Raw genomic sequence first — 57,671 nt, forward strand, 5'->3', positions numbered from 1 at the left:
CGGTATCACGGTGTCTGACTTTCCGTTAGCTGCTTTGACACCGAGCGAGTTGAAACACCTTCCCGGATTAGCGCGAGAAATCGACGACATTTATCCGGCGACACCGTTGCAACAAGGGCTGTTATTCCACGCATTGTTAGCCCCGGAAGAATTGGCTTACGTGAATCAGTTATCCATGACCCTGACGGATCCAGATGCTGACCGACTGGCCGCGGCGTGGCAGTCGGCGGTAGATAACCACGCTATTTTACGAACGGGATTCTGGCATGATGGTATTGAGAAGCCGCAACAGGTAGTGCACCGCACCGCGCGTTTGGTGATGGATCGCTATGACTGGCGAACAGATAACGCGGATCAAAAGGCGGCGCTGGCCGGTTTAAGCGAGCGCGAGCGTCAGCAACCGTTCGATCTGGCGCGTCCTCCGCTGATGCGACTGGCTTTGGTGCGGTTGACCGACAGCCAGTATCGGTTAATCTGGACCCGCCACCATTTATTACTGGATGGTTGGAGTACAGCGCAATTATGGGCAGAAGTGGTGCGTCACTACGCTGGTTCGCCAGTACAAGGCGCAGGGCGATCCAACTATCGGGATTATATCGCTTACTTAGCGGGACAAGATATCGCCGCCACCCGCGAGTTTTGGCAAAGCCGTTTTGTTACGCTCGATGAGCCGACGCGTTTGGCTGGCGCTTTTTCTGCTAAAGCTTCTGGCCTCGGTTACGGCACGTTATCACTTGATTGGAGCGCTACCGATACCACACGTTTACAACAGTTTGCACGTGAAACCCGGATTACATTTAATACGCTCATTCAAGGCGCGTGGAGTTTGTTGCTGCAACGTTACACCGGTAAGTCTACGGTCGCTTTTGGCGTAACTGTCGCCGGTCGTCCGGCTGAATTGGTTGATGTAGATCGGGTCCTTGGTTTGTTCATTAATACGCTGCCGTTGGTTGTTACGCCGTCCGCAGCCGTATCGGTGGAGGATTGGTTAGCTGCTTTACAGGCCGATAATCTGGTGATGCGTGAACATCAGCACACGCCTTTGTTTGACATTCAGCGATGGGCGGGATGGGCGGGACAAGCATTGTTCGATAGTCTGATCGTGTTCGAGAACTATCCCGTAGCGCGAGAGTGGACCGAGCAGGATGTTAATTCACGTTTTCCTTCGTTACGCTTTAGTGATTTGGTGAATGTCGAATCAACCAGCTATCCGCTCACCTTAGTGGTCAATAATGCGCAAACGCTGTCGGTCGAATATGGTTTTGATCGCACGATGTTTGGAGAGAATGAGATACGTCAGTTACATGCGCACTTTGTCGTGCTGCTGGATAATTTGATGCAAGATGCCAAGCGGCCTTTGGGCAGAGTGACCATGCCAACTTATGCCGAGCACAAACAATTAGTCGCATGGAATGCAACTGATACAGAATACGCTGACGCAACGCCGGTGCATCGTTTGTTCGAACAGCAGGCTGCATTGCAACCGGCGGCTATCGCGTTATTGTTTGGCGATGCAACGATGGATTATCGTGCGCTGGATCAACAGGCCAATCAACTGGCGCATCGATTAATTAGCTTGGGTGTGCGACCAGATGATCGCGTTGCCGTTTGCCTTGAGCGCTCGTTTGGATTGGTTGTTGCATTACTGGCGGTGCTGAAAGCGGGTGCGGCGTACGTGCCGATTGATCCGGATTATCCGGCTGAGCGGCGTACATATATGTTGGAGGATGCCGCGCCGACTTTGGTATTGACCCAGCATCAATGGAGCGAGGCACAAAGTGATGCCGAAGTTGCGATTATCGATGTACCGCAAATTGCGCAGACTGCTGCTCACCTGTTTTATGTCGATGTCGAGGATGTGTCGAACGAGCCGACCCAACGACCCGATGTGGACGTGCATGCAGAGCAACTGGCTTACCTGATTTATACCTCAGGATCGACCGGACAGCCCAAGGGGGTGGGCAACAGTCATGGCGCTTTGCGCAATCGTTTATCGTGGATGCAGGACTCCTATGGTTTGAATGCTACCGATACAGTGTTGCAAAAGACGCCTTTTAGCTTTGACGTATCAGTATGGGAATTTTTTTGGCCGCTCATGACCGGTGCGCGTCTTGCTATCGCGGCCCCGGGCGAACATCGCGATCCGGCCAAGCTGGTTGCGCGGATTGCGCAACATGCCGTCACGACCTTACATTTTGTGCCGTCGATGCTACAAGCTTTTGTGACGCACATTGCGCTGGAGAGTGGGCCGGTGTGTGTGTCGAACTGTGCGACTCTGCGGCGTATCGTTGCTAGTGGCGAAGCGCTATCGGCTGAACTGGCTGTGCGCACGCAAGAATATTTGCCGCACGCAACGTTGGTTAACTTGTATGGTCCAACCGAGGCATCCATCGATGTCACGCATCATCTTTGTGTGAGCGAACACGGTGCATCGGTCCCCATTGGACGTCCTATCGCGAATACGCAAATTCATATTCTGGATGATGCACTTAACCCGCTGCCGCCCGGTGTTGCTGGAGAACTCTATATCGGTGGCGTTGGATTGGCGCGCGGTTATCACGCACGTCCTGCGCTCACGGCAGAGCGTTTTGTACCAGATCCTTTTCGAATTGGTGCGCGCCTGTATCGGTCCGGCGACCTTGCGCGTTGGCGGGATGATGGGGTAATCGAGTATCTCGGTCGACTTGACCATCAGGTGAAGTTGCGGGGTTTGCGGATTGAATTGGGCGAAATTGAGGCGCTGTTGTTAATGCATTCTTCTGTGGCAGAAGCGGTAGTGGTGGCGCATGGCGGTGAGCAGTTGATTGGGTATGTCGTACGCCATGATGGCGTGCTCCGTGAGGAAGTAGTGTCGATCGCGCTTCTGGAATATCTGGGACAGCATCTGCCTGCATTTATGGTGCCAGCACAACTGGTGACGCTGGCAAAGATGCCGCTGACACCAAACGGTAAGTTAGACCGTAAAGCGCTACCGGATCCGATCTGGCAGAGTGTTGATGACGAAGCGCCGATCTCTGAAATCGAGCAACACATCGCCGCGATCTGGCGTGATGTGTTGGGTGTTAAGGCAATCGGGCGAGCTGATAATTTCTTTGGTCTGGGTGGACATTCGTTGTTGGCGACGCAAGTGATATCACGACTCAAGGCAGAGCTTCAGGTCAGCGTGCCGTTACGTCGCGTATTCGAAGCCGCGACACTGGCGGGTTTTGCCGAGGTGGTAGATCAGGCCCGGAATGGTGCATTGAATGATAGCAAGCTGGATGCACTGGATGCACTGTTTGGCGAAATGGAGGGACTATGAATCAGGACCGCTTACTGGCACTTGCACGCCGGTTCGCTGATCTCGCCCCGGCGCAGCGCTCGGTATTTTTGCAGCGGTTAGCGGATCAAAATATTGACTTTAGTCTGTTGCCAATTCCGCCCCGTACCCAGGCCGAAGCGGGCATCGCTTTACCGGCCTCTTTCGCACAGGCGCGGTTGTGGTTCTTGTGGCAAATGGACCCTGAAAGCCCGGCTTACAATATGGCCGGACGGCTACGACTCGTCGGCGAATTAAACGTGGCGGCGCTGACCGCCAGCGTACAGTCTTTGTTGGCTCGGCATGAGGGATTGCGCACCACGTTTTTAGCTGGATCTGACGGTGCAGCGCTACAAAAGGTGCATCCGGTAGCGTCGCTGGACCTGCGCCATGTCGATTTGCAGCACCTGTCTGAGATGGAACGGGAAAGCGCAGCCAAGGCTGAGGCCTTGCGTCCGTTTGATCTGGCAAGCGGGCCACTCTTGCGCGTGATGCTGATTCGATGCAATAGCAACACCCACTGTTTATTACTGACGGTTCACCATATTGTTTCCGATGGCTGGTCTGCTGAAGTGATGTTGCGTGAATTGGCTGAAGGCTATCGGCTTAATGTCAGTGTTGATTTTGACGTTGCTGTTGCAATAGCTTTACCCGAGAAATTATTCATTCAATATCCCGATTTTGCACTCTGGCAGCGGCGCTGGCTGGAAGCGGGAGAAGCCGAGCGTCAGCGTAATTGGTGGCGTAAGACTTTGGGAGATGATCATCCGGTGCTGGCTTTGCCAACAGATCGGCAACGTCCGGCAATCCCGTCGTCACAAGGTGCGCGCCAATTTTTTACGTTAACACCGCAGGTAACAGAGCAGTTACGGACGCTCGCCCGAGGGCAGGGTGTAACGTTATTCATGGTATTGCTTGCCAGCTTTAAAGCGCTTTTGTACCGCTATAGTGGGCAGGATGATATCCGCGTTGGCGTACCCGCTGCTGGACGAAACCGGATTGAAACCGAGGGATTGATTGGGTTTTTTATTAACACTTTAGTGGTGCGGTCTCGTCCATCGGGACAGAAAACGTTTGCGGAGTTGCTGTTGGAACTGAAGGACGCATTGCTGGGTGCTGAGGCGCATCAGGATTTGCCATTCGAGCAATTGGTCGAAGCGCTGCAGGATGTGCGTAGTACAAGCCATCATCCGTTATTCCAGGTAATGGCGAATCACCAGACTCGTGGTGCAACGCCGCAGTGGGATGGCTTGGTTGTCGATGAGGTGTCGGAAGGTAATCCAGTTGCCAAATTTGACCTAACGTTGACAACCGAGGAAAGCGCAGATGGCGTGTTAAGCGGTGCGTTCGTGTACGCGGCAGAGTTGTTTTTGCCGTCAACGATTACCCGATTGACCGGCCATTATTTGGGCTTGCTCGAGCAAGTCGCCCAAAGTCCGAGTATTACCCTTAATCAATTGGCATTGTTAAGCGATGCAGAACAAGCGCAAATTACGCGCTGGAATGCGGCAGCAGATCAAACAGTTGAAAAACTATTTGTGCCCATCCATACGGCGTTGACTGCGCAAGCCGAGATGTACGGAGACCGCATTGCCCTATGCCATGGCGTAACGACTGTGAGTTTCGATGAATTGAATGTTCGCTCAAATAGGCTGGCGCATCGTCTGATCGCCAGCGGGGTAAAAGCCGAGGTACGGGTCGGTGTCAGCATCGAACGTTCTGCCGAGATGATCATCGCGTTGCTGGCGATTCTCAAAGCCGGTGGCGCGTTTGTGCCGCTTGATCCGCGTTATCCGGCTGCACGTTTGTCCTACATGCTCAGTGATGCTGGTGTGCAACATCTGGTCACGCAGCGCGGATTATCGACGAGCGCAATCACGACCAAGACGATGACCACCTTGTACGTGGAGGACGTGCAAAATGAGGATTCCACGGAATATGATCATCCGCCCGCCGTGGTCATTCATCCGTCGCAAAGCGCCTATTTAATTTATACCTCCGGTTCGACCGGTCAGCCGAAAGGGGTCACGGTCGAACACGGACCGCTGGCACGGCATTGTCAGGCCATCGGTGAACGTTATCAGATGAGTGTCGAAGATCGGGTCTTGCATTTTGCCTCGATCAACTTTGATCTGGCGCATGAGTACTGGTTGATGCCGTTACTGTTTGGCGCACGCCTGGTGATTACCGACAACGTGTTATGGAGTCCGGCTGAGACCTGCGCACAACTGGCGCATCACGGCGTGACCGTGGCTGCGTTTCCACCGAGTTATCTGGTGCAACTGGCCGAAGCGGCGCAAGCACGTCAGGATAAGCTGGCTTTGCGGGTACTTGCCTTTGGCGGTGAAGCGCTCTCGCGTGAACACTTCGAACTGGTGCGCACCGTGTTTGCCCCCGCGACCCTGATCAATGGCTACGGTCCGACCGAAACCGTGATTTCGCCGATGCTCTGGATCACGCAACCGGATACCGATCCTGCCGAATGGCAACATAACGCCTATCTACCGATAGGCACGCCGGTCGGTGCACGCTCGGCGTATGTGCTGGATGCCGCGCTCAATGCGCTGCCGGTCGGTGTCGCAGGCGAACTCTATCTGGGCGGCGCGGAACTGGCGCGTGGGTATCACGCGCGCGCAGGGATGACCGCCGAGCGGTTTATCCCTGATCCATTCTGCGCTGGCGGTCGACTGTATCGTACCGGCGACCGCGCCCGTTGGCGCAGCGACGGCAGTGTGGATTATTTGGGGCGATTGGATCATCAGGTTAAATTGCGTGGTGTGCGCATCGAACCGGGCGAAATTGAGGCGCAATTGCTAGCATGTTTGGGTGTGCGGGAAGCGGCGGTATTGGTCCACGGCGACGGGGGCGATGGGCAACTGGTGGCTTATCTGGTGGCGGAAGAAAGCGGTGCACCATTGGATCGGACGTTACTGAAATCTCAGCTTCAGCAACGTTTGCCGGATTACATGGTACCGGCCCAATTCATGCTGCTGGACCGCTTGCCGGTGACGGCCAACGGCAAGCTGGATCGTCGCGCGTTACCTGCGCCAACGTGGAAAGGTCGCGCTTATCGTGCGCCGGAAAGCGTTGTTGAGATCAGTCTGGGCGCGATCTGGGCCGAGGTATTAAAACTGGATCGCGTCGGCCTTGATGATCATTTCTTTGAACTGGGCGGGCATTCATTGTTGGCGACTCAGATGTGCGCGCGCATTCAGCGTCGGCTGGGTTTGGTCGTGCCGCTCAGATACCTTTTTCAAACGCCAGTCTTAAGCGAATTTTCAGCGCGTGTAGCGACCGAATGCAGAAGTGCCGAGTTAGCGCTGATACCCAAGCGTCCTCCCGAAGCGTCGGTGCCTTTATCATTTGCGCAGCAAGGGTTGTGGTTGCTCTGGCTTGCTGATCCAGAAGATGCGGGCTACAACATTTATAGTGCGCTGCGATTCCGTGGTGCGCTTGACTACGATACATTGCAGGCCAGTTTTGATGCATTAGTCGCACGCCATGTGGTGCTACGGACCACGTTCATGCAAGGAAAAAATGATTCTGTGTTGCAGCGGATTCATCCGCCTGCGCCGGTTCAGATGACGCTGGTTGATCTCTCGCATTGGGCAGATGCTGAGCGCGAGACAGAAGCACAACGGTTAGCTGAAGTCGAATCTTTGCGGCCATTTCATTTAGAAAATGGACCACTATTGCGAGTGCAATTAATACAGATGGCGGCGGCTGATCATATCTTGCTGTTGTCGATCCATCACATTGTTGCTGACGGTTGGTCGATAGGGTTAATTTTCAATGAGTTGATGGCGCTTTATCGTGGTTTTCATGATCACCAAAGCATCGCACTGCCGCCAATGAAACTTGATTATGCTGACTACGCTTTTTGGCAACGGCTGCCAACCGTCGCCAATTCCGACGCTGCGACACGGGATGCGACTGACCGCGCTTATTGGCGGCAACAACTCAATGCTATAAAGCCGCTTAACTTACCACGCCCACAAAAGAGGGTGCAATTGCCCGGGATGCGTGGCGAGCAGCTTTTATTTACGTTGGAATCTAATCTGATTAGCCGTGCACGCGATGTGGCGCAACGCAACGGTGCGACTTTGTCGATGCTGTTACAGGCGACATTTCATGCCTTGTTATATCGGCATACCGGTCAGGCAGATCATTGCATCGGTATTCTTGCAGCCAATCGTGATCGTATCGACATTGAGCCGGTAGTCGGCCTGTTTCTTAACGCTCTGACGCTGCGCGCACAAATTGATCCGAAGCTCGGGTTTTCTAGCTTATTGGGCGCAGTGAAAGAAACACATTTAGCGGCACAAATGCACGTTGGTCTGCCTTTTTCCTCATTGGTAGAAGACTTATCGCCAGTTCGGGAGGCCGGTAGAAATCCATTATTTCAGGTTCTTTACAATTTTCTACGTCCTGATTTTGAGAGTCTTTCCGGTTTGCCGGGAATGCAGATTGATGACTTTCCCGTACCACGGCGGACGGTGGTTTTTGATCTCGAATTGGATGTCGTCGAGGATGTGCATGGCGCAGTGTGTGGGGCTTTTTCGTACGCAGTTGAACGGATCGATGCAACGTTTGTAACAGCGCTGCGGGATGATTATTCCACTTTGCTTGCCGCGCTGCTGGATGCGCCCGACTTGCCAATTGCCGGGATCGTAAAGCCCATCATGAATCCTGCGAACGGTCAAAAAATCACCCCCGTTATTGATGTCTCCATAGCGCCTATCGTTCTGCCTTTGTATCCCGAATGGGAATCCATATTGACACAAGTGTGGATTGAAACGCTGGGTGTCGCCGCAGTCGCGCGAGATGATAATTTTTTTGCTTTGGGGGGAAGTTCATTGCTTTGCCTCACAGTGTTGGCGCAATCAAATCGGTTTGGACTTGGACTTGGACTTAGTCTTGCCGATTTATTTCTTCATCAGACGATTGCACAACTTGCAGCGGCAAAGGGAGCATCGCTTCCGTGTGCTACCAAACCGCACACTCGCACTATTGTGCCGCGCCAAACATCTAAGGAAATGTCTTGAACAAAAACAACGCAACCATACCCCGCACTGCTGACTGTTTCGACATTGTTTTGAATGATGGGCCGCGTGTGAAAGTCTTACTTGACGGACAGGCGCTTGAAGTATGGCTTGACGATGCGCCTTCGTTGCGACTGTTGCTAGGCGGAACTGACAGTGCCACGCGCAGTGCAATGATTATTGGTTTGAATACCACGGATGCGGTGGGATTGCGGCTGGCAATACTTGGTGCGTTAAATTTTCTGTTCGCGACAGATGTAATGGTTGACACATTGAAGCTGGATTTCTCGGATTATCAGCAAGCCTTGTCGTCGCTGTTGCGAAGTGGTCTTGCCGTCGTTGATCTCAACGGGCAGGTTTTGTTCACACGAGACGCGTTTGTTCAGCAGCCGGATTTATGGCTTCAAGTTGAATCCAGTGCGGCGTATCCACTTGCTTATGTGATCAGCAACGGCAAACGTCATCCACGCCGTCCACCGAACAATCCAAAAACGGTTTATCGACGCTTTATTCCTTGGCTGAATCAATGGCTAACATTGCGTACTTTGGATCTTGATACCGATCTCGATAGTTTTCACGCCTGGATGAATAATCCGCGTGTGGCAAAATTTTGGGAAGAGGATGGTGCAATTGAAAAGCACCGTGCGTTTATCATCAACGCATTGGCTGATCCGCACGTACATCCGCTGATTGGTTGTCTGGACGATAAGCCCTTTGGCTATTTTGAAGTGTATTGGGCAAAAGAGGATCGTATTGCGCCCTTTTATAATGCGACAGATTATGACCGTGGCTTACATATGCTGGTTGGTGAGGAATGGGCGCGTGGTCCGCACTTCATTTCGGCATGGCTGAACTCGCTCGTACATTATGTGATGCTGGACGATCCACGTACGCAATTAATAGTGTGCGAACCCCGCGCCGACAACGTTCGCATGATCGACTATCTACGGCAAACCGGTTTCGCTTTTCATCGTGAGTTCGACTTTCCACATAAACGTGCCGCGTTGTTAATACTTGAACGCGAGGTATTCTCTCAAGGACCGTGGATAACGGACTGACTTGAGGTTGTTCACAGTAAGGCGTTAGCAGAGATTAATAGTAGTTCTGGGCAAGTCTTAGTGGGTGTTGAGATGTGAGGTCAGTAGATCAGGTTAGTGCAAACTGAATCACATCCACTATGAATGCTGTTGCTGTTGCTGTTGCTGTTGCTGTTGCTGTTGTATTTTTTTTTTTGACCTACCCCGTCATTGGCACTGCCAAGCTTTTCAGTTGTCAGTCGGGTTGGGAAACATGTTTGAGCCGCAGGCGAGTTGGTTTCTCAACCCGACTGACAACTGAAATGCTTGGGGACCCGACCAAAGGGAGGGCAGCGCCTCTGCGGTCGCCTTCTTTTTGGTTACTTTTACTTGGCGAAGCAAGAAAAAGTGACTGGCTGTCGGGCCACCCCCGACCAGCATCCACGGAGCACTAACCGTTCCAGATATTGATGAACCGAACCGCAGAAATAACACCCAACCCAACCTCAATGTGAATGAATCTCACTCTCGTCTATAAATATTTGCATCGTTCGTTCGTCATGTTTGATATCGGCAGGATGTGCGTGGCATAACGTGCGTCTTTCTCCCATTTCCGGCAAGAGGTTGAACATGCGTATTTCTGCTATTGAGCACGACTTTATCGGCGTTGGTTTCGGCCCGTCAAATTTGGCAATTGCAGTCGCCATCGAGGAACAAATACAACACGGTAAGAAGGCTCTGGATTATTGCTGCATTGAGAAAAAGCCTGCGTTTATCTGGCATGGCAGCATGTTGCTGGAAGGCAGTGATATGCAGATATCTTTCCTAAAAGATCTGGCGACATTGCGCGATCCGACCAGTCGTTTTACTTTTATTAACTACTTGCATGAAAAAGGCAGATTGAGGGAATTTATCAACCTCAAGAGTTTTTTCCCGTCGCGTATTGAATATAACGATTACCTCCGCTGGGCGGCAAGTCACTTTGATCATCGGTGCCGTTACGGCGAGGAAGTGGTGGATATTGAACCCGTGAAAGAGGGCGGAAAGGTAACGCGGTTGCAGGTCCATTCGCTGGATGCCAGCGGTCGCGCGCATACGCGGTTGGCGAGAAATGTAGTATTTGGCATTGGCGGCGTACCAAGTATTCCTGAGGCTTTTGATGGTGTGCGCGATGATCGGGTATTTCATGCGGCGTATTATCTTGAGCGAATCGAGGCACTAGTTCAGCGTAACGCCACACCACGCCGAATCGCGGTGATCGGTGGTGGTCAGAGCGGCGCTGAAATATTCATGGATCTGGTGTCGCGCTTTAGCGATGTCGAGGTCACGCTGATCACGCGTGGCGAGGCGTTGATGCCTTCCGATGATAGCCCTTTTGTGAATGAAATTTTCAGTCCGGAATTCACCGATCTTATCTATCACCAGCCGGAGGAGTTACGCCGCGCCACCCTTGAAAAATACCGCAGTACAAATTATTCGGTGGTTGATCTCGATTTAATCGAAAAAATTTACATGTTGCTCTATCAACAGCAGGTAAGCGGCAATAAGCGTCATGCGCTGTTGCCGGGCCGTGATGTGAGCGAGGTGCGCCTCGGTAGTAGTGGCGTCGAGTTAGCCCTATGTAAACGGGATAGCAGCGAGACTGAGCCAATTCAATTTGACGCGGTAGTGATGGCAACAGGATATCGTCGCGACGATCACAAACGGCTTCTCGGCAGCTTGGAAAGCTATATCGATGGATATGACGTGGAGCGTGATTATCGCTTGCGTACCAAGGGTGATTTCTTACCCAAAATTTATCTGCAAGGATGTTGCGAAGATAGCCATGGTCTAAGCGATACCTTGCTGTCGGTACTGGCCGTGCGATCAGTCGAAATTCTGGAATCTCTTCGAGATGATCGGATTCTTTTAAATAAACAGAATAAAAGTATTCAACAAAATACCGGCGGCCAACGTTGCTGCCCGGTCGAAAAGTTAAGTCCGGCATTTCGCGTCGCGATTTAAATCAAGGTTGGGGATTGGGAGATCCTTTTGCTTTGATGCCATGTGGCTTAATTGTTAGTTTGACCCCAGGGGAGTTGAAGTATGCAGAAAATATGTAGTCGTAATGGTGCGCGCAATAATATTGGTGCTCGCAATACTGTTGATGGTCATAGTGGCCGCAGTCCTGGCCGCAAACTAAATAATAAACACAGCCGTAATTTTCTGCTTGGGACTGTGCGTATGACGCCGCTTGCGTTAGCGTTATTGACTTTGTCGGCCCCGTCTCATGCCGAAGCTGAATTGCCAACTGTCAACGTCACTGCCCAGCAGGGTGATGAAAGTGCATTATCCAGTTATCGCGCCTACATCGGGAGTGCCGGCGCTTTGGGAACGAAAGAGTTGCTTGATACCCCGTTCTCGGTGAGCGTCGCAACCAAGGAATATATCGCCAACCAGCAGGCGACTACCATTGCGGATGCATTCAAGGGTGACGCCGCTGTGACAGCGCTGAATAATAATATTTCTGGTGAAAACTCTCAGATAGCCATTCGCGGGCTGGCACTCGATACACTGAATGGATTTAAAGTTGATGGCCTCAACACAGTCCTATGGCAAGCTGATTTGCCATTAGAGCATTTTGAGCAGATTGAAATTCTGAAGGGATTGTCCGGCTTTATGTACGGCTTCAGTTCGCCGGGTGGGATTGCTAACTTCCAGACCAAGCGCGCTACCCAAGCGCCAATATCGATGGTGACAGTGGGTTATGGCACCCAATCACAATACAAGGCACAGGCCGATATTAGCCGACGTTTCGGTGAAAATGATCGCTATGGTTTACGCGTCAATGCGGTGCACGAAGGCGGTACGACTTATCTTGATGCGCCGATTAAGCGCGATTCGGTATCGGCGGCTTTTGATGTGCGCCTCGCACCAGGTTTAGTCTGGACGTTAGACGGACTGTATCAAAAACGTAAAGTGAATGGTTCGCTCTTTGCGCTGACCTTGGCTGATGGCGTGGCGTTGCCTAGTCCAGTAGATGGAAGCCATCGTCTTAGTCAGGATTTCACTTATCACGAAACAACGATCGCCACCGTCGGAACAGAATTGCGCTGGAACATTGCGGGAAGTTGGGACATGCGTTTGGGCTATCGCAGCATGCGCCAGACACGTACCAACTATGATAGTGCTCTGACGGTGACTGACAACGTCGGCAACTATAACGAAAACCTTTATCGTTGGTATAGCAAGCAGAACAGCGACTCAGCAAATTTATTGTTTTCTGGTCAATTACAGACAGGCTCAATTAACCATGACGTCACCTTCGGTACCGATATGCAAAGGGCGGAACGTATCAACGGCAATTTGGGTGAAGACTTCCTTGGTACCGGTAATCTGTATCGTGATACTGTGCTTGCCAATCCTGGTTTGCCGGTAGATCAGGCGCTCTTCAAAGCGTCCGATACGCGCAATGTGGGCGTGTTTGTGAGTGACACGGTTCATTGGACGCCGCAGTGGAGTTCTATCATCGGTTTGCGTCATAGCAACTACACGCAGCACTCGTACAATTTGGACGGTTCCACATCGGACACCTATACCAAAACTGCTTTGTCGCCGACGCTTGCCATGATCTGGAAGCCTGCTCCATCGGTCTCCTACTATGTCAGTTACGTTGAATCACTGGAACAGGGCGGCTCCGCACCGCTGAGCACAGTCAACTATGGCGATACATTTGGACCGTTGAAGAGTAAGCAGTATGAAGCGGGCGTCAAAAAAGAAGGAAAAGGCTGGTCTGCCGAAGCGGCCTTATTCCGTATCGAACGCGGGCTGGAGTTCACGAACAGCAGTAACGTCTATATCCAGGAAGGGGCATTAAGCTATCAGGGGCTGGATGTCGCGGGTCGGATGGAATTGGGTCGCGATTGGGGCTTGATGGCTAGTGCGGTATGGATGACCAGCAAAAATAAGAGTGATGATCCAACGGTTGATGGCAAACGTGCAAACAATGTCGCCAACTTCACAGCCGCCTTACAAGCCGAATACAAAGTACCAACGTTGACTGGTCTGACTTTATCGGGTGGAACGCGCTATGTCGGCAATCAAGCGCTGGAAAGCGATAACGCGCACATAATCGGTAGTTATCAACTGGTTGATATTGGCGCACGCTACAAGGTAAAAGTCGGCGGCAAGGATGTTGTTTTCAGGGCGAATCTGGATAACCTGACCAATGAGAAATATTGGTTAGGTAGCTGGAATGGCTTCCTGATTCAGGGCGCGCCGCGGACGTTGCGGGCTAGTGCGGAATTTAATTTCTGATCTAAAACGGTAGGGTGTGAATAAAATTAAATAGCGATGCTTCCGGCATCGCTATTTTTTATGTTAATCGCCATGATGCGTAGAAGGTCACGATGAGTGATCTATGCAGAAGCTAAATCAGCCGCTTCAACTTCTGCAAATAGCGCCGTCACAAAATCGACAAACACCCGGACTTTTACCGATAGCTGATGACTGTGGTGATACACGACCGATACCGGCGGGCCAGACGTATTCCAGTCGGTGAGAATCGGGGTCAACAGTCCGCTTCGTATCTGCGGGTGTAGCGACAGCGAAAGTAACTGAACAATACCCGCACCGCTGGTTGCTGCATGAATCAGCGACTCAGCGTGATTGATTGAAATACTTGTTTGCGGATTCAATTCAACGTGTTGCTTGCCTTTGTTAAAGGTCCATGGAACGTTCAGGCCGGTATTTGGATGAATAAAGGATAGGCAGTTGAAGCGCGCCAAATCTTGTGGTGTCTCGGGCGTGCCATGCTGTGAAAGATAATCCGGCGACGCACAGCACATATTTTTTGTTTGATAGATCCGTCTCGCCACCATACTGGAATCTTTTAATTCACCAATCCGCATCCAGACATCGCCCCGGCCTTCCACCATATCGACCATCCGGTCGCTGACGTTCATGCGCACCGTTAGATCGGGGTAGAGCGCGGTAAAGCGCGATAGCGCTGGCGCAAGATAAATGCGACTGATCACGGTTGGCACGTCAATCCGCAGCACGCCTTGTGGTGTCGCCCTGGAACCTTGTAATGCGTCTTCCAGCTCCATCATGTCGCCCAGCAATCGTTGCGCACTTTGATAGCAGCGATGTCCGTCATCGGTCAGAGAAATTTTACGCGTAGTCCTATTTAACAAGCGGACGCCAAAATGCCGTTCAAGACTGGCGATATGATTGGTAATTGAGCCGTTTGAGAGTTCTAGTTGCTGTGCTGCACGACTGAAGCTATTGAGCTCAACGACGTGACAGAATATTCGCAATGATTCGAGTCGGTCCATGGGAAGCGTAATTGGTTGGTGACTGATTAGGAATTATTTAATAAATCTAAATAATGATTTTAAATATTTCCTATTATTTTGTAAATGAAAAATGTGCATAATATGGGTAGGTCGGGCGCTAATGATCCGACAGACAACACTTTTTCGGAGACCGTATTCATGACATTAGCCTCATCATCGCCTGATGGCGTCCACCGCCAGTTAGACATTCCTGCCTTAATCGACCGCAGCAAAATCGGCGTTCCTCAAACGATTATGTTAATTTTGTGCGGCTTGTGTCTGATCGTTGATGGTTTTGATGTGCAGGCCATGGGCTACGTAGCGCCCGCGATTATTCAGGATTGGGGTATTGCGAAATCGCATCTTGGACCGGTTTTTGGGGCTGGTTTGTTCGGAATGCTAGTCGGTTCGTTGACGTTTAGTATTTTGGCCGATCGGATTGGCAGGCGTCCGGTATTGATCGCAGCGACGTTATTTTTTGCCATCTGCATGCTAGTGACGCCGATGGCAACTTCCATCGGTCAGTTGGAAATCATCCGCTTCGTCACCGGTTTGGGGCTGGGCGCGATTATGCCGAACGCGATGGCGCTGGCGGGTGAATACAGTCCACTACGCAAACGTGTGACATTGATGATGCTGGTATCTTGCGGCTTTACGTTGGGTGCGGTGCTGGGCGGGCTGTTGTCGGCATACCTGATTCCGCGTTTCGGATGGCAATCGGTGTTCCATGTTGGCGGCGTTGTGCCGTTGGTTATTGGTGCGCTGATGATTTTTCTGCTGCCAGAATCAATGCAGTTTTTGGTGCTGCGCGGTAAGAAGCTAGATCAGGTCGGCAAGTGGTTGCGTCGGATTGATCCAAACATCCACATAGATGCTGATACCCGTTACGTGGTGAACGAAAAAGCAGGTAAAGGCGCACCGATGCTGCAACTTTTTCAGGAGGGCAGGGCAAAGGTCACGATCCTGCTATGGGTAATCAACTTCATGAATCTCGTGAATTTGTATTTTCTGTCAAACTGGTTGCCCACCATCGCAAAAGACGCTGGATTATCGACGGCGAACGCGGTATTGGCTGGCACCGCGCTACAGATCGGTGGCACGTTCGGGACGCTGATTATGGGACAACTAATTGACCGTTCGAGTTTTCGCCGGGTGTTGATTCCAGTGTTCGTCGTTGCCGGTATCGCCGTGGCCTTGATTGGACGTCCCGAGGCATCGTTGATTTTCTTATTTGGAAGTATTTTTGTTGCTGGCTTTTGTATTGTTGGCGGTCAACCTGCGGTAAATGCGTTGGCTGGCACGTATTACCCGACCACATTGCGTTCGACTGGTATCGGTTGGAGTCTCGGAATCGGAAGGATTGGCTCGATTGTGGGTCCGGTATTGGGTGGTGAATTGATACGCCTTAACTGGCCGAACAGCACGATTTTTATCGTCTTGGCAGTACCGGCACTCGTTTCGGCGCTGATGCTGATATTGATGGGAAACAACTCCCTTCGTCAATCAACCAGCGCCAATGCGGGGCAATCCACTAGTCGCGCCACATAAATCGTAAGGAGAGTACGCATGTCAACACCAATTGCCGAGCCATTGCACGCATCTACGCAGGACGCAATTCACAAAACAGATTCTGAAGATGCCGGCGTGCTCAGGTATCAATCCGGATTTTGTAATGACTTCGCTACAGAGGCTTTACCCGGCGCGTTGCCCGCCAGCCAAAATTCACCACAAAAAGTAGCGTACGGCCTCTATGCCGAGCAATTATCCGGCACGGCGTTTACCGCACCGCGCGCGCGTAATCGTCGTTCCTGGTTGTATCGCATTCGGCCGGGCGTGATGCATCATGCCTTTGAGCCGTGTGATCATCCCTTATTGCGCAGTGGGCCTTTTAACCAGGTGGCGGCGTCGCCCAACCAGCTGCGCTGGGACCCTTTACCGTTGCCAGCGTCCGACCAACCGGCCGATTTTATTGATGGCTTGGTGACCATTGCCGGAAACGGTGATACGTCGATGCAAGCGGGTATGGGAATCCATATATACGTCGCGAATCGTTCGATGTACGATCGATTTTTTTATGATGCTGATGGCGAATTGTTGATCGTGCCGCAGCAAGGCCGTTTGCTGGCGCATACCGAGTTCGGCATAGTGGATGTCAAGCCGGGTGAGATTTTGGTGATCCCGCGTGGTGTGCGCTTTCGTATGGTGCTGCCGGATGGCGCAGCGCGTGGTTACATTTGTGAGAATTATGGCGCGCAATTTGAGTTGCCCGAATTAGGCCCGATTGGATCAAATGGATTAGCCAATACCCGTGACTTTCAGACGCCAGTGGCCGCCTATGAAGACAGGGAAGGCGATTTTCAGTTAGTGGCAAAATTTGGCGGGCAATGTTGGTCTGCCGCGATTGACCATTCACCGCTGGACGTGGTCGCGTGGCATGGCAATTATTCGCCTTACAAGTATGACCTGAGTCGCTTTAATACGATTAATACGGTCAGTTTCGATCATCCTGATCCTTCTATTTTTACGGTCTTGACCTCGCCATCGGATACTGGAGGAACCGCTAATGTGGACTTTGTAATCTTTCCCCCGCGCTGGATGGTGGCCGAAAATACTTTCCGGCCACCTTGGTTTCATCGTAATGTCATGAGCGAATACATGGGATTGGTGCACGGCGCTTATGATGCCAAGGCCGAAGGCTTCGCCCCGGGCGGCGGTAGTCTGCACAATTGCATGAGTGGCCACGGCCCCGATGCCACAACTTTTGAGAACGCTAGCAACGCGACACTGATGCCGCATCGAATCGACAATACGTTGGCCTTTATGTTTGAAAGTCGATACGTGATTCATCCGACGCATTTTGCGCTAGAGTCGCCACTTTTACAGAAAGATTATCTGGCTTGCTGGGATGGTCTGAAAAAGAATTTTAATGGACTGCCTTGAGTTTTTTTTACGGACTGACAGTCATGCTTAATGTGGGTGACGGTATGACGAAATGCACTATATAAATTTAAACGGGAGTTCTTATGCAACCCAATGACCCAACGCTGAAGTCTTTTATTGAGACATCACCAGAATGCCATTTCCCTATTCAAAATTTGCCTTTTGGTATCTTCAGCAGTGTCGAAGATCCGACCTTACGCGTCGGCGTCGCCATTGGCGATCAAGTGCTGGATCTGGCAATGTTGGCAGACGCCGATCTCCTGCCTTTGCCATCGGAAATTTTTCTTAGCGGTAGCTTGAATCAGTTTGTGGCGCTAGGGCATGCTACCTGGCGTGCGACGCGCGAGCTGATTAGTCACTTGTTGCGTGACGATAATCCGCTATTGCGTGATGATCAAATATTGCGCACTGCTGCATTCCTGCGGCAAGATGCGGTTACTTTACATTTGCCGATGGAAATCGCCGGTTACACCGATTTCTATTCGTCGAAAGAACACGCTACCAATGTCGGATCAATGTTCCGTGATCCAGAAAATGCCTTGTTACCAAACTGGCTGCATATCCCGATTGGCTACAACGGGCGCGCCAGTTCAGTGGTGGTGAGTGGAACCGCATTGCATCGCCCAAAAGGACAATTAAAACTGCCAGATGTTGATGCCCCGATTTTTGCACCATCCCGCAAGCTGGATTTTGAGCTGGAAACCGGTTTCTTGATCGGGCAGCCAAATGCTTTGGGCGAACCGATTGATATCAACGTGGCGGAGCAACATATTTTTGGCATGGTATTGCTTAATGATTGGAGCGCCCGCGATTTACAGCAGTGGGAATATGTCCCGCTGGGACCGTTCAATAGTAAATCATTCGGCACCTCGATTTCACCTTGGGTGGTGACGATGGAAGCGCTGGAGCCGTTCCGTGTTGCCAGTCCTGTGCAGCAACCGACACCATTGCCGTACTTGCAGCAACAGACCGATAATGCCTATAACATTGCTCTCGAAGTGACGTTGACGCCCATAGAGGACGAGGGGAAGCCTGGTTCGGGACAAACAATTTGTAAGACCAATTTTAAGGCGATGTATTGGACCATGGCGCAACAACTGGCGCATCACACTGTATCCGGCTGTAATACTAAAGTCGGCGACTTGATGGGCTCTGGCACCATCAGTGGCAGCGCATCAGGCGCGTTCGGTAGTCTGCTGGAATTGACGCGGAACGGGCAGAAGCCGTTGATCTTGGCAAATGGCATGCAACGCGGTTTTATTCAGGATGGCGATGAAATCAGCATGACCGGATGGTGTCAGGGTGACGGCTATCGCGTTGGTTTTGGTCAGGTCACCGGCAAGATATTGCCAGCGCGGTAAAGCGGATTTGGGAGGCTTGGGCACGATGCTTCGTGCCCAAACAAACATTTATGTGAGGATCTTTTATAACCAGATGATGGCAGCGATGACGCCGATTATTAACCCAAATTTGATCACGTAATAGAGTGGCTTGCTAAACTTTTTGAGCGCTCTGCGGTATTGTCCGGCAGCCCAGACAAAGCGAAACAGCTTGTTAATGCCGCCGGTTTCATCTCCTGTGTCATTCGGTGATGCAGCTGCGCTCATCATGTGGCGGCCAAGCCAGCGGTTGACAGCCTGCGCCCACGCATACTTCATCGGGCGTTCGATATCGCAGAAGATGATGATGCGATTGACGTCGGTACCGTTATGCGCCCAGTGCATGAATGTTTCGTCAAATACGACACCCTGACCATCACGCCAGCTATGGCGTTCGCCATTGACCTCAATAAAACAGCGATCATCATTCGGCGTAATAAGACCAAGATGATAGCGCATCGATCCAGCAAATGGATCGCGATGCAAATTCAGTTTTCCGCCCGGTCCAAGTTCTGCAAACATGGCAGCTTTTACGCTTGGTGTCCGGCGCAGTAACGCGACCGTTTTCGGACAAAACTGTTCAGCCGATGGATGGCTGGCGTCATACCATTTCAGATAGAAACGTTTCCAGCCAGCTTTAAAAAATGAGTTAAAACCGGCGTCGTCGTTCTTCGCCGCAGCGCGGATTTTTTCCATTCCGATCAGGGCTTGCGCTTCGTCGCGAATAGTTTCCCAATTGTCTTCCAGAATTTTCAAGTCACTGAAAGCGCTGGTTGGCAGATAAGCCGTGTTGGTCGGCACTTTGGAAAACATGTACATCAAAATATTCAACGGTGCCATGATCGACGAATGGTCGAACAACTGACGAAAAAACGGTAACCGTACCTTGCCGCGGAAGTGGACGTAAATAATGGATAAAAGAAAAATGCTAATCACTGCCCATTTCATGACAATGTGCTCCAATCAAAAAAAACTGCTTCACGATTATTCAACGTCGGAGGCACTCAGGAAGGCGCGCTAACGTTAAGTATCAATGAGCAAAAAAACAATAAGAAGTCAGCCTGAAATGCATTTAGTCGACATTTTAGCCGTTTGTGACTATTTTTCCTCGTTTATGACCATTTATGGGCAAATAGAATGGCAATGAATGGCGGCAAACCTATTTGGACGATTGCCAGACCGTGAATTTTAATGATAATATCGGCGCTTCCTTTGGGGAGTAGCCTTCTTGCGATAGATTGACGCTGCCGTGCCTGACTTAAAGTTAGCGTAGAGCGAGTCATTGTTGCAATGAGCGTATGTCAACATACTTGACGCTTATCGTCATGGCATACGAGACCGTCAGGTGTGGCAAGACCTTTGGTGCAATGTCCTTACCCGGCTGGGCGGGGGCGCTGCGCCATTTGTCAGCGCCCAGCCATCAGGAACTCCTTTATGTGCAAGTCTCGTTATTTTCCTGTTGGTCATTCCAATTTATCACGCATTTCACTCTCCGCTGATCAGGCTATCGTCTGGCACGAGGTATCGGCATGATATTAACCATTGCGTTGTTGCTGGGCTCAGCAATTGTTATTTATTTGTCATGTGAGTATTTCGTCAATAGTATCGAATGGGTAGGACGTCGTTTGGGTGTTGCCCAAAGCGCTGTCGGTACTGTGCTGGCTGCGTTCGGCACGGCATTACCAGAAACTGTCGTTACTTTTGTAGCGGTGGTGTTTGGTCGCGATGCGGCGCATAAAGATATCGGCGTTGGCGCTGCCCTTGGTGGCCCGTTGGCGCTGAGCACGATTGCTTATGCAGTCGTCGGCTTGATGTTTATTCTGAACCGCAAAAAAATTGGAGGCATCTTACTTTCCGCAGCCGATGGCGCCCGATTAAGTCGCGACCAAGCCTGGTTCATGGGAATTTTTGTCCTGAAGGTCTTGCTTGGTTTGTTCGCGTTCACCTTCAAGCCGTGGCTCGGTTTGTTGTTTCTGCTGGCATACGGCACTTATATTTGGGGCGAGATCCGCAAAGAGGATAGCGCCGATGTGGAGATTCACGATCTTGATCCGCTGAAATTTCGCCCAAACGATCCACAACCGGGACTTGGCTGGGCTGCATTGCAGACAATAGTTGCGCTCGTCGTCATTTTTTTGAGTTCACAGCTATTTGTGGCGCAGCTTGAGGCAATGGCGCCATGGCTTGGTATTTCCCCCCATTTGGTGGCTTTATTGCTGAGCCCGATTGCGACTGAACTGCCAGAGATTCTAAATGCGGTGATCTGGGTGCGACAAGGTAAACAGACATTAGCGCTGAGTAATATTAGTGGTGCAATGATGATTCAAGCGACGATTCCCACCGCATTGGTATTAATCTTCACGCCATGGATGCTGGATACCGCGCTTATTTGGGCCGGAACGATCACCATGGTGTCTATCGCAGGATTGTATGTGCTGTTGCGCAAACAGGTGTTGACGGGTGGTCGGCTGGCAATGTTTGGCGGACTGTATCTGATATTTGCAGCGGGCCTGGCGATTATTGGTGTACGTTAATGGTCATAATTTGTCTAAGCTAGTTTGAGCCGTCGTTAAATGTTGACTATTTACAGGGGGGTGAGCGCTAGGGACTTGAGGGGCCTCGCTCTGTTCAGGCCCGTGGTCTTGAGGCGCGTTATGATCCTCGCATCATCGGTGCTTCAGATTTCCGACACTCCGGTATTGATTTCATCTCGCGCCACGTTAATCTCTTTGATTTCAAATTCAATTCCACCTATGCGTTGCGCGGCCGTGTTGTACACCCACGCGCCAAACAGCGTACAACCAAAACCACATAGCGCGTACAGAATCGGTGTCGAAAGGATCAATCCGGACAATTGGAATGCGCGGAAATCCAGCTCGATCCACGTAATTAGAGCCGACACAATCATGAGCAGTAAGGTGATGGCAAAATAAAGAACAGCTAATATCTTGGCGGTTTGCAGCGGGGCGATACGGATAATTTGTTTTTTCATGTGAATTTTCTTGGTGAATTTTTGATTTTTCGGAAAACTGTGATGACCTGATTTTGACCGTTTTCCAAGGACATACGAACTAGGCGCGCGACCCCATGGCTATGATGGCTGCGCCGCTCAATGCTAGTCCGGCACCCAGTACATCACTCCAACGTGGCGTAATGCCATCTATACTCCATAACCAAACTATAGCTGTGGAAATATATACCGCGCCATAGGTAGCGTAGACGCGACCACTGGCAACGGGATGGAGTGTAAGCAACCAGACGAACGCGACCAGACTAACGACCGCTGGAAGTAGCAACCACGCTGAACCTTTGCCATTGAGCCATAGCATTGGCAGATAGCAGCCGAGTATCTCGGCAACGGCGGTTAAAAAAAATAATCCAAACGTTTTTACGAATGCAGTCAAAAGCATGGTGGAAAATTTCCCTGACCAGGATTGGCGTTATTTATATGGTAGGGGAGGAGTATACGGTACGGCAAATTTTTAAGGGTGTATTTTGTTTTTTGCCGATTTAAGCCAATCTATTGGTACACGCACGGTGTCGTTTCGCTGACCAAAGCGGAGTAACTTATCCTGTGGCTTAACCTGCACAGTTTCGGTATATTCGTGGTGGGTGTTGAACGGCATACACTAATAAAAATTACGCTTTAAGTGCTTCTTACTAGCCTCTTAATCACCTCTTGGTTACCCCTCAACTGCTCTTTAATAACAAAAGGAGATACGATGCTGGAACTCAGACCCACCTGTGAACACTGCAACAAAGCATTACCTCCGGCTTCACTTGACGCACGTATTTGCTCCTATGAATGTACCTTTTGTGCATCCTGCGTCGATAACGTTCTGGAGAATGTCTGTCCAAATTGTGGCGGCGGCTTTGTTCATCGACCGATCAGACCGGCAACAAACCGCAAGGGCGGTAATTTCCTCGGGACCGATCCGGCAAAAACCGAGGTTAAGCACAGGCCGGTCGATGCTGAGGTGCATGCGCGCTTTGCCGCTACAATCAAAGCAATCCCACCGGAGCAACGTTAGTCCTAAACAGGGATAACATGGACAGGCATGTATGGGCGCGGGCTCCTTTTTTACGTGTCATTGGTTCGTCACAATCGAACATTACAATCTGCCCGATTATGATGAGCAATACCTCCGACTAGCGATTCAGGCAGATTGCTGGTCCACCACCCGATGACGATTTATTGAAAAATATGACCTTTCCTCTACTAAATCGCGAACTCGGCGTCCTTGCCTTCAATGAGCGGGTGTTGGCCCAAGCGGAAGATTCAAACGTGCCTTTGCTCGAGCGCGTGCGCTTTGTATGCATTACCAGCAGCAACCTTGATGAATTTTCTGAAATTCGTATGTCGGGTTTGCAGGAACAAATGCGCGAATCGATCGATGGCGTGACGCCAGACGGAATGTCGCTACAACAGGCTTACACGGTCATCAGCGAGCGCGCCCAAAAACTGGTCGCTCGCCAATATGCGCTATTTAACGATGTGCTATTGCCTGCGCTCAATGCTGAGGGAATCGTTTTTTACGCAGAGTCGGATTGGGACGAAAAGCAGCGCGCCTGGGCGCACGAATTTTTTAAAACGGAACTGCTGCCGGTATTGACACCGATTGGTCTTGACCCAGCGCATCCTTTTCCCAAAGTACTCAACAAGAGTTTAAATTTTGCCGTCAAATTGAGCGGCAAAGATGCCTTTGGTCGCGAACCGGAACTTGCCATCGTTCAGGCACCGCGCGCGTTACCGCGATTGGTGCGCATGCCGGAAGAGTTGTCGCGTCATCCTTATGGCTTCGTTCTGTTAAGCAGCTTCATGCAATGCTTCGTGGGTGAATTATTCCCCGGCTTATCTATCGGCGGATGCTATCAATTCCGCGTGACCCGTAACAGCGATCTGTTTGTGGATGAAGATGAAGTCACCGATTTACGGCTGGCATTGCAGGGCGAACTCCCAACTCGCCAACTTGGCAATGCGGTGCGTCTGGAGGTTGGGGATGATATCCCCGCATCGTTAGTATTACGGTTACTGAACCAAAACGGTTTGCAGCAAGCCGATTGTTATCGCGTCAATGGTTCGGTCAATCTGGTCCGGTTGATGCCATTACCGGATTTGGTTGATCGCCCCGATTTGAAGTTTGTACCGCACACACCAGTGCTGCCAAAGTCGTTCTTTACCGGATCGTCGGTGTTTGATGTCATTGATCAGGATGATGTTTTGTTGCATCATCCCTACGAGAGTTTTCAGCCGGTTCTGGAACTGTTACAGCAGGCAGCAATTGATCCCGATGTGCTGGCCATCAAGCAAACTATTTATCGTACCGGTAATGAATCGGCGCTGATGAATGCGTTGATGCAAGCAGCAAAAAACGGTAAGGAAGTGACTGTCGTGCTGGAACTAATGGCGCGCTTTGATGAAGAAACCAATATCGGCTGGGCTGCCAAACTGGAAGCAGTCGGCGCACATGTTGTATATGGGGTCTTCGGTTATAAAACCCACGCCAAGATGCTGTTGATCGTACGCCGAAAACAACATGCCAAGCACACCAAACTCAAGCGCTACGTGCATCTTGGGACAGGCAACTATCACTCCCGGACTGCGCGTTTGTACACGGACTTCGGTCTGATGACCAGTGATGACAAAATGTGCGAAGACGTCCATAACGTGTTTCAGCAACTGACAGGATTCGGCAAGCAAGTTCAGCTTAAGCGTTTGTGGCAATCGCCTTTTACGTTACACGCGAATATTCTCAAGGCCATTCAGAAGGAAGTCGACGCTGCCAAAGCCGGACGGCAGGGCTACATCATTGCCAAGATGAACGCATTACTGGAACCAACCGTCATCGCCGCTTTGTACGAGGCCTCACAAGCTGGGGTAAGAATCCAGCTGATTATTCGCGGCGTATGTGCGCTGCAAGCCGGTGTTCCCGGCTTGTCGGATAACATCACCGTGCGTTCCGTTATTGGCCGTTTTTTAGAGCATCATCGGGTCTTCTATTTTTATGCAGACGGTGAGGAAAACGTGACACTGTCCAGCGCCGACTGGATGGATCGCAATTTATTCCGCCGCATTGAAACCGCATTTCCGATTCTTGACAGTAAGTTGAAGCGCCGGGTCATTGAAGAAAGTTTGCTGATACATCTGCAAGATAATGCCTCAGCATGGGATATGACGAGTGATGGCTCTTACAAAAAAGTGAAGCCGGGTGATGCAGAGCCATTAGTGAGTCAGATTGATTTGTTGGCGCGGTTTTGAGCGCGCTTCAATTAGTTGCGTAAAAAGCGCATTCATTGCTTGAGTCAAGTCTAGTTCGTTTCCATGCGATGTCAAATTGATGGAGAGGAATCTCTCTTTATCGTCAGGTATTAAGAGATATATTGCGTAGTCCGCCTGACTTAGCGCCGCGTTCTGCGGTTGATCGTGTCAAATACCTGCGCGACTCTATCTATATTCTGAAAGTCTACGTATCGCGTAACTGAGAAACACGAAATATTACGTATCAAAAAATCGCAACAACACCCACGCCACCTTTGAGAGCAAGCTTGGATGGATAGGAATATTCCTTACCATCGCTAGCGCCATTCATACCGCGTGTCTATTCGTGTTCCAGCAACTCCTAATCGGCGACGTTTTCCATACGTTCGTTACCCCGTGAATAAATTAATGGCTCGGATGTCACTCTGCCGTTGATTTTATTCAGTCAGCGCGCAATCTAGTGATACCAAAATAGATATCACTTATGAATAAAAAGTGATTGGTCATAGCGCCCAGGAATTTTTACACTATGCCAAGATTTAGCCAATAAGCGCGTATTTTTTCTTTTGGCTAGAGTAATCAGGTCGCTCACAGTTGCACTATATCTCTGGGGGCGAACTGAGCCCTGGATATCAAAATGAATATTGAATTTGTAAAAAAATTCATTTGTTTGATATCGCTAACATTCGTACTATAACGGGTGAAGTTGTTAAAAAGGTTGGCATTGAAAAGGTTAAGATGCGTTTGGGAAAGGTATTCCATCAAAGCCGTGCTACCTTATTTTGCGATAATAAAAAAAGTGTGCTGATTGGCGCCGGGCGAGGTTGCTGTAGAAAGCACATCACCGTTGTCGTTTGACCTAACACTAGCAGGTTCGTCGTACTTAATACTCGCAGCACCACAATAACTAAAGGAGACAAGTTGTGAAGATGATTAAATCCACGATTCTAGGATTGATGATAGGCCTGATTGGCGTTGCATCGCAGGCCAGCGCGCAGGAAAAAGCATTGGTCGGTATTTCAATGCCGACAAAATCCTCAGCGCGCTGGATCGCTGATGGTGACAATATGGTCAAGGTCTTCAAAGAAAAAGGTTACAAGACCGATTTGCAATACGCTGAAGATGACATCCCGAATCAGTTGGCGCAAATTGAAAACATGGTAACCAAAGGCGCAAAAGTCCTGGTGATCGCATCAATTGACGGCACAACGCTGTCCGACGTACTGCAAAAAGCCGCCGACAAGGGCGTCAAGATTATTGCGTATGATCGTTTGATCCGCAATTCCAAAAACGTTAATTACTACGCCACTTTCGACAACTTTCAGGTTGGCGTACTGCAAGCCGGTTATATCGTCAAAGCGCTCGATTTAAAAGATGGCAAGGGTCCATTCAATATTGAGCTTTTCGGCGGTTCGGCAGATGATAACAATGCCTTCTTTTTCTACAATGGCGCGATGTCAGTCTTGAAACCATATATCGATAGCGGCAAGCTGGTTGTTCGTAGCAAGCAGATGGGCATGGAAAAGGTTTCCACGCTACGTTGGGATGGTGCAGTTGCACAGGCGCGTATGGATAATCTGTTGAGCGCGTATTACACAAACGCACGGGTAGATGCGGTTTTGTCGCCATATGATGGCTTGAGTATCGGTATCATTTCATCGTTGAAAGGTGTCGGATATGGCACGCCAAAACTACCAATGCCTGTCGTCACAGGACAAGATGCCGAGATCCCATCGGTGAAATCAATTATCCGCGGCGAGCAACGCTCAACGGTCTTTAAAGATACGCGTGAACTCGCCAAGGTGACGGTCGGCATGGTTGATGCTGTGTTAAGCGGTAAGACACCGGCAATCAACGATACCAAAACCTATAACAATGGCGTGAAGGTTGTTCCTGCGTTCCTGTTGAAGCCGGTCGTTGTTGATGCGTCTAACTGGAAGCAAGTATTGGTCACTGGCAGCGGTTATTACACCGAAGCGCAAATTAAATAAAGTAATAAACCTGCGCGAAGAACCGTGGTTTCGATAGGAGAGTTGCTTCTCCATTCGATTCTGCGGTGCTGAATGGATGCGGTATTGATGTCGGTACTGAACCCGTCGCAAGTGCCGATTCGTACGATCAGCGAAGGTGTTAACGAAACCCTGTTATTAATATTCAGTCGAAATTTGGTTGTCAATCAAGTGCTGAAAGTTGCAACATTGCGGCGCTCTGGTGACGATAAGAGGTTATAAGATGGAAACGATCCTTGAGATGCGAGGAATCCAGAAAACATTTCCGGGCGTCAAGGCGCTGGATAATGTCAATCTGGTCGTCCGCAGCGGCGAAATTCACGCTTTGGTGGGCGAAAACGGAGCAGGAAAATCAACCTTGATGAAAGTGCTGAGTGGCGTGTTTCCCCACGGTACCTATTCGGGTGAAATTCATTTTCAAGGCCAGGAACGCCAATTTAAAGATATTGCCGATAGCGAAAAGATCGGCATCATCATCATCCATCAAGAGTTGGCATTAGTGCCCTTGTTGTCGATTACAGAAAATATTTTTCTTGGAAACGAGCAGGCCACCAACGGCATTATCGATACGGCTTTGTCGTACAACAAAGCCAAAGAACTCCTGCAAAAAGTCGGGCTGAAAGAATCGCCGAGTACGTTGATCACGAACTTGGGTGTTGGTAAGCAGCAGTTGATTGAAATTGCCAAAGCGCTCTCTAAAAAAGTCAAATTGCTGATTTTGGATGAGCCAACCGCCAGCCTGAATGAAAGCGACAGCGACGCATTGCTCGAACTGTTGCTGGAACTCAAGGCTGAGGGAATTTCTTCGATCCTTATTTCACATAAACTCAACGAAATTTCGAAGGTAGCGGACTCGATTACGATCTTGCGCGACGGCACGACAGTCGATACGCTGGATTGCCACAAAGAAGTCATCAGCGAAGATCGCATCATCCAGAACATGGTTGGTCGTGAAATGGCTGATCGTTATCCGAAGCGCACACCTGACATTGGCGAAACCATATTTGAAGTAAAGCAATGGCGCGTGCATCATCCGTTGCACCCTGATCGGGAAGTGATCAAAGGCGTCGATTTTCATGTAAAAAAAGGCGAAATTGTCGGCATCGCCGGATTGATGGGCGCGGGTCGTACCGAGCTGGCGATGAGTATTTTTGGACGGACTTACGGCAAGCGTATCAGTGGCAAGGTTTTTTTGCGTGGCAAAGAAATTGATGTCGGCACAGTCCAAAAAGCAATTAACCACGGCATCGCGTATGTCACCGAAGACCGAAAAGGTTACGGTCTGATTCTGGATGAGGATATACAAAAAAATATCACTCTGGCGAATCTTGACGGCGTGTCTAAGATGCTGGTGATTGATGAAGGGCAGGAATATAAAGTCGCTGCCGATTACCGCAACAAATTACGGATTCGCTGCGCCAGTGTGTTTCAAAAAGTGTTGAATTTATCGGGTGGAAATCAGCAAAAAGTGGTGCTGAGTAAGTGGCTTTTCTCCAACCCTGATGTGCTAATTCTCGATGAGCCGACGCGCGGGATTGACGTCGGTGCAAAGTACGAGATTTACAACATCATCAGTCAATTGGCTGCTGAGGGAAAATGCATCATCATGATCTCATCGGAAATGCCCGAATTGCTGGGAATGTGTGACCGTACTTATGTCATGAACGAAGGAAACTTCGTTGGTGAGTTTTTGGCGGCAGAAGCGTCTCAAGAAAAAATTATGCGCGCGATTGTAAAAAACGCGAAGATCGGAGATAACTAATATGAACTCAAAAATGGCAGCAGCAGAGACACAACTTCCTGGCCCTATACCAATCGCGGAAACCAAAGACTACGCAGGTTTTCTCAAAAAGAATATGCGTGAGTACGGGATGTTGCTGTCGTTGATAGCGATCATGGCGTTCTTCCAATACATGACAAATGGCACGCTGATGCGGCCATTGAACCTCACCAATCTGGTGTTGCAGAATAGTTATATTGTCATCATGGCTCTTGGGATGTTGATGGTGATTGTCGCGGGACACATCGATTTATCGGTGGGTTCGGTAGTCGGTTTTGTTGGTGCGCTGGCGGCTGTTCTGATGGTGAATTTTCACCTTAACTTTATTCTTACTATCGTAATTTGCCTGATTGCTGGCGCTGTTATCGGTGGCGCGCAAGGTTATTTTGTGGCATTTTTTCGGATACCGTCGTTTATCGTTACGCTTGCCGGGATGTTGGTATTTAAAGGATTAACACTGGCGTTGCTGGACGGACAGTCGGTAGGACCGTTTCCTGATACATTTCAGCGACTCAGCTCAGGATTTATTCCTGATCCACTAAACGGTGTCGACTTGCGCACTACATCGTTGCTTGCAGGCGTTGCTGTTGCTGCAATCTTGATCATTGTCAAAATTCGGGGGCGGTTAAGCCAAACCAAGCATGGAATGGAGGACGAACCGCTGACGTTTTTTATCATTAAAAATATCGTGTTTGTGTCCATCATCATTTATTTCAGCTACTTGCTTTCGACTTACAAAGGGATGCCAAACGTATTGATCATCATGTTTGCATTGATGGTCGTGTACACCTTTATCGCTAATCGCACGACGCTAGGTCGCCGCGTCTACGCTGTCGGTGGTAACGAAAAGGCCGCAAAATTATCTGGTATCAAAACAACACGTGTATCGTTTTATACCTTCGTCAACATGGGCTTGCTGGCTGCTTTGGCGGGACTCATTTTTGCCGCACGCCTGAATACTGCGACACCAAAAGCCGGTACCGGATTTGAACTAGATGTAATTGCTGCCTGTTTCATCGGTGGCGCTTCGGCATCCGGCGGTGTCGGCAAAGTTATGGGCGCTGTGATCGGCGCGTTTGTGATGGGTGTGATGAACAACGGCATGTCGATAATGGGTATCGGAATTGACTATCAGCAAGTCATTAAAGGTCTTGTATTGCTAGCTGCTGTTTGTGTCGATGTCTACAACAAGAACAAATAAGCGCAACGCTTATTGTAAGAATTATTGCAAGACCTTTTAAGCGCCAGGTCTTACGTTTCAAGACCTGAGGTCGCTTTACAACCTAGATCAATTTTTTCATTTGCATCCTGTATCCCGGCGATCCAGTGGATGCTGCTCATCTTTTAAAAGAAGGCCAACCATGACTATCGACAAAAAACGTCCATTACGCTCCGCCGAATGGTTTGGCACCAATGACAAAAACGGCTTCATGTATCGTAGCTGGATGAAAAATCAAGGCATTCCTGATCATGAGTTTCAAGGAAAGCCCATCATCGGGATTTGCAACACCTGGTCCGAGCTAACGCCATGTAATGCCCATTTTCGCAAAATTGCGGAACACGTAAAAAACGGGATTTTAGAGGCGGGCGGATTCCCGGTTGAGTTTCCGGTTTTCTCCAGCGGCGAATCCAATCTGCGTCCTACGGCAATGCTAACCCGTAATCTGGCAAGTATTGATGTAGAGGAGTCGATCCGTGGCAATCCGATGGATGCGGTGGTGTTGTTGGTCGGCTGCGATAAAACCACGCCCGCTCTGCTAATGGGCGCGGCCAGCTGCGATATTCCCGCCATCGTCGTCACGGGTGGCCCGATGCTGAATGGCAAACATAATGGCAAAGATATTGGTTCCGGCACGGCGGTTTGGCAGTTGAGCGAAGCCGTCAAGGCAGGCCAGATTACCATGCACGAATTTATGTCGGCAGAAGCCGGTATGTCGCGATCGGCCGGCACCTGCAACACTATGGGAACGGCGTCGACCATGGCATGTATGGCCGAAGCACTAGGTACGTCATTACCACACAATGCTGCCATTCCCGCTGTTGATGCGCGACGCTATGTGCTGGCACATATGTCGGGAATGCGGATTGTGGAGATGGTATGGGAAGATCTGCGCCTATCCAAAATTCTAACGCGTGAAGCGTTCGAAAATGCGATCCGTGTGAATGCCGCCATCGGTGGTTCCACCAACGCGGTGATTCATTTGAAAGCGATTGCGGGCCGTATCGGGGTCAATCTGGAGTTGGAAGATTGGACTAACATTGGCCGCGGCACACCCACGATCGTTGATTTGCAACCGTCCGGCCGCTTCTTGATGGAAGAGTTCTATTACGCTGGTGGCTTACCCGGTGTTTTGCGTCGACTTGGTGATGGCAATCTGCTGCCGCACAAGGATGCATTAACGGTGAATGGCAAATCGATCTGGGAAAACACATTAAGTGCGCCGGTGTACAACGATGAGGTGATTCGAACGTTGGATAATCCGCTGATTGCTGATGGCGGAATTTGTATTCTGCGCGGTAATCTGGCCCCACGCGGGGCAGTACTAAAGCCTTCAGCTGCCTCGCCGGAATTGATGCAGCACCGTGGTCGCGCTGTTGTTTTTGAGGATTTCGATCACTATAAGATCCGTATCAACGATCCTGATCTGGACGTCGATGCAAGCTCGGTGCTGGTGATGAAAAACTGCGGCCCTAAAGGGTATCCGGGCATGGCTGAAGTCGGCAATATGGGGCTTCCACCAAAATTGTTGGCGCAAGCGGTCAAAGATATGGTGCGAATTTCGGACGCAAGAATGAGCGGTACTGCGTACGGCACAGTGGTGTTGCACGTAGCGCCGGAGGCAGCCGCCGGTGGCCCGCTGGGCATCGTACAGGATGGCGACTGGATCGAGCTGGATTGTCATGCAGGACGCTTGCATCTGGATATCAGCGACGCAGAAATGGCGGAGCGCCAGACCGCACGGGCGGCAGCAGTGGATACCAATGCGCCGACCATGAAAGGTGGCTATCAACAGCTTTACATTGACCGTGTGCTGCAAGCAGATGAAGGTTGCGACTTCGATTTCCTGGTTGGTTGTCGGGGGTCGGCAGTGCCAAAGCACTCACACTAACCAATGAACGTAATCGGTCAGGTCTCGCTGTTTTAATCAAAAGAACTATGTGGTTTTGGCGAGGTTTGTACCGTTTTAAAAAGCATTTTTTAATCGGAACAGCCATGTTATTAGTTCAATTCAAGCAACCAGACAACAGCCGCCATATCGGCGTTTTAGATAGCGACAGTGAGACCATTCGCCTGATTGACGGTTACGCGACGACTTATGCGTTGGCGCAAGCAGCTATCGCCAAAAAAACATCCCTAAAAGATCTCGCCACCAGTGCATTGGGTGAGACTGTTGTGGATTATGTAACCGTCGCTGAACAAGGTCGACTTTTAGCGCCGTTGGATCATTCCGATCACGCGCATTGTTTTGTTACTGGCACTGGCTTAACGCATCTCGGCAGCGCTGATGGCCGTGACGCCATGCATAAAAAAGTCAGCGCTATCGATACGCTCACCGATAGCATGAAAATGTTTCGTATGGGACTCGACGGTGGAAAACCCGCAGCAGGAAAGTTGGGCGTTCAACCAGAATGGTTCTACAAAGGTGATGGCTCGATCGTACGCGCCAGTGGCGAAGCGTTAACCATGCCGCACTTTGCGTTAGATGGCGGCGAAGAGCCTGAAATCGCGGCCTTGTACGTGATCGGTGTCGATGGCTCCCCGTATCGTTTGGGTTATGCAATTGGTAACGAATTTTCAGACCACGTGACTGAGCGCCAGAATTACCTCTACTTGGCGCATTCCAAGTTACGCCAGTGTTCACTGGGACCGGCTTTATTGTTGGGAGAATTACCCTCCCACGTAGAAGGGATGTCACGAATTCTCGACACCGCAGGCGCAGTGCGCTGGGAGAAACCATTCGTCAGCGGTGAGGACAACATGTCGCATACCATCGCCAATTTGGAATATCATCACTTTAAATATCCATTATTTTGCCGTCCAGGTGACGTGCACGTGCATTTCTTCGGCACAGCGACACTAAGTTGCGTGGATGGAATTGAAGTATCAGCGGGCGAAACCTTTGAGATCGACGTAGCCGCATTCGGACCACCTTTGCGCAATCGACTTGCCGTGGAAGAACTATCGCGTCCTATAATTCATTCTCTTTAAGCTATCGCTAAGCCATTAAACATCTGCCGTTATCGGCCAAGGAATCTCCATTGAATATCACAGGTCAGGCGCTCATCGGCGCTAAAAGCGTTACCGGCGACGGTGAAGTATTTTCGGCATTCAGTCCGGTCTCGGGCACGGACATCGCGCCAGTTTTTCATACGGTCAATAGCGCACAGATTGACCAAGCTTGCACTCTGGCCCAAAAAGCTTTTGATCCCTATCGGGCGACCGATCCGGAGACCCGTGCACGCTTTCTGGAAACGATTGCCCAAAAAATTATTGATCTGGGCGAACCGTTGATCCTACGCGCCATGGCCGAGAGCGGTTTGCCGCAAGCGCGTCTTGAAGGCGAGCGCGGTCGTACCGTCGGACAACTAAAGTTATTTGCTGCGGTGTTGCGCGAAGGCTCATGGATGGATGCGCGCATTGATCCGGCATTGCCAGAACGTAAGCCGCTTGCGCGTGTTGATCTGCGCATGCGGATGATTGCATTGGGTCCGGTTGCGGTGTTTGGCGCTAGCAATTTTCCACTGGCATTTTCCGTCGCCGGTGGCGATACGGCCGCGGCGCTGGCAGCCGGTTGCCCGGTAGTTGTTAAGGCACATCCTGCGCATCCTGGTACTTCCGAATTGGTGGGGCGTGCGGTACAACAAGCGGTCGCCGAGTGCAACTTGCCGGAAGGCGTATTTTCTCTATTGACAGGTGTTGGCAATGATCTTGGCACTGCGCTGGTCCGTCATCCTGCCATTCAGGCTGTTGGCTTTACCGGCTCACGACAAGGCGGATTGGCGTTGATGGCAGTTGCGGCTGCGCGTCCGCAACCGATTCCTGTATATGCCGAAATGAGTAGTATTAATCCGGTCTTCATGATGCCCCAAGCATTGTCCGCCCGCGGCGATACGCTGGCGACCAGTTTCGTCGATTCTCTGGTGATGGGCGTCGGTCAGTTTTGTACCAATCCTGGTTTGGTACTGGGTGTAGCGGGCGCTGATTTCGAACGCTTCACGACACTCGCAGCCGAGCAATTATCGCAACGCACTGCGGCCACGATGTTGACCGCAGGGATACATGATTCCTATCAAAAAGGGGTTAGTCGCCTGGCAGCAAATACTAAGGTGCACGATCTTAGTCGCGGTGTTGCCGTTGATGGTGCTTGTAAAGGTACGCCATCGTTATTCTCTGCCAGCGCGGCAGATTTTTTGGTCGATGCGCATTTGTCGGAAGAGATTTTTGGCCCAACATCGTTATTGATCAGTTGTGCGGATATCGCCGAAATGCAGCAAGTTGCAGAACATCTTGAAGGTCAGTTGACCGCAACATTGCAAATGGATGAGGGCGACTATGAAGCAGTGGGAACATTGCTGCCCATCCTCGAACGAAAAGTTGGCCGTATTCTGGCAAATGGTTTTCCAACTGGCGTGGAAGTGTCCTATTCGATGGTGCATGGCGGACCATTCCCATCGACTTCCGATGGTCGCAGTACATCCGTTGGCAGTGCTGCAATAGAGCGCTTCTTGCGCCCGGTGTCGTATCAGAATCTGCCGCAGCAATTGTTGCCAAGCGCTATTCAGGATAGCAATCCATTGGGAATCTGGCAGCGCGTGGATGGCAAACTATCAAAATAACGTTCAATCCGTGGATACTTGGTCGATCCCTAAACAGTCGGTGAGGTTTATTTATGTTAGATGACGGAACAGTTCTATCAGACTGACACAAAATCGCTCCGGATACGCGGTTGTCAAACCTGGCGATGAAGACAGTTCGTCAGGAATGTACAATCCTAACGGAGCGATTTTACGTAAATCCTCACACTTTGGAGTAAGCATGTCAGCGAGTCAAAAAGCGATTAAGGGTCTTGCACAATATCCGAGCTTAAAGGGGAAGCGCATATTCATTACCGGCGGCTGTACCGGAATTGGCGAGGCGCTGGTCAGCGCATTTGCGGAGCAGGGTGCGTTGGTTGCCTTCGTCGATATCGCAACGGAAGCGAGCGAAGCATTATGCGCTAGATTGGCTGCAGCGGGCTTCCCTGCACCGTTGTTTCGGCATTGCGATATCCGCGACATCGGCCTGTTGCAGGCAACGATGGCAGCAATGGCCAAAGAGATTGGTGATTTTGACGTTCTGGTGAATAACGCTGCGAATGATACACGGCACGCCGTTGAAGATGTCAGTGTAGAGTTTTGGGATAACAGTATTGCGATTAATCAGAGACCGTTATTTTTTACTTGTCAGGCGGTGTTAGCTGGCATGAAGAAAAAAGGCGGTGGTTCAATTATTAATTTTAGTTCGATTAGCTGGCACATAGCAAACGGTGGCTATCCGGCTTACGTCACGGCTAAGTCGGCGGTGATCGGATTAACGCGTGGACTGGCGCGGGAACTTGGTCCACATAATATTCGGGTCAATACTGTCACGCCGGGTTGGGTAATTACTGAACGACAGAATAATTTGTGGCTGGATGAAAAAGGCGAGGCTGACATCAAACGCAACCAATGTCTGTCTGGAAAATTATTGCCCTGGCACCTGGCGCGGATGGTGCTGTTTTTGGCATCGGACGATAGTGTGATGTGTACATCGCAGGAATTTGTGGTTGATGCTGGTTGGAGTTAATTTTTTTCTGAAATGATACCGCAACGTGCGGTATGGTCATTGCGCAAAATTGCTCCGACGGTGTCGCCGATCAGAGTAAACTGTTCAACTTGGCCCGCAGCCCAAGTTAAAAAATCCCCTATTTTCTTCCCATATCAAGGTCCTCCACACAAACCGTTCTGTCGGGCAGATCACGCTCGCCGATTTCGTCGATACGTTTTGATAAGCGCATGGCAGAAACATTTTCGCTTGATTTTCAATGGTAAGACAAAACCTTAAGTACTCTTTCGCCAATTAATAATTACAATTTTTTTGAAGCACAATAGATCGCTCTTACGCACAACGCGTAAAGATGCATCTACCGGGATCAGCCTCATGAAAGAATGTACTATTGACGCCGCTATTTTTGAAGGCGTACAAAAAATAAATAATCGTAGTCTGACCAACAATCTTCACACAGGTAGATTGGCGAACGACTTTTCATCATTGGAGGGTTACAGCGGCGCAATAGCAATGCTCGGCGATGACGGTCAATATCAACTTACGAAAATTTCAAGGCCCGATGTAAAAATCCCGGATCTATCACTTGACCAACTATGGAATTGTGCGAAAGACCATTACGGACTGGCTGCTATTTCTGTGAGCGCTGGTATTGGTGGGATGCCAGTACCTAAATCGATGCTTGGTTATAGACCGTTGCTGCGCTCTAGTGAAAATACTAATTTGGTCAGTCATTTTGGACATAAATTTTTTCCAATGGCAAAAGTCCATACTAGTCTTCGAAAATCCGCGAAAGCCACTTTTGGCTCGACTCGAATTTTTGGCGTCATCGGTAGAGGATTGCCTTTTGTCGCAGTTGGTTTTGCCATTTACGATGTTGTTAGTATTGGGATGTGTGCACTGGAGGCGCGTGATGGAAAATAATCAGACCCGTGAAGAAGTCCTCGAAATAATCATGGATATCTTCGTCGTGGAAATCGGATTTATTGAGAGGAAAGAAATTTCGCCAACTACGGATGTGACTAAAGATTTTAAAATTGATTCAGATGATCTCTCTTTTTTTGTAGAAGCCGTAGAGAAACATTTTGACATGTTGGCGCCAGAAGGAGAGTGGGAAAAAATAGCGGTTTTTAACGACATGGCAGATTTGATTATGCTATCTCGCGGCATGAAAATTCCGAGAAAAAAAACCTTGGGATTTTTGAAATGGCTCGCCAGAAGAAATTTATAAGTCATTTATCTTTTTGACCTATTGGAAAAAGATAAGCAGCGACGTCGTTCAGCTAATACTAATCCTTCACGAACGGCGGTGAAAAATTTATCGCCTCGATTCTTATATTCGACCTAAAACGCGATAATGACGACCGATCCGGCGACGATCAATGATCCGCCGATAGCTATTGGCCAAGTGAGTTGCTCACCAGCGAACAACAGTCCCAATACGATCGCGAAGGCGACGCTGAGTTTGTCGATCGGGGCTACTTTTGTGATCGGTCCGATTTGCAGGGCATGGTAATAGCAGAGCCAGGACAGGCCGGTGGCGATGGCTGACAGTGCGAGAAATAACCAGTTGCTGGAGGCGACCAAGGCTGGTTTTTCCCATTCGTTGCGTAGTGTCACAATACCAGCAATGACAAACAAAATAATTACGGTGCGGATGAATGTGGCGAAATTCGAGTTCATACCGGTGACGCCAAACTTACCGAAGATGGCGGTCAGGCCTGCAAAAAAAGCCGATCCAAGTGCATATAACTGCCAACTATTGCGCAAGTCCATGTGATTCTCCTGAATCGTTTATCAAGCTGATGTTGTAGTATCTTAACTCTCAGTCGCGAGGTCGCTGATTTACTAAATTGCTAATTTACATCCCTATGCATTTATTCTCAAGTTCACACCAATTATCCAGAGTCTGATGATCTAAAACAATGATCAAATTAAGTTGGTCGCAGACCTGAACTATCCGGAAACGTCCGCTCAATCCCGAAAATACTTCGCCAGTTTTGGAGAATAATTAATTTGGGGCGGGTGATGTTGTTGGTGTTTTTCCGTGATTTAAGGCTGCGTTGTCCGGTAATGCGTTCTGATTCCATCCGCCCCCTAATGCGGCAATCAGTTGTACGCTGGCAGCCATGCGGCGATTAAGAATGTTAAGAGCCGAATTCTCTGCGCTAAGTGCGGTAGCTTGTACAGTCGCCACGCTGGTGTAATTCACTAATCCCGCTTTGTATTGATTCAGGATCAGCGTTACCGCTTTGCGTGCGGATACTACCGTTTCGTCCTGCACCTGCGCTTCCTGTTCCAATATTCTTAATGCTGCCAGATTATCTTCAACCTCCTGGAAACTGGTCAAGACCGCTTGCTTGTATCCGGCGACGGTGCTGTCATAGTTGGCGATGGCCTGGTCGGTTTGCGCCTTGCGTGCGCCACCGTCGAAAATTGTCTGGGCCAGCGCGGGTCCGAGCGACCAGACACGGCTTGGCAGACTAAGCCAATTGACAAAGCTATTGCTCTCAAAGCCGCCTGATGCGGATAAGGTGAGGGCAGGGAAGTACGCTGCTTTGGCAACGCCGATCTGCGCGTTAGCGGCAGCGGCGAGCCTTTCGGCGGCACTGATATCAGGGCGACGCTCTAATAGTGACGACGGTATGCCGGTAGGAATGGCTGGTACGACCGCAACCAAAGGCGCAGGCGCGATTGAAAATGTCGACGCCGGTTGTCCGACTAACAGGGCGATCGCATGTTCTGTTTGAGCCCTTTGTACGCCGAGATCGATCATCTGAGCTTGTGCCGATTTTAATTGGGTTTGCGCCTGTATGACATCGGATTGGGCAACTACGCCCGCAGCATACTGATTTTTGGTTAGCTGAAAAGACTTCTGATAGGCTGTAACGGTATCTTGCAGCAAATTTTTCTGTGCGTCGAGTATCCGCAGTTGCCAATAATCCTGCGCCAATGCCGATTGTGCACTCAGTTTTGCGGCCTGCAAGTTGGCGGCGCTGGCTTGCGCATTGGCTTGATTTGATTCGACTGTGCGGCGCACCCGCCCCCACAAATCAGGTTCCCAGCTTGCGTTGAGTGATAGCGAGTGGCTAGTTGAAGCAGAGCTACTGCCGCTGGTCGAGTTGGTATTACTGGTGCGATTGCTTGCGCCACCTCCGCCAGATCGGGTCGCTGAAACATTCGCGCCAACGGTTGGAAAGTATGCGGCCTGGGATTGTTGCACCAACGCGCGCGCCTGGCGATATTTGGCTTCGGCTTGCGCCAGATTTTGATTCGATATGTCGATCTGGGTGATGAGTGCGTTCAGTGTGGGATCGTTGTAGCCTTCCCACCAATGGTCGCCAAGTTCATGATCGCGCGGCTCCGCAACTTTCCAATCCTTGGATTCTTTAAAGGCGGTTGGCGCCTCCATGACAGGACGGACGTAATCGGGACCGACCGCGCAGGCGCTTAACACCGCTACGGAAAAGGCTACTAACAATGTAGCCGGTAACCGGCTTCTTTCGTAGCCGCCTACCCGCGCCTTGACTTCACTGCGCTCGTTACGGCTCCGCAATAAGTCTAATGTGAATCTATTATTGTATTTCATATCAATTCCATCCACTTATCGGGCCTAATAGGGCAGCCCTAAAAATATGTCGAATAATCTTGCGCGTGGTGCGATGCGCCGTTCCTTGTTCTGTTATTTTTCCACCAATTTCGGTGGTTATCTTTCCGTTAAACATGGGCGCTTTCGCCATCAGTTTCATGGTCAGCGCGTTTAAATTTCTCTTTCCACCATAAACTAAAGCGATCCAGATAAAGATAAACGACCGGTGTGGTGTACAAAGTCAGGAGTTGGCTAACGATCAAACCACCGACAATCGAGATACCAAGCGGGGTGCGTAATTCAGCGCCATCGCCGCGACCAAGCGCCAACGGTATTGCGCCCAGCATGGCGGCCATTGTGGTCATCATAATCGGGCGGAATCGTAGGAGACAGGCTTCAAAAATCGCGTCGCGTGGCGACATGCCGCGATTGCGTTCCGCGTCGAGGGCGAAGTCGATCATCATGATGGCATTTTTCTTAACGATACCGATCAGCAGAATCACGCCGATCAAAGCGATCAGACTGAAATCGGTTTTGGTGATGAGCAGAGCCAACAGTGCACCGACGCCAGCAGATGGCAAGGTCGATAGAATCGTCAGCGGATGAATATAGCTTTCATACAATATTCCCAGCACGATATATACCGCCAGTAGTGCCGTCAGGATCAATAGTGGCTGACTGTTCAAAGAAGACTGAAACACGTTGGCCGTTCCAGCGAAAGTGCCGTGGACCGAGGTCGGAACACCTAGTCGGCTCATGGCATTGTTGATGGCTAACGTTGCCTCGGATAATGATTTCCCCGGTGGTAGATTAAAGGAAATAGTGGAGGCGATAAACTGGCTCTGGTGATTCACCGAGAGTGCGGTATTGGTCGCTGCAAACGTCGAGAATGAAGATAGCGGGACTTGTGCTTCGACCGCAGTGGAAAGCGTTTGTGCCAGCGATGAGTTAGATGCAAGTTGACCATTCGCGGTCAACGCTGGCGGTGTTCCTAATGCCGAAGTGGTGGGCGAAAGATTGGCGCTTTTTGGCGTGACGCTGACATACGTATGGCGCAGAATTTCGGGACTCTGCCAATATTCAGGGGATGCTTCCATCACTACATGGTATTGATTCATTCCGCTATAGATGGTTGAAATCTGGCGTTGACCGAATAGATCGTTGAGCGAAGAGTCGATTAATTGCGGCGTCACGCCGCTTCTGATGGCGGTTTCCCGGTCAATCACCAAAGAGGTTTGCAGACCTTTATCATTTTGGTCGGTATTGACATCGGCTAGTTCGGGTAACGCATCCAGTGCAGCCCGTATTTTGGGCTCCCAAAGGCGTAACTGATTGATGTCATCTGATTGCAAAGTGTATTGATATTGTGCGTCGCTGGAGCGACCACCGACGCGAATATCCTGTACCGATTGCAAGAAGAGATTTGCGCCCGGAACATGGCTGAGTTTGCCGCGTAATCTGGCAATGACCAGATCAGCGGATAGTTTACGCACAGACAGCGGCTTGAGCGTGATAAACATCACCCCGCTATTACGTCGGCTGCCACCGGTAAAGGCAATGACATTTTCGACCGCGGGATCTTTTTGAACGATTGCCACAAAAGTATTCAGCTTGACTTTCATCGCCTGAAAAGAAATCGCCTGATCGCCCTGAATCCCGCCAATCAGGCGTCCGGTATCCTGTTGCGGGAAAAAGCCTTTCGGAATAATCTTGTACAGGTGAATATTCAGCGCGATGGTTCCCACTAAAATCAGTATCATCAGCGGCCCAAAGCGCAGCGCCCAGGTCAGCGAACGTTTATACCCGCTTAGCGCAGCATCAAACATGCGTTCGGTAGCGGTGAAGAAGCGTCCTTGCTTGCGGTTTGGCTCATGTTTTAATAGGCGCGCGCACATCATCGGCGTAGTCGTCAGGGAGACCACCAGTGACACCAGAATAGCCGCCGACAGCGTGACCGCAAATTCACGGAATAAGCGGCCAACAATACCGCCCATCAGCAGAATCGGGATGAAAACAGCGATCAGCGAGATACTCATCGACAGGACGGTGAAGCCAACTTCACGCGCGCCTTTGATAGCGGCGTCGTACGGCGTCATACCTTCTTCAACATGACGCGAGACGTTTTCCAGCACCACGATCGCATCATCGACGACGAATCCGGTCGCGATTGTCAGCGCCATCAAAGACAGATTGTCCAGGCTATAGCCGAGTAAATACATCACGCCAAATGTGCCAATCAACGAGATTGGCACCGCGACGGTGGGAATCAGCGCGGCACGTGCATTGCGCAGAAACATAAACACCACCATGATGACCAACGCGATTGATATGAATAACGTATGTTCGGTATCAACCAGCGATGCTCGGATAGTCGGCGTGCGATCCATCGCGATATTAAGATTGATAGCGGATGGAATGGAAGCCTGCAACTGCGGTAAAATCGCGCGAACATTGTCGACCGTTTGGATAATATTCGCACCCGGCTGTCTGCTCAAGGTGACCAGAATGGCGGGTTTGCCATTAGCGGAACCGGCATTGCGCAGGTCGGCAACAGAATCCAAAACGGTAGCAACATCCTGCACGCGGATCGGAGCGCCGTTGCGATACGATACGATTAACGGCATGTATTCAGCGGCGGTCTTGGCTTGGTCGTTAGCGTAAATCTGCCAATTTCTGTCACCGTCTTCCAGTATTCCTTTGGGACGATTGGCATTGGTTGCGGCAACGGCGGTGCGAACGTCAGCACTACCGATACCATATTTGTTAAGGGCAGTTGGATTTAACTCGATCCGAACTGCCGGTTGCGAACTGCCGCCCACGCTGACACTACCGATACCAGCAACCTGAGACAATTTTTGCGCCAGTATCGTATCGGCAGCATCGTAAATCTGGCCTGGCGTCAAGCTGTCCGAAGTCAAGGATAAAATCATTACCGGCGCATCGGCGGGATTGACTTTGCGATAGGTGGGACTACTCGGCATGCCGGTTGGCAACAGGTTACGTGCGGCATTCAAGGCCGCTTGAACATCACGCGCCGCGCCATCAATATCCCGACTCAAATCGAACTGCAAGGTAATACGCGTGGAATTGAGCGAGCTTGAAGAAGTCATTTCGGTGACTCCGGCGATCGTACCTAGCGCCCGTTCGAGCGGGGTCGCAACCGTCGCCGCCATAGTCTCTGGACTCGCTCCGGGCATGGATGCCGAGATCGAAATGGTGGGGAAGTCGACTTGCGGTAATGGCGATACCGGCAGCATCCGAAACGCCACCAGACCGGCCAACGCTATCCCGATCGTCAGAAGCGTTGTGGCGATCGGTCGCTGAATAAAAGGAAGCGAAATATTCATAGGGGCACTTTATTGATACACTTTTTGAGCCGCTCTTTTTTCGACTCTTTGGACCATTTTTTGATTAGCATAACGACGTGCAATTAGGGCCGCACTGGTTCGGTAGGCGCGCGCGCATCTTGATCATCGTCATCTTGATTGTCATTGTCGGCTTTGCCAAAACGCGCCTTAAAGCGTCGTGACAGACGGTCAAATGCAAGATAAATAACTGGCGTGGTGAACAAGGTTAATACCTGTGAAACCAGCAAGCCGCCGACCATGGTGATACCCAGCGGCTGACGTAGTTCCGAGCCGACGCCGGTGCCAAGCATCAACGGCAATGCACCCAGTAGCGCCGCCATGGTGGTCATCAAAATCGGCCGAAAACGCAGCAAGCAGGCCTGATAAATCGCATCATGCGGCGACAATCCCTCATTGCGTTCTGCATCCAGGGCGAAGTCGATCATCATAATCGCGTTCTTTTTAACGATACCGATCAACAGGATAATGCCGATGATGCCGATAATGCCCAAATCATTGCCAGAAATCATCAATGACAATAACGCTCCGACGCCCGCGGATGGTAGCGTGGATAGAATCGTGATGGGATGGATATAACTCTCGTACAGGACGCCAAGCACGATATACATGGTGACGATGGCGGCCAGAATCAGCCAGAGCGTGTTACTTAGCGAAGCCTGAAATGCCAGCGCCGCGCCCTGGAACCGCGTCTGGATGCTGACTGGCAAATCGATTTCTTTCTCAGCGACACGTATCGCATCAACTGCTGCGCCCAACGATGCGCCAGGAGCCAGATTAAAGGAGATCGTGGTTGCCGGGAACTGCCCGATATGGTTCACCACTAGCGGCGCGTTACGCTCGCTGACGGTAGCAATGCTGGATAGCGGGACCTGCTTGCCGTTGGCGGCGACCAGGAAAATACTGTCGAGCGCGGCTGGGCCTTTTTGAAATTCCGGCTGTACTTCCATCACCACCCGATATTGATTGGACTGGGTGTAGATAGTAGAAATGAGGCGTTGGCCGAACGAGTTATAAAGAGCATTGTCAATCGCCGCTGTTGTCAGGCCAAGACGCGATGCTGCGTTACGGTCGATCTCAATATAGGCCTGTAATCCCATATCTTGCTGATTGCTGGCGACATCAGCTAGTTCCGGTAGTTGCTGTAATTTATCAATTAATTTCGGTACCCATTTTGTCAGTTCAAGTCCGTTTGCATCTTCCACGCTAAATTGATATTGGGTACGACTGACGCTGTCTTCGATGGTCAGATCTTGTACGGGTTGCATGTACAAGGTAATGCCCGGTACATCGCGGGCTAACTTTGGCTGCAAACGACGGATGACATCGGTGGCGCTGACGTCGCGAGTATCGTGGGCTTTAAGATTGATCAGAATGCGGCCGCTATTGAGCGTGGTATTAGTGCCGTCAACGCCGATGAACGAGGATAAGCTTTCGACCGCGGGATCTTCCAGTACGACTTTTGCCAGTGCTTGCTGGCGTTCCGCCATCGCGCCAAACGAAGTGGATTGCGCAGCTTCGGAAATGCCCTGAATCACACCGGTATCCTGTATTGGAAAGAAACCTTTTGGGATGAAAATATAGAGGATGACTGTTAACGCGAGTGTTCCGAGGGCGACTAACAACGTAGCGTTTTGATGTTTCAGAACCCAGACCAGGGCTTTGCCATAGCGCGCAATGATATTGTCAAAAAAATTGCCGCTTTTGCGATAGAACCAGCTTTGTTCTGCTTCCGGCGTATGGCGCAGCAACTTGGCGCACATCATCGGAGTAAGGGTCAGCGAAATAAACGCTGAAATCAGAATCGCGACCGCCAGCGTAATCGCAAATTCCCGAAACAATCGGCCGACGACATCACCCATGAATAGCAGCGGAATCAACACAGCAATCAGAGAGAAGGTCAGCGAAATGATGGTGAAGCCAATTTGCTCTGCGCCTTTTAGCGCGGCTTGTAACGGCTTCATGCCTTGCTCGATATAGCGCGAAATATTTTCGATCATCACAATCGCGTCATCGACCACAAAACCGGTCGCAATGGTGAGCGCCATCAGCGTCAGGTTATTGATCGAAAATCCAGCCATGTACATAATCCCAAATGTGCCGACCAATGACAACGGTACGGCGACGCTAGGAATAATAGTGGCCGGTATGTTGCGCAGAAAGACGAAAATCACCATCACAACCAATATCACCGCCAGGATCAATTCGAATTCGACGTCTTTGACAGATGCGCGGATGGTGGTGGTGCGGTCAGTTAGAATCTTGACATCGATAGCGCCGGGTAACGTGTCTTGCAGAGTCGGCAAGATTTTCTTGATGCTGTCAACCACGCCGATAACATTGGCACCCGGTTGGCGCTGGATGTTCAAAATAACGGCCGGCGCGTTGTTGGCCCATGCTGCAAGGCGGATGTTTTCTGCATCATCGACCACGTCGCCAATATCGGAGATGCGAATGGCGGCGCCGTTTTTATAAGCGATGATCAGATTACGGTATTCATTGGCGGAGGATAACTGGTCGTTGGCATCGATGGTTGACGCCCTTGTCGGGCCGTCGAAGCTGCCTTTTGCCTGATTCACATTGGCGTTGCCGATGGCGGTTCTGATGTCATCGAGGTTCAACCCGAGCGCTGCTACTGCGCGTGGATTAAGTTGCAATCGCACCGCAGGGCGCTGACCACCGGAGAGACTGACGAGGCCTACGCCTGGAACTTGCGATATTTTTTGTGCCAGACGGGTGTCGATTAGATCTTGAACTTTAGGTAACGGCAGAGTTTTTGACGTGATGGCAAGTGACAGAATCGGTGTGTCGGCTGGATTGACCTTGTTATAAATTGGCGGGGTCGGCAAATCTGACGGCAGCAGATTACCGGCGGCATTGATCGCTGCCTGGACTTCTTGCTCGGCAATATCCAGACTCAGCGCGAGAGTGAACTGGAGCGTGATAACCGATGCGCCGCCAGAACTGGTGGATGACATTTGGTTGAGTCCGGGCATCTGCCCGAACTGGCGCTCTAACGGTGCTGTGACCGAAGAGGTCATGACGTCCGGACTGGCTCCCGGATAGAGCGTGACGACTTGAATCGTCGGATAGTCGACTTCCGGCAAGGCCGATAGCGGTAACTGCTTATAGGCGACGATCCCAGCCAAAAAGATGGCGACCATCATTAAGGTGGTGGCGATTGGCCGGAGAATAAACTGCCGTGATGGATTCATGCGCTATGGTCGTCGTTATACGTTAATTAGTCGTCGGTTGCGTAAGCTATATTAGTTGCGTTGCTGCGTCGGTCAGGTTATGGCTGTTTCGCTGGCTGCGGGGAAGCAGACTTGGAGTCAGCTTTTGAATCAACCTTTGCATCCGTCGAGCCTGTCGTCTGCGCCGGTTTGCCACCGCTGGAAGCATCGGCACTGGCACTGGCACTAGCTGACGCTGCTGCTGAAGCATCTTGACCAGCTTGACGGCGGTGGCCATGTTTCTGACTATTGGTCGGGCTTGCTGCATCGCCAATTGCGCCACCTGCACCGCGCTTGACCGGTTCTACTTTTGCACCTTCACGCAGCTTATCGACGCCGTCTACCACCACGATTTCGCCCGCTGTTATTCCCTTGGCGATAGAAGTATTTTGACCTTCTACTGGGCCAACGGTCACTGGACGGATAGTAACCGTCTTGTCGGCTTTGACGACATACACAAAGTTGCCGCTGCTTCCGCGCTGGATGGCTGCGCTTGGAACGACGGTCGCACCGGATAAAGTATCAAGCAACATCCGCACATTAATGAACTGACTCGGAAACAACGCGTAGTCGGTGTTAGGGAAAACCGCTCTTAATTTGACAGTGCCGGTTGTGGCATCGACCTGATTGTCGATGGTGACAAATTGACCGGTGGCCAATTTATTGGCCTGCGAGCGATCCCACGCTTCCGCGGGCAATGTTTTGCCAGCCTGAATTTGCTTCATGACACTAGGAATATTGTCTTCCGGAATGCTAAAAATGGCGGTAATCGGTTGCAATTGCGTAATGATTACCACACCATTGGTATCCGAAGCGTGCACGACATTACCCAAATCAACCTGCCGCAAACCAAGTCGACCGCTAATCGGCGCAGTCACGCGCGAATAGAGAAGTTGTAGCCGTGCATTGTCTAACGTGCCCTGATCTGCTTGAACTGTACCGGCGTATTGTTTGACGAGTGCGGCCTGGGTATCGACTAACTGGCTAGCGATGGAATCTTGCGCCAATAAAGTCTGATAGCGCTTCAGATCAATTTGTGCAGCCTTTAGTAATGCGTTGTCATGACCAAGTTGGCCTTCCGCTTGGGTAACCAGAACCTGATAAGGACGTGGATCGAGTTCTGCTAATAAAGCACCAGCTTTGACAGTTTGGCCTTCTTTAAAATGTAACTTCATTAATTGCCCGTCGACGCGGCTTTTGACCGTTGCGGTGGCTTCGGGTGTGACGCTACCAAGGCCAGATAGATAAATATGCACATCGGCGATAGTAGCGCTGGCCACACCAACCGGCATAACGCTGTTTGGGCCGCCTGCCATGCCACGGCGACCTTTACCACCGCTCTGCATTGTTGCGCTTTGACCGTCCGCTTGCTGTGTATTGCGGCCCCAGAAGAAGTATGCCGCACCCCCTAATACAATGATCAACAATAGCCACCACCAACGACGGAATGACCCGACAGGTTTATTTTCCGTAGAATTTGGTTGCTCTGATGTCATAGAATTTTGATTATTCGGTGGTGGGGTTGTGTTCATCGCGGGCCGGAAGTCAGTCAATTGTGGATAAGTTGAAGCAGTGTAACGAGTAAATTTTACCAGCGTAATAATTCGGGCAAAGTATTACAAAGAACGTAAAAGAGGATTTCGGCAAATCGCAGTATTGCCAATCATACTGTGTTTATTGTCAACTTTTGATAAGTGCATTATTCGCGTATCTGAGAAAAATTTACCGAAAGTAGCTTTGTTAACAGATATCGTTAAACAAAATAAGGTAATTATATTTATGCCAACTTAACTTTTTTGAAGATCAACCATGTACCAAAAGCCTCAGGCAGGATTACGCGAGGCTTCTGATAGTGGTCGACATACGTTAAATGGAAATTTCTACTAAGCCGTCATCTCTAATAAATATCGTTATTAAGGTAAAAATTTTAGAAAGATAAGCTAAGTCGTGGCTACCGGTTATTGATCCGTTTTACTTTCCTGCTTGCTCGCCCCAATGACCACGAGGGCCACCATGGCCACGGTGATGATGGCTAAAATGTTTATCCAGGACTTTTTGTTGTTCTGGCGTCAACACTGCATAGAGCTGTTTCAACGCGGCGGCACGTTCGCCCATGCGTGTTTCCATTTTTTTCATCATGTCGATACGATGATCCATACGCTCAGGCGCTGTTTGTTTGGCCCATTCTTCTTCACTTGGACGGTGCATTGGCATACCTGAAGGGTTTGGCTTCATTTGACCAATGTAGGTTTTCCAGGCACCTTCTTGTGCGGGAGTAATTTTTAGCTCATCGTGCAATTTGGCTTGTCGTTTAGCCATACGCGCTTCAAATTTTGCGCGTTGTTCAGGCGTTGTAGGTTGATGCATTTGCGCAGCTTCCGCTTTTTCAACGGCAGGTACACCACCGGTGGTATTTTGGGCATGGGCACTCATCCCCATGGCGCCAAAGCCAATAGCGGTGATGCCGATCAAAAGTTGTTTGCGAAACTTAAACATGATGAATCCTTTCAGGGAGAGTTGTCTTGAGCAGGTAATCTGCACAGAACTCATTAAACCGCATCTGTGTATCAACTATCTTTCGCCTTGCTATTGGTTTGTAACCCCGTGTGTTACGTAAGCCCAACTTTGTATCGCAATGTATCCAGACGCCATTTGGATATGCAAATATACAAAATTAGTTTCGCCATTGCCTGAATCAATTGCCATAATCGAGTCCATGGATACTACTGCTCACATATTGGTGGTCGATGACGATCGCGAAATTCGCACTTTACTGGCTGAATATTTGGACGCCAACGGTTTGCGCACATTAACGGCGAACAACGGTGCCGAAATGCGTCGGGTAATGGAGGAGGCGCGGGTTGATCTGATCGTGCTCGATCTTACTTTGCCGGGCGAAGATGGATTGACGCTTTGCCGGACGCTGCGTGCGCATCCTACGCATTTTGGGATCCCAGTTATTATGTTAACTGCGCGAGGCGAGCCGCTTGACCGGATTCTCGGTCTGGAAATGGGGGCTGACGATTATTTGTCCAAGCCGTTCGAGCCGCGCGAATTGTTTGCGCGTATCCGCAGTGTATTACGTCGAACACAAGCGCTGCCGCCCAATATGGCAACGCCGGAAGCGCAGCAAATTCAGTTTGCCGGTTTGACGCTCGATCTGATCGCCCGCCATTTGGTCAATCGGGAGGGCGTCGTTGTCGCGCTATCGGGAGCGGAGTACCGGATACTGAAGGTTTTCCTCGATCATCCGAATCGTATTCTGAACCGTGATCAATTGCTGGAGCTGACGCAAGGTCGTGAGGCTGATCCCTTTGACCGTTCGGTGGATATTCAAATTAGTCGTTTACGACAAAAGCTGGGCGACGACGCCCGCACGCCAAGTATCATTAAAACGGTGCGTAACGAAGGCTATGTTCTGGCAACGTCGGTTTCGGTCGAGTCGTGAATTCGTGAAGAATTTTTTTGACTCAGTTGCTAATCGGGTATTCCTCATTTTACTTGCCGGGGTGTTAGTCGCCGCTGGCGCTACCAGTTGGCTGGCGGATAACGAACGCCGTAACGCATTCCGTGAGTTGTATGATTTCCGAATCGCCGAACGGGTGGAACAGATCGTGCTGTCGTTGGACGACGTCAGCCCCGACATGCGCGAGACGGTATTGCAGGCTAGTGAAAATTTTGGGCTGGAAGCCAGTCTGGCGAACGATACCGAAAACGTCGCTCCAGACAATGCCTCCCTTGCTGCGTTATTAAGAACCAGGCTGGGTACAAACCGCCAAATCGTCGTATCCAAACAGATTGGGTGTAATTGGCGGCCTGGTAGATTAGCTGGTCTGGGCGGCCCCGGTGGTCCGGCTGAACGTGGTAGACCAAGGGTTGACGAATGTCAGGTGGTGTATGTTAGCTTGAAAGATGGCGCTTTACTTAAACTGAAGTTGCGTATGATGCGAGACCCTGGCGGTCTGCGCGGACGTCCGCCCGGCTTGCCTGCTTTCTCGCCATATTTCGCTTTATTTTTGCTCTTAATTGGATTACTCGCGTACGTGGTCGCAAAAATGACCGCGCGTCCGATTAAGAGACTTGCGGCGGCGGCGTCCGCGCTTGGTCGCGATATTGACCGTCCTCCCTTGAAAGCGGTAGGGCCGACGGAAATCCGCCAGGCGGCAAATGCATTCAACGCGATGCAGGCCAGAATCAAACGGCAAATTCAGCATCGTACCCACATGCTGGCGGCGATCACGCATGATTTGCAAACGCCATTAACCCGATTGCGGTTGCGATTCGAAAAGGTGAATGATCTCGATTTGCGCCATAAATTGATCGAGGATTTGGCAGTAATGCAAGGCATGGTGCGCGAAGGTTTGGATTTGGCGCGCAGCATGGATTCGGCAGAAGCGATGCAATTGCTCGACATCGACTCGCTGCTTGATAGCGTCTGCGCGGATGCAGCCGATGCTGGTCAGGACGTGACGCTGAAAGGCCTGACGCGGGCGTCGATTATGGCCCAGCCCAATGCTTTACGCCGCTGTCTCACCAATTTGGTCGACAACGCCGTCAAATATGGTCGCTATGCCCGTTTGCAAATAAGTCGCGAAGGTGCAGGAGATCTCACTCAGATCGTGATAACGGTACGCGATGGCGGTGCGGGAATTCCGGAGGATCAACTGGCCGCAGTATTCGAACCGTTTTTCCGGCTTGAAACATCGCGTTCACGGGATACCGGGGGGACGGGTTTGGGATTGACGATTGCGCGTAATATCGCTGAGAATCACCGAGCAGGATTGACGTTGAGAAATCATCCGGAGGGTGGGTTGGAGGTTACTTTGCGATTGCAGGGAAATGGGTAGATGGTTTGGGAGGCTTCCTTTCCTGGCCGGTTAGGTTTCCTTAATTTGATGTATCAAATGCGGTCGTTGTTATCGAATAATTTCATTGAGCAGCATGTATTGGATAACGACGATCTACAAATTACGATCTACAAATCAACGTCACACTCCAAAAAAAAGCCTACCTCCATTTCCAGAAGCAGGCCTTCAGCTACACATTAATTAACCCACATCAATAAGGCACATAATCCGGCGGCGTATTGTATCCACGTTGCTGCGGAGCATAATAATCAGGCGGTGGTGCAGGGGCATAGCGAGGGCGGCGATTGTCGTCATAGCCCGCCGGCACTGGTACGCGATTGCCCTTTGCATACATACACTGGGTGTACACATTGTTATATTGGCGTTGGATACCAGCACCGCTACGATCAGCATTGTTGCTTGCTGCTGAACTACCGACCAGCAATCCACCACCTGCGCCGATTGCTGCGCCCGCGCCAGCACGGCCGCTTGCTGCACCGATCAAAGCACCGACTGTCGCACCAATTAACGTACCTGCAACGGCTGTTCCGGTAGCATTATCTGCTGTAGCCTGCCCTGCACCTGGCCCCACCCGGTCCTGCGCATAGCGATGGCAATCGTTATCATCGTTCCGGAACTGGTCATAACTTTTGCCAGCGCCCGGCATGGCCATCACGTTCGGCCCAGTCGGCACACCCACGCATCCACCCAGCATTAATACGGCTGCAGCAGCGATGATTTTTTTAGGCTTGTTCAGAAATGGTTTGTTCACAGTGCCACCACCTTTTGTTTATCTTGGTTGAGAGTTGTCGGGAACTACCTTTAGCCAGCCTTTAGGACAACGTCCAATTTCTGGGTAGTAGCCTGAAGGGTTGGAGCAGTAATACCGAAAATCTTGTCCGTTAGAGACATTATCGTTGCGCTCAATATATGTTTGTTGCTGCGGTTCGATATATATCGGCTGTGGCGCATAATAAACGGGCGGCGGCGCGTAGTAGACCGGCGGAGGACCATAATAATAAGGGTCGCCGATACTAATTCCAACACTCGGCCCGTAAAATCCCCCGTGACCGTAATAACCGCCATGACCCCATGCATAACTAGCGCTGCTCGCGGCTAATAAGCTTAATGCCGTTAATGCCAATAAAATGAATTTTTTCATGATGTCTCTCACCATTTGTTAGTACTTAATGATAATTCTGCATTAGAACTATTACCAAGCTAAGTTACTTTCGGTTGCAAATCCTGTGGTACAGGGTCTAAATTGATACAATTCGAGGCGTGCCGATGTGCAAAATTTAAACGCGCATAATGCCCACTCCGATGACATTGAATAGAGGGAGAATCAGGATCGTTCTTCACCAGCTTTTTCCATTGTTCCTATTGAATCCGGTGGAATTATATATGCACCTATAATAATCGGCATTTTTGTAAAGTAATAATCATCTCTAAACGCGATTAGATACTGAGATTAAATCGACGTAAGTCGGTAAGGAGTTTTCTCTGAGTATTCGATTCAAGCGCTGGTTGCGGCTTAAAATGATCAAGTAGATAAAAAGTTATAAATTGAATAAGGATAATCAACGCATGACTTATCACGCCTCGAATAAACGTTATGAACAGATGCAGTACAGATTTTGTGGTCGCAGCGGTTTAAAGCTGCCGCTATTGTCAATGGGCTTGTGGCACAACTTCGGCGACACAACCACATTGGCGCGTCAACGCGAGTTGGTGCATACCGCTTTTGATCACGGTATTACCCATTTCGATTTGGCAAATAATTACGGGCCGCCATATGGCAGTGCAGAAATTAACTTCGGTCGCATACTTAAGGAAGATTTAAAGCCTTATAGAGACGAGCTGGTTATTTCAACCAAAGCTGGTTGGGATATGTGGCCCGGTCCATACGGACAGGGCGGCGGTTCGCGCAAATATGTGCTGGCAAGTCTTGATCAAAGTTTGCAGCGGCTGGGACTGGACTATGTCGATATATTTTATTCGCACCGCTTTGATCCCGAAACGCCACTCGAAGAAACCATGGGCGCGTTAGCGACGGCCGTGCAACAGGGTAAAGCGCTGTATGTCGGCGTATCGTCATATTCTCCCGAAAAGACCCGGGAAGCTGCTGCTTTATTGCGTGAGTGGAAAGTACCGTGCCTGATTCATCAGCCTTCCTACAACATGTTCAATCGATGGATTGAGAAAGGATTGCTCGATGCGCTGGAAGCGGAGGGCATGGGTTGCATCACTTTCACAGCGTTGGCGCAAGGACTGCTAACGGATAAATACCTGAATGGTATTCCAGACAATGCGCGGATCAATCAAGCTGGTGGCGGATCGTTACAACAAGCCCATCTCAGCCCCGAAAATCTGGCCCGTGTCAGAGCGCTCAACGAGATCGCATTGGCGCGTGGTCAAAGTCTGGCACAGATGGCATTGGCTTGGGTGCTACGCGATCCACGCGTGACGACCACATTAATCGGGGCCAGTAGTCCAGCTCAGATTGTGGAAAATGTCGCCGCGTTGCAACGCCTGGATTTCACCGCTGAAGAGTTGACGGCGATTGACGGGTTGGCGCAGGAAGGCGGCATTAATTTGTGGGCTAAATCTTCACAAGGTTAAGCAGATTGTTTTGAGTGGAGATATTAAAGTCAAAAGGCCTGCGATGATGCAGGCCTTTGTATTACAGCGTACCGTTTAATGTAGCTATTATCGGAATGCTGCCGCCTGAAATTGTCCACCTGTCGCCTGATTTAATAGTGGGATCGGAATGGAGACCGGAGTTTGTTTACGGCGCTCAGAACTTGGCGCCACATTAAACACCTCACGATAGGTTTTACTAAAGTGACATGCCGACTGGAAACCACATGCCATGGTAATACTCAAAATCGACATATCCGTCTGACGTAACAACTCACGCGCTTTGCGCAAACGCAACGTTAAATAATAGTGTGTTGGCGACATTCCCATATGCTCTTTAAACATGCGCTGTAATTGCCGCGGCGAAGAATTGGACAGCTGCGCCAGGTCTTCGAGCGATAACGGTTCTTCTATATTTGCCTCCATCAACGACACGACCTCAACCATCGCAGGCCTTGCCGAATTCATCCGGACTGTTAATGGCACGCGCTGCTGGTCTTTATCATCACGTACATGTTCGAGAATAAATTGATCGGCAATGGCTGCGATAGTCGTTTTTCCCACCTGGCGAGAAATCAGATTGAGCATCATGTCCAGTGGCGCTATACCGCCAGTACAGGTTAAGCGATCCCGATCAATCACGAAAAGATCGCGTGAAAACGAGACGGACGGAAATGCGCGGCGTAATGCCGACATGTTTTCCCAGTGGGTCGCGCAGGTGTAACCATCCAGCAAGCCCGCTTTGGCTAAAGCAAAGGTGCCGGTACACAAACTACCCATCGCCACTTCTTGGTCCGCAAAATGCTGCATGAGTGACAATGACTCCGCATTGATTGCGGATTCTATATCTGTGCCGCCACAAACAAAGACAACGTCGGGGATGTCGTTTGGATCAGGCGGGGAGGAATCAATAGATAATCCATTGCTGGCGCATACCAAGCCACCTTCCGGGCTAACAACAGTCCAGCGATAGAGTGTTTTACCCTCTAGATAATTGGCCATTCTTAATACTTCGATGGCATTTGAAAATGCAATCATCGTAAAGTTATTAAGTGGAAGAAAAGCAAAATGCGAGAAAGATGAAATTTCACTTTTAGACATGACCCACTCCGTTGGCAACCATCAGCGACGGACAATGTACCGTCGAATTACTTAAAAAAACAAATGCTTTCGATTGTGCGCTGCAATAACCATGCCATTCGCGAACATGTAGCAATTGTTAAATTTTCGCAAATTCCATCTGACTTATTGGCATGCCTCGGAACGGTATTAGCGCATATCTCCGCCAATCCATTCATCACTTCATAGCGCTGGACGACAAATCAAATTCGGCGTGAGGTCAATCAACTGAGGCCTTGAGCGGCGTATTGCAATTGTTAATAAATCCATCCAAAACACATTGTTGTTTTTTTGTGTGTCGTCGATTTCCCGCGCCCGATTTCGTGCAGCGAGCGCGGTTTTGGCGCTATCGCCTGTGCTGTTTTGGTGAATAACAAAATTGGTGTAACGCAGCACCCATACAAAATTTTTTTGTGGCGAATCCGGATAAATTGCAATTAACACAACTATTCTCTTTTGCGCTTTGGGATCCATGCAGGCGAATAATTCGCTAAGTTTATTATGCGCCGGCGTTGAAAAAGATATTTTTCCCATTTTAAGCATCTTGGCTTTGCCGAGATCTCCATGGACTTGGCAAAAAGTGACAGCGTTGTCGTAATTTGAAAGGTTCCCGTCCGCTTTAGGAAATAGCACGGCTAGGCTTAGGACAAGATGTGGTCAACAGAGAGAGTTGGAATAAGCCAGCTTCGAGACGTTATCTCTTCGTGCATTTTAGTTGCTGTCACTACCGGACCCGAGCCCATGACTTCTACAAACGCGTTTTTTTCCCAGTCACTATCCGAGCGCGATGCGCCGGTGATGAAAGCCATTTCGCTTGAACTAGAGCGTCAGCAAGATCAGATCGAAATGATTGCGTCGGAAAACATCGTGTCGCGTGCCGTACTAGAGGCGCAAGGTTCGGTATTAACCAACAAATATGCCGAGGGTTACCCCGGCAAACGCTATTACGGCGGCTGTGAGTTCGTCGATCAGATTGAAGTACTGGCGCTGGAAAGGGTGAAGCAATTGTTCGGCGCCAGCTATGCCAACGTTCAGCCGCATTCCGGCGCGCAAGCGAACGGCGCAGTGATGCTGGCGTTAGTGAAGCCGGGCGATACGGTGCTCGGTATGTCGTTGGATGCAGGTGGACATTTAACCCACGGTGCACGTCCGGCCATGTCGGGAAAGTGGTTTAACGCGGTCCAGTATGGCGTGCGTCCCGACACTATGTTAATTGATTACGATCAGGTCGAAGCGCTAGCTAAAGAGCACCAGCCACGTCTGATCATCGCTGGCTATTCGGCCTATCCACGCCAGCTCGACTTTGCGCGTTTCCGCGCCATTGCTGACAGTGTCGGCGCGTTATTGATGGTGGACATGGCCCATATCGCTGGTTTGGTTGCCACTGGTCATCATCCAAATCCAATTGAACATGCGCACGTCGTGACCTCAACCACTCACAAAACGCTGCGTGGTCCGCGTGGTGGCTTCATTCTTACCAATCATGAAGATATCGCCAAAAAAATTAATTCGGCGGTGTTTCCCGGCTTGCAAGGTGGCCCCTTAATGCACGTTATTGCCGGTAAGGCCGTGGCATTTGGTGAGGCGCTGCAACCAGAATTTAAGCAGTACATCAGCAACGTGGTTGCCAATGCCAGCGCATTGGGCGAAGTTCTGAAAAAGGGTGGCGTCGATCTGGTCACTGGCGGTACTGAAAATCATTTATTGCTAGTCGATTTGCGTCCTAAAGGATTGAAGGGCACCGACGTTGAGCATGCGCTGGAACGGGCCGGTATTACCTGCAACAAGAACGGCATTCCGTTCGATACCGAGAAGCCCACCATCACATCCGGTATCCGGCTGGGTACGCCAGCAGGCACGGCTCGTGGCTTTGGTATCGAAGAGTTCCGCACTATCGGTGGTCTGATCGTCGAAGTATTGGATGGTTTAGCCCGCAAGCCAGAAGGCTGTGCCGAGACTGAGCAAAGTGTTCGTGCACGCGTGCTGACGATGTGTAAACGCTTTCCCATTTATTGAATTGTCATAACGGCTAAACGTAGGTTTAGCTTTCAATAAGATTGAAATTCAGATTGAAACTAACTATTTTCGGATTATTTCCGGTCACCAACGGAGCACACTATGAGCCAATTACACCAACAAAGTCTGGTCATTGATGGCCTGAATATTTCCAAGTGGGAACGACCGGTTTTTGAAGATATGAAAAAAGGGGGGCTCAGCGCGGTTAACTGCACCGTCTCGGTATGGGAAAATTTTCAGGGCACAGTCGGCAATATTGTCGACATGAAAAATCTGATCCGTGATAACGCCGATTTGCTCACGTTGGTGCGCGGTGTCGACGACATCAAGCGCGCCAAGAAGGAAGGCCGCACTGGCGTGATTCTCGGTTTTCAGAATGCCCATGCTTTTGAAGATAATCTGGGCTACATCGAAGTGTTTGCCGAGTTGGGTGTGCGTGTAGTGCAACTTTGCTACAACACGCAGAACATGGTCGGTACTGGTTGCTATGAACGCGATGGTGGTTTGTCAGGCTTTGGCCGCGAAGTGATCGCCGAAATGAATCGGGTCGGCATCATGGTCGATCTTTCTCATGTCGGTGGTAACACCTCTACTGAATCGATTCTGGCTTCCAGTAAACCGGTGTGCTATTCCCACTGTCTGCCATCTGGCTTGAAAGAGCATCCCCGCAACAAGAGCGATGAGCAACTGAAATTTATAGCCGATCATAACGGCTTTATCGGCGTGACCATGTTTCCGCCTTTCCTTAAGCGTGGCAGCAACGCCAACGTGGACGATTACGTCGAGGCATTTGACTATGTGATTAATCTTGTGGGCGATGATTGCGTCGGCATTGGCACTGACTTTACGCAAGGATATGGCAAGCCTTTCTTTGAGTGGTTGACGCATGACAAAGGTCGCCACCGTCGCCTGACTGATTTTGGCACTGTCACCAATCCTGAAGGTTTTCGCACCATTGGCGACTTTCCCAACCTGACTGTTGCGATGGAACGCGCAGGGTGGAAAGAAAGCCGGATTCG

The 57,671-nt window shown here is 50.4% G+C and carries 39 protein-coding genes (2 of these 39 cut by a window edge); 25 read left to right on the forward strand and 14 right to left on the reverse strand.

The genetic code is table 11. The features are described from left to right. From QN379_RS05695 to QN379_RS05715, 5 genes are all read left to right on the forward strand, one after another. Positions 1-3,301: the final stretch of a non-ribosomal peptide synthetase gene (locus tag QN379_RS05695; RefSeq protein ID WP_323506205.1), read on the forward strand. Its footprint begins 4,913 nt before the window's first position; 3,301 of the gene's 8,214 nt are visible here — the last part of the coding sequence; its start codon lies beyond the left edge, outside the window; the stop codon is at positions 3,299-3,301. Further along, positions 3,298-8,343 carry a non-ribosomal peptide synthetase gene (locus tag QN379_RS05700; protein ID WP_323506206.1) on the forward strand — a complete coding sequence of 1,682 codons (5,046 nt, stop codon included), beginning with the start codon at positions 3,298-3,300 and terminating at the stop codon, positions 8,341-8,343. Before QN379_RS05695 ends, QN379_RS05700 begins: the two co-directional genes overlap by 4 nt. Beyond that, positions 8,340-9,398 carry a GNAT family N-acetyltransferase gene (locus QN379_RS05705; protein WP_323506207.1) on the forward strand — a complete coding sequence of 353 codons (1,059 nt, stop codon included), beginning with the start codon at positions 8,340-8,342 and terminating at the stop codon, positions 9,396-9,398. The genes QN379_RS05700 and QN379_RS05705 overlap by 4 nt, the downstream gene beginning before the upstream one ends. Before the next feature lie 588 nt (positions 9,399-9,986). Beyond that, a complete protein-coding gene (locus tag QN379_RS05710) occupies positions 9,987-11,360 on the forward strand; it encodes a lysine N(6)-hydroxylase/L-ornithine N(5)-oxygenase family protein (protein WP_323506208.1) in 1,374 nt (457 codons plus the stop codon). 81 nt (positions 11,361-11,441) lie between these two features. Continuing rightward, positions 11,442-13,652, forward strand: coding sequence for a TonB-dependent receptor (locus tag QN379_RS05715; protein WP_323506209.1), 2,211 nt, complete (start codon positions 11,442-11,444; stop codon positions 13,650-13,652). A 101-nt stretch (positions 13,653-13,753) separates the two neighbouring features. Here QN379_RS05715 and QN379_RS05720 read toward each other — a convergent pair whose 3' ends face one another. After that, complete coding sequence (locus QN379_RS05720) at positions 13,754-14,671, reverse strand: LysR family transcriptional regulator (RefSeq protein ID WP_323506210.1); 918 nt, start codon at positions 14,669-14,671, stop codon at positions 13,754-13,756. Positions 14,672-14,830: 159 nt separating this feature from the next. Here QN379_RS05720 and QN379_RS05725 point away from each other — a divergent pair, with 159 nt between their 5' ends. The 3 genes from QN379_RS05725 to fahA all read left to right on the forward strand — a co-directional run bounded on the left by QN379_RS05725 (position 14,831) and on the right by fahA (position 18,972). Further along, the gene (locus QN379_RS05725) at positions 14,831-16,219 is read left to right on the forward strand and encodes an aromatic acid/H+ symport family MFS transporter (RefSeq protein ID WP_322237092.1); all 1,389 of its coding nucleotides are present in this window, start codon (positions 14,831-14,833) and stop codon (positions 16,217-16,219) included. Positions 16,220-16,237: 18 nt separating this feature from the next. After that, positions 16,238-17,611 carry a homogentisate 1,2-dioxygenase gene (hmgA, locus tag QN379_RS05730; RefSeq protein ID WP_323506211.1) on the forward strand — a complete coding sequence of 458 codons (1,374 nt, stop codon included), beginning with the start codon at positions 16,238-16,240 and terminating at the stop codon, positions 17,609-17,611. A gap of 83 nt (positions 17,612-17,694) precedes the next feature. Further along, entirely contained in the window at positions 17,695-18,972 is a 1,278-nt protein-coding gene (gene fahA, locus QN379_RS05735) for a fumarylacetoacetase (RefSeq protein WP_323506212.1), read from the forward strand. A 63-nt stretch (positions 18,973-19,035) separates the two neighbouring features. Here the strand turns inward: fahA and lpxO are convergent, their stop codons facing one another. Next, the gene (gene lpxO, locus QN379_RS05740; protein ID WP_322237098.1) at positions 19,036-19,938 is read right to left on the reverse strand and encodes a lipid A hydroxylase LpxO; all 903 of its coding nucleotides are present in this window, start codon (positions 19,936-19,938) and stop codon (positions 19,036-19,038) included. Between the two features lie 581 nt (positions 19,939-20,519). On the opposite strand from lpxO, the gene QN379_RS05745 reads away from it, so the two are divergent. Further along, positions 20,520-21,524, forward strand: a complete 1,005-nt coding sequence (locus QN379_RS05745) for a sodium:calcium antiporter (RefSeq protein ID WP_323506213.1) — start codon at positions 20,520-20,522, stop codon at positions 21,522-21,524. A 143-nt stretch (positions 21,525-21,667) separates the two neighbouring features. On the opposite strand, the gene QN379_RS05750 is transcribed toward QN379_RS05745, so the two are convergent. After that, the gene (locus tag QN379_RS05750) at positions 21,668-21,982 is read right to left on the reverse strand and encodes a hypothetical protein (protein ID WP_323506214.1); all 315 of its coding nucleotides are present in this window, start codon (positions 21,980-21,982) and stop codon (positions 21,668-21,670) included. Positions 21,983-22,061: 79 nt separating this feature from the next. Continuing rightward, complete coding sequence (locus QN379_RS05755) at positions 22,062-22,400, reverse strand: YnfA family protein (protein WP_323506215.1); 339 nt, start codon at positions 22,398-22,400, stop codon at positions 22,062-22,064. 312 nt (positions 22,401-22,712) lie between these two features. On the opposite strand from QN379_RS05755, the gene QN379_RS05760 reads away from it, so the two are divergent. The 11 genes from QN379_RS05760 to QN379_RS05810 all read left to right on the forward strand — a co-directional run bounded on the left by QN379_RS05760 (position 22,713) and on the right by QN379_RS05810 (position 37,074). Next, positions 22,713-23,021: a DUF1272 domain-containing protein gene (locus QN379_RS05760; protein ID WP_322237105.1), complete on the forward strand. Its 309-nt coding sequence runs from the start codon at positions 22,713-22,715 to the stop codon at positions 23,019-23,021. A gap of 173 nt (positions 23,022-23,194) precedes the next feature. Then, positions 23,195-25,249 carry a polyphosphate kinase 1 gene (ppk1, locus tag QN379_RS05765; protein WP_323506216.1) on the forward strand — a complete coding sequence of 685 codons (2,055 nt, stop codon included), beginning with the start codon at positions 23,195-23,197 and terminating at the stop codon, positions 25,247-25,249. 929 nt (positions 25,250-26,178) lie between these two features. Then, positions 26,179-27,240: a multiple monosaccharide ABC transporter substrate-binding protein gene (chvE, locus tag QN379_RS05770; protein ID WP_322240544.1), complete on the forward strand. Its 1,062-nt coding sequence runs from the start codon at positions 26,179-26,181 to the stop codon at positions 27,238-27,240. Between the two features lie 241 nt (positions 27,241-27,481). Further along, on the forward strand, positions 27,482-29,020 hold the full coding sequence (gene mmsA, locus QN379_RS05775; RefSeq protein ID WP_323506217.1) for a multiple monosaccharide ABC transporter ATP-binding protein: 1,539 nt from the start codon (positions 27,482-27,484) through the stop codon (positions 29,018-29,020). A gap of 13 nt (positions 29,021-29,033) precedes the next feature. Beyond that, positions 29,034-30,239, forward strand: a complete 1,206-nt coding sequence (mmsB, locus tag QN379_RS05780) for a multiple monosaccharide ABC transporter permease (protein WP_416186871.1) — start codon at positions 29,034-29,036, stop codon at positions 30,237-30,239. Between the two features lie 160 nt (positions 30,240-30,399). After that, positions 30,400-32,148 (forward strand): IlvD/Edd family dehydratase, encoded by a 1,749-nt coding sequence (locus tag QN379_RS05785; RefSeq protein ID WP_323506218.1) that lies wholly within the window; start codon positions 30,400-30,402, stop codon positions 32,146-32,148. Between the two features lie 104 nt (positions 32,149-32,252). Beyond that, positions 32,253-33,248, forward strand: coding sequence for an AraD1 family protein (araD1, locus tag QN379_RS05790; protein ID WP_322237115.1), 996 nt, complete (start codon positions 32,253-32,255; stop codon positions 33,246-33,248). Between the two features lie 50 nt (positions 33,249-33,298). Continuing rightward, positions 33,299-34,876: an aldehyde dehydrogenase (NADP(+)) gene (locus QN379_RS05795; RefSeq protein ID WP_322237117.1), complete on the forward strand. Its 1,578-nt coding sequence runs from the start codon at positions 33,299-33,301 to the stop codon at positions 34,874-34,876. Positions 34,877-35,075: 199 nt separating this feature from the next. Beyond that, positions 35,076-35,864: an SDR family oxidoreductase gene (locus tag QN379_RS05800; protein ID WP_323506219.1), complete on the forward strand. Its 789-nt coding sequence runs from the start codon at positions 35,076-35,078 to the stop codon at positions 35,862-35,864. A gap of 354 nt (positions 35,865-36,218) precedes the next feature. Next, positions 36,219-36,767 carry a hypothetical protein gene (locus QN379_RS05805; protein ID WP_323506220.1) on the forward strand — a complete coding sequence of 183 codons (549 nt, stop codon included), beginning with the start codon at positions 36,219-36,221 and terminating at the stop codon, positions 36,765-36,767. Beyond that, positions 36,757-37,074 carry a hypothetical protein gene (locus QN379_RS05810; RefSeq protein WP_323506221.1) on the forward strand — a complete coding sequence of 106 codons (318 nt, stop codon included), beginning with the start codon at positions 36,757-36,759 and terminating at the stop codon, positions 37,072-37,074. The genes QN379_RS05805 and QN379_RS05810 overlap by 11 nt, the downstream gene beginning before the upstream one ends. Positions 37,075-37,187: 113 nt before the next feature. Here the strand turns inward: QN379_RS05810 and QN379_RS05815 are convergent, their stop codons facing one another. The 6 genes from QN379_RS05815 to QN379_RS05840 form a co-directional block, all read right to left on the reverse strand. Next, positions 37,188-37,619 carry an EamA family transporter gene (locus QN379_RS05815; RefSeq protein WP_205319682.1) on the reverse strand — a complete coding sequence of 144 codons (432 nt, stop codon included), beginning with the start codon at positions 37,617-37,619 and terminating at the stop codon, positions 37,188-37,190. Between the two features lie 235 nt (positions 37,620-37,854). Further along, a complete protein-coding gene (locus QN379_RS05820) occupies positions 37,855-39,432 on the reverse strand; it encodes an efflux transporter outer membrane subunit (protein WP_323506222.1) in 1,578 nt (525 codons plus the stop codon). Between the two features lie 128 nt (positions 39,433-39,560). Continuing rightward, a complete protein-coding gene (locus tag QN379_RS05825; RefSeq protein WP_323506223.1) occupies positions 39,561-42,779 on the reverse strand; it encodes an efflux RND transporter permease subunit in 3,219 nt (1,072 codons plus the stop codon). A gap of 83 nt (positions 42,780-42,862) precedes the next feature. After that, complete coding sequence (locus tag QN379_RS05830) at positions 42,863-46,012, reverse strand: MdtB/MuxB family multidrug efflux RND transporter permease subunit (RefSeq protein ID WP_323506224.1); 3,150 nt, start codon at positions 46,010-46,012, stop codon at positions 42,863-42,865. A gap of 77 nt (positions 46,013-46,089) precedes the next feature. Continuing rightward, positions 46,090-47,526 (reverse strand): MdtA/MuxA family multidrug efflux RND transporter periplasmic adaptor subunit, encoded by a 1,437-nt coding sequence (locus QN379_RS05835; RefSeq protein ID WP_322237136.1) that lies wholly within the window; start codon positions 47,524-47,526, stop codon positions 46,090-46,092. Positions 47,527-48,001: 475 nt separating this feature from the next. Next, positions 48,002-48,526 carry a Spy/CpxP family protein refolding chaperone gene (locus tag QN379_RS05840; RefSeq protein ID WP_323506225.1) on the reverse strand — a complete coding sequence of 175 codons (525 nt, stop codon included), beginning with the start codon at positions 48,524-48,526 and terminating at the stop codon, positions 48,002-48,004. A 220-nt stretch (positions 48,527-48,746) separates the two neighbouring features. On the opposite strand from QN379_RS05840, the gene QN379_RS05845 reads away from it, so the two are divergent. Beyond that, positions 48,747-49,478: a response regulator gene (locus QN379_RS05845; RefSeq protein ID WP_322237141.1), complete on the forward strand. Its 732-nt coding sequence runs from the start codon at positions 48,747-48,749 to the stop codon at positions 49,476-49,478. 4 nt (positions 49,479-49,482) lie between these two features. Continuing rightward, positions 49,483-50,877, forward strand: a complete 1,395-nt coding sequence (locus QN379_RS05850; RefSeq protein WP_323518998.1) for an ATP-binding protein — start codon at positions 49,483-49,485, stop codon at positions 50,875-50,877. Between the two features lie 211 nt (positions 50,878-51,088). On the opposite strand, the gene QN379_RS05855 is transcribed toward QN379_RS05850, so the two are convergent. Beyond that, positions 51,089-51,649, reverse strand: coding sequence for a glycine zipper family protein (locus QN379_RS05855; protein WP_322237145.1), 561 nt, complete (start codon positions 51,647-51,649; stop codon positions 51,089-51,091). Positions 51,650-51,667: 18 nt separating this feature from the next. After that, entirely contained in the window at positions 51,668-52,039 is a 372-nt protein-coding gene (locus QN379_RS05860) for a hypothetical protein (RefSeq protein ID WP_322237147.1), read from the reverse strand. Positions 52,040-52,464: 425 nt separating this feature from the next. On the opposite strand from QN379_RS05860, the gene mgrA reads away from it, so the two are divergent. Then, complete coding sequence (gene mgrA / locus QN379_RS05865) at positions 52,465-53,499, forward strand: L-glyceraldehyde 3-phosphate reductase (RefSeq protein WP_322237149.1); 1,035 nt, start codon at positions 52,465-52,467, stop codon at positions 53,497-53,499. Positions 53,500-53,586: 87 nt separating this feature from the next. On the opposite strand, the gene QN379_RS05870 is transcribed toward mgrA, so the two are convergent. After that, a complete protein-coding gene (locus tag QN379_RS05870) occupies positions 53,587-54,618 on the reverse strand; it encodes a GlxA family transcriptional regulator (protein WP_322237151.1) in 1,032 nt (343 codons plus the stop codon). A 201-nt stretch (positions 54,619-54,819) separates the two neighbouring features. After that, positions 54,820-55,170: a hypothetical protein gene (locus QN379_RS05875; protein ID WP_323506227.1), complete on the reverse strand. Its 351-nt coding sequence runs from the start codon at positions 55,168-55,170 to the stop codon at positions 54,820-54,822. Positions 55,171-55,377: 207 nt separating this feature from the next. On the opposite strand from QN379_RS05875, the gene QN379_RS05880 reads away from it, so the two are divergent. Both QN379_RS05880 and QN379_RS05885 read left to right on the forward strand, forming a co-directional pair. Next, positions 55,378-56,652: a serine hydroxymethyltransferase gene (locus QN379_RS05880; protein ID WP_322237153.1), complete on the forward strand. Its 1,275-nt coding sequence runs from the start codon at positions 55,378-55,380 to the stop codon at positions 56,650-56,652. A gap of 102 nt (positions 56,653-56,754) precedes the next feature. Further along, positions 56,755-57,671, forward strand: partial view of a dipeptidase gene (locus tag QN379_RS05885; protein ID WP_322237155.1) — the 5' portion only. 55 nt of this gene lie beyond the right edge of the window; only the first 917 of its 972 coding nucleotides appear in the window; its start codon is at positions 56,755-56,757; its stop codon lies beyond the right edge, outside the window.

Source organism: Glaciimonas sp. Gout2, from assembly GCF_035018905.1.
Taxonomy (GTDB): Bacteria; Pseudomonadota; Gammaproteobacteria; order Burkholderiales; family Burkholderiaceae_D; genus Glaciimonas.

Coding starts and splice junctions, on each gene's coding strand:
- QN379_RS05700 (WP_323506206.1), top strand. CDS start 3,298: ATGAATCAGGACCGCTTACTGGCACTTGCACGCCGGTTCGCTGATCTC.
- QN379_RS05710 (WP_323506208.1), top strand. CDS start 9,987: ATGCGTATTTCTGCTATTGAGCACGACTTTATCGGCGTTGGTTTCGGC.
- QN379_RS05715 (WP_323506209.1), top strand. CDS start 11,442: ATGCAGAAAATATGTAGTCGTAATGGTGCGCGCAATAATATTGGTGCT.
- QN379_RS05720 (WP_323506210.1), bottom strand. CDS start 14,671: ATGGACCGACTCGAATCATTGCGAATATTCTGTCACGTCGTTGAGCTC.
- QN379_RS05725 (WP_322237092.1), top strand. CDS start 14,831: ATGACATTAGCCTCATCATCGCCTGATGGCGTCCACCGCCAGTTAGAC.
- hmgA (WP_323506211.1), top strand. CDS start 16,238: ATGTCAACACCAATTGCCGAGCCATTGCACGCATCTACGCAGGACGCA.
- fahA (WP_323506212.1), top strand. CDS start 17,695: ATGCAACCCAATGACCCAACGCTGAAGTCTTTTATTGAGACATCACCA.
- lpxO (WP_322237098.1), bottom strand. CDS start 19,938: ATGAAATGGGCAGTGATTAGCATTTTTCTTTTATCCATTATTTACGTC.
- QN379_RS05745 (WP_323506213.1), top strand. CDS start 20,520: ATGATATTAACCATTGCGTTGTTGCTGGGCTCAGCAATTGTTATTTAT.
- QN379_RS05750 (WP_323506214.1), bottom strand. CDS start 21,982: ATGAAAAAACAAATTATCCGTATCGCCCCGCTGCAAACCGCCAAGATA.
- QN379_RS05755 (WP_323506215.1), bottom strand. CDS start 22,400: ATGCTTTTGACTGCATTCGTAAAAACGTTTGGATTATTTTTTTTAACC.
- QN379_RS05760 (WP_322237105.1), top strand. CDS start 22,713: ATGCTGGAACTCAGACCCACCTGTGAACACTGCAACAAAGCATTACCT.
- ppk1 (WP_323506216.1), top strand. CDS start 23,195: ATGACCTTTCCTCTACTAAATCGCGAACTCGGCGTCCTTGCCTTCAAT.
- chvE (WP_322240544.1), top strand. CDS start 26,179: ATGATTAAATCCACGATTCTAGGATTGATGATAGGCCTGATTGGCGTT.
- mmsA (WP_323506217.1), top strand. CDS start 27,482: ATGGAAACGATCCTTGAGATGCGAGGAATCCAGAAAACATTTCCGGGC.
- mmsB (WP_416186871.1), top strand. CDS start 29,034: ATGGCAGCAGCAGAGACACAACTTCCTGGCCCTATACCAATCGCGGAA.
- QN379_RS05785 (WP_323506218.1), top strand. CDS start 30,400: ATGACTATCGACAAAAAACGTCCATTACGCTCCGCCGAATGGTTTGGC.
- araD1 (WP_322237115.1), top strand. CDS start 32,253: ATGTTATTAGTTCAATTCAAGCAACCAGACAACAGCCGCCATATCGGC.
- QN379_RS05800 (WP_323506219.1), top strand. CDS start 35,076: ATGTCAGCGAGTCAAAAAGCGATTAAGGGTCTTGCACAATATCCGAGC.
- QN379_RS05805 (WP_323506220.1), top strand. CDS start 36,219: ATGAAAGAATGTACTATTGACGCCGCTATTTTTGAAGGCGTACAAAAA.
- QN379_RS05810 (WP_323506221.1), top strand. CDS start 36,757: ATGGAAAATAATCAGACCCGTGAAGAAGTCCTCGAAATAATCATGGAT.
- QN379_RS05815 (WP_205319682.1), bottom strand. CDS start 37,619: ATGGACTTGCGCAATAGTTGGCAGTTATATGCACTTGGATCGGCTTTT.
- QN379_RS05820 (WP_323506222.1), bottom strand. CDS start 39,432: ATGAAATACAATAATAGATTCACATTAGACTTATTGCGGAGCCGTAAC.
- QN379_RS05825 (WP_323506223.1), bottom strand. CDS start 42,779: ATGAATATTTCGCTTCCTTTTATTCAGCGACCGATCGCCACAACGCTT.
- QN379_RS05830 (WP_323506224.1), bottom strand. CDS start 46,012: ATGAATCCATCACGGCAGTTTATTCTCCGGCCAATCGCCACCACCTTA.
- QN379_RS05835 (WP_322237136.1), bottom strand. CDS start 47,526: ATGACATCAGAGCAACCAAATTCTACGGAAAATAAACCTGTCGGGTCA.
- QN379_RS05840 (WP_323506225.1), bottom strand. CDS start 48,526: ATGTTTAAGTTTCGCAAACAACTTTTGATCGGCATCACCGCTATTGGC.
- QN379_RS05845 (WP_322237141.1), top strand. CDS start 48,747: ATGGATACTACTGCTCACATATTGGTGGTCGATGACGATCGCGAAATT.
- QN379_RS05860 (WP_322237147.1), bottom strand. CDS start 52,039: ATGAAAAAATTCATTTTATTGGCATTAACGGCATTAAGCTTATTAGCC.
- mgrA (WP_322237149.1), top strand. CDS start 52,465: ATGACTTATCACGCCTCGAATAAACGTTATGAACAGATGCAGTACAGA.
- QN379_RS05870 (WP_322237151.1), bottom strand. CDS start 54,618: ATGTCTAAAAGTGAAATTTCATCTTTCTCGCATTTTGCTTTTCTTCCA.
- QN379_RS05875 (WP_323506227.1), bottom strand. CDS start 55,170: ATGGGAAAAATATCTTTTTCAACGCCGGCGCATAATAAACTTAGCGAA.
- QN379_RS05880 (WP_322237153.1), top strand. CDS start 55,378: ATGACTTCTACAAACGCGTTTTTTTCCCAGTCACTATCCGAGCGCGAT.